The organism is Acinetobacter sedimenti (genome assembly GCF_022601685.1).
Classification (GTDB): Bacteria; Pseudomonadota; Gammaproteobacteria; order Pseudomonadales; family Moraxellaceae; genus Acinetobacter; species Acinetobacter sedimenti.
The window spans coordinates 1-52,155 of record NZ_JAKUML010000018.1 but is presented as its reverse complement, the minus strand read 5'-3'; the positions used below and the strand labels follow the sequence as shown (position 1 = coordinate 52,155).

46 protein-coding genes and 1 pseudogene are annotated in these 52,155 nt (G+C 40.8%); 36 read left to right on the top strand and 11 right to left on the bottom strand.

Going from position 1 to position 52,155, the window contains the following annotated elements; genetic code table 11:
- Positions 1-125: 125 nt before the first annotated feature.
- A complete protein-coding gene (locus tag MKI79_RS10460; RefSeq protein WP_241573175.1) occupies positions 126-1,049 on the bottom strand; it encodes a pseudouridine synthase in 924 nt (307 codons plus the stop codon).
- Between the two features lie 197 nt (positions 1,050-1,246).
- Between MKI79_RS10460 and MKI79_RS10455 the strand changes: the two genes are divergently transcribed.
- From MKI79_RS10455 to MKI79_RS10415, 10 genes and pseudogenes are all read left to right on the top strand, one after another.
- Complete coding sequence (locus MKI79_RS10455; protein WP_241573172.1) at positions 1,247-1,609, top strand: DUF1304 domain-containing protein; 363 nt, start codon at positions 1,247-1,249, stop codon at positions 1,607-1,609.
- Between the two features lie 134 nt (positions 1,610-1,743).
- Complete coding sequence (tsaE, locus tag MKI79_RS10450; protein WP_241573168.1) at positions 1,744-2,256, top strand: tRNA (adenosine(37)-N6)-threonylcarbamoyltransferase complex ATPase subunit type 1 TsaE; 513 nt, start codon at positions 1,744-1,746, stop codon at positions 2,254-2,256.
- Between the two features lie 23 nt (positions 2,257-2,279).
- Complete coding sequence (mutL, locus tag MKI79_RS10445) at positions 2,280-4,259, top strand: DNA mismatch repair endonuclease MutL (RefSeq protein ID WP_241573188.1); 1,980 nt, start codon at positions 2,280-2,282, stop codon at positions 4,257-4,259.
- 1 nt (position 4,260) lies between these two features.
- A complete protein-coding gene (gene miaA / locus MKI79_RS10440; protein ID WP_241573161.1) occupies positions 4,261-5,205 on the top strand; it encodes a tRNA (adenosine(37)-N6)-dimethylallyltransferase MiaA in 945 nt (314 codons plus the stop codon).
- Positions 5,206-5,296: 91 nt separating this feature from the next.
- Positions 5,297-5,827 carry an RNA chaperone Hfq gene (gene hfq, locus MKI79_RS10435; RefSeq protein ID WP_241573158.1) on the top strand — a complete coding sequence of 177 codons (531 nt, stop codon included), beginning with the start codon at positions 5,297-5,299 and terminating at the stop codon, positions 5,825-5,827.
- Positions 5,828-6,001: 174 nt separating this feature from the next.
- The gene (locus tag MKI79_RS10430) at positions 6,002-6,799 is read left to right on the top strand and encodes a TIGR01458 family HAD-type hydrolase (RefSeq protein ID WP_241573150.1); all 798 of its coding nucleotides are present in this window, start codon (positions 6,002-6,004) and stop codon (positions 6,797-6,799) included.
- Between the two features lie 306 nt (positions 6,800-7,105).
- Entirely contained in the window at positions 7,106-7,480 is a 375-nt protein-coding gene (locus tag MKI79_RS10425; RefSeq protein WP_241573149.1) for an FKBP-type peptidyl-prolyl cis-trans isomerase, read from the top strand.
- A gap of 330 nt (positions 7,481-7,810) precedes the next feature.
- Positions 7,811-8,035, top strand: a complete 225-nt coding sequence (locus tag MKI79_RS11795; protein ID WP_456055764.1) for an alcohol dehydrogenase catalytic domain-containing protein — start codon at positions 7,811-7,813, stop codon at positions 8,033-8,035.
- Positions 8,005-8,294, top strand: a pseudogene (locus MKI79_RS11790) (S-(hydroxymethyl)glutathione dehydrogenase); the annotation flags it as partial. The gene MKI79_RS11795 and the pseudogene MKI79_RS11790, both read left to right, overlap by 31 nt.
- A gap of 405 nt (positions 8,295-8,699) precedes the next feature.
- Entirely contained in the window at positions 8,700-9,842 is a 1,143-nt protein-coding gene (locus MKI79_RS10415) for a 3-deoxy-7-phosphoheptulonate synthase (RefSeq protein WP_241573145.1), read from the top strand.
- Between the two features lie 16 nt (positions 9,843-9,858).
- Here MKI79_RS10415 and MKI79_RS10410 read toward each other — a convergent pair whose 3' ends face one another.
- The 4 genes from MKI79_RS10410 to MKI79_RS10395 all read right to left on the bottom strand — a co-directional run bounded on the left by MKI79_RS10410 (position 9,859) and on the right by MKI79_RS10395 (position 14,551).
- The gene (locus MKI79_RS10410; RefSeq protein WP_241573142.1) at positions 9,859-10,356 is read right to left on the bottom strand and encodes a hypothetical protein; all 498 of its coding nucleotides are present in this window, start codon (positions 10,354-10,356) and stop codon (positions 9,859-9,861) included.
- Between the two features lie 130 nt (positions 10,357-10,486).
- A complete protein-coding gene (locus MKI79_RS10405) occupies positions 10,487-11,467 on the bottom strand; it encodes a Tim44 domain-containing protein (RefSeq protein WP_241573140.1) in 981 nt (326 codons plus the stop codon).
- 142 nt (positions 11,468-11,609) lie between these two features.
- A complete protein-coding gene (gene radA, locus MKI79_RS10400; protein WP_241573138.1) occupies positions 11,610-12,998 on the bottom strand; it encodes a DNA repair protein RadA in 1,389 nt (462 codons plus the stop codon).
- A 197-nt stretch (positions 12,999-13,195) separates the two neighbouring features.
- Complete coding sequence (locus tag MKI79_RS10395; RefSeq protein ID WP_241573134.1) at positions 13,196-14,551, bottom strand: alanine/glycine:cation symporter family protein; 1,356 nt, start codon at positions 14,549-14,551, stop codon at positions 13,196-13,198.
- Positions 14,552-14,778: 227 nt separating this feature from the next.
- Here MKI79_RS10395 and MKI79_RS10390 point away from each other — a divergent pair, with 227 nt between their 5' ends.
- The 5 genes from MKI79_RS10390 to MKI79_RS10370 all read left to right on the top strand — a co-directional run bounded on the left by MKI79_RS10390 (position 14,779) and on the right by MKI79_RS10370 (position 18,800).
- Entirely contained in the window at positions 14,779-15,003 is a 225-nt protein-coding gene (locus MKI79_RS10390) for a hypothetical protein (RefSeq protein WP_407651634.1), read from the top strand.
- Positions 15,004-15,070: 67 nt separating this feature from the next.
- Entirely contained in the window at positions 15,071-16,351 is a 1,281-nt protein-coding gene (gene lysA / locus MKI79_RS10385) for a diaminopimelate decarboxylase (protein ID WP_241573132.1), read from the top strand.
- A gap of 21 nt (positions 16,352-16,372) precedes the next feature.
- Positions 16,373-17,215, top strand: a complete 843-nt coding sequence (gene dapF, locus MKI79_RS10380) for a diaminopimelate epimerase (RefSeq protein WP_241573131.1) — start codon at positions 16,373-16,375, stop codon at positions 17,213-17,215.
- Positions 17,216-17,260: 45 nt separating this feature from the next.
- On the top strand, positions 17,261-18,187 hold the full coding sequence (xerA, locus tag MKI79_RS10375) for a site-specific tyrosine recombinase/integron integrase (protein WP_407651633.1): 927 nt from the start codon (positions 17,261-17,263) through the stop codon (positions 18,185-18,187).
- Between the two features lie 49 nt (positions 18,188-18,236).
- Complete coding sequence (locus tag MKI79_RS10370; RefSeq protein WP_241573129.1) at positions 18,237-18,800, top strand: HD domain-containing protein; 564 nt, start codon at positions 18,237-18,239, stop codon at positions 18,798-18,800.
- 314 nt (positions 18,801-19,114) lie between these two features.
- Here the strand turns inward: MKI79_RS10370 and MKI79_RS10365 are convergent, their stop codons facing one another.
- The gene (locus tag MKI79_RS10365) at positions 19,115-19,291 is read right to left on the bottom strand and encodes a hypothetical protein (RefSeq protein WP_241573128.1); all 177 of its coding nucleotides are present in this window, start codon (positions 19,289-19,291) and stop codon (positions 19,115-19,117) included.
- 36 nt (positions 19,292-19,327) lie between these two features.
- On the opposite strand from MKI79_RS10365, the gene MKI79_RS10360 reads away from it, so the two are divergent.
- From MKI79_RS10360 to MKI79_RS10335, 6 genes are all read left to right on the top strand, one after another.
- The gene (locus MKI79_RS10360; protein WP_241573126.1) at positions 19,328-20,077 is read left to right on the top strand and encodes an electron transfer flavoprotein subunit beta/FixA family protein; all 750 of its coding nucleotides are present in this window, start codon (positions 19,328-19,330) and stop codon (positions 20,075-20,077) included.
- A 19-nt stretch (positions 20,078-20,096) separates the two neighbouring features.
- On the top strand, positions 20,097-21,032 hold the full coding sequence (locus tag MKI79_RS10355; protein ID WP_241573125.1) for an FAD-binding protein: 936 nt from the start codon (positions 20,097-20,099) through the stop codon (positions 21,030-21,032).
- A gap of 166 nt (positions 21,033-21,198) precedes the next feature.
- Positions 21,199-21,696: a DinB family protein gene (locus MKI79_RS10350; RefSeq protein WP_241573123.1), complete on the top strand. Its 498-nt coding sequence runs from the start codon at positions 21,199-21,201 to the stop codon at positions 21,694-21,696.
- Between the two features lie 145 nt (positions 21,697-21,841).
- Complete coding sequence (locus tag MKI79_RS10345; RefSeq protein WP_407651632.1) at positions 21,842-22,318, top strand: DUF2147 domain-containing protein; 477 nt, start codon at positions 21,842-21,844, stop codon at positions 22,316-22,318.
- 318 nt (positions 22,319-22,636) lie between these two features.
- Positions 22,637-25,375: a DNA topoisomerase (ATP-hydrolyzing) subunit A gene (gyrA, locus tag MKI79_RS10340; protein WP_241573116.1), complete on the top strand. Its 2,739-nt coding sequence runs from the start codon at positions 22,637-22,639 to the stop codon at positions 25,373-25,375.
- A 155-nt stretch (positions 25,376-25,530) separates the two neighbouring features.
- A complete protein-coding gene (locus MKI79_RS10335) occupies positions 25,531-25,884 on the top strand; it encodes an MGMT family protein (protein ID WP_241573113.1) in 354 nt (117 codons plus the stop codon).
- Between the two features lie 103 nt (positions 25,885-25,987).
- On the opposite strand, the gene MKI79_RS10330 is transcribed toward MKI79_RS10335, so the two are convergent.
- A complete protein-coding gene (locus MKI79_RS10330) occupies positions 25,988-26,221 on the bottom strand; it encodes a hypothetical protein (protein ID WP_241573111.1) in 234 nt (77 codons plus the stop codon).
- A 699-nt stretch (positions 26,222-26,920) separates the two neighbouring features.
- Between MKI79_RS10330 and MKI79_RS10325 the strand changes: the two genes are divergently transcribed.
- Positions 26,921-27,274, top strand: coding sequence for a hypothetical protein (locus MKI79_RS10325; protein WP_241573106.1), 354 nt, complete (start codon positions 26,921-26,923; stop codon positions 27,272-27,274).
- Positions 27,275-27,299: 25 nt separating this feature from the next.
- On the opposite strand, the gene MKI79_RS10320 is transcribed toward MKI79_RS10325, so the two are convergent.
- Positions 27,300-28,946, bottom strand: coding sequence for a M16 family metallopeptidase (locus tag MKI79_RS10320; RefSeq protein WP_241573104.1), 1,647 nt, complete (start codon positions 28,944-28,946; stop codon positions 27,300-27,302).
- Positions 28,947-28,955: 9 nt separating this feature from the next.
- Positions 28,956-30,575, bottom strand: coding sequence for a M16 family metallopeptidase (locus tag MKI79_RS10315; RefSeq protein WP_241573102.1), 1,620 nt, complete (start codon positions 30,573-30,575; stop codon positions 28,956-28,958).
- Positions 30,576-30,819: 244 nt separating this feature from the next.
- Here MKI79_RS10315 and ftsY point away from each other — a divergent pair, with 244 nt between their 5' ends.
- The 3 genes from ftsY (at position 30,820) to MKI79_RS10300 (ending at position 36,388) form a co-directional block, all read left to right on the top strand.
- The gene (ftsY, locus tag MKI79_RS10310; RefSeq protein ID WP_241573101.1) at positions 30,820-32,019 is read left to right on the top strand and encodes a signal recognition particle-docking protein FtsY; all 1,200 of its coding nucleotides are present in this window, start codon (positions 30,820-30,822) and stop codon (positions 32,017-32,019) included.
- A gap of 353 nt (positions 32,020-32,372) precedes the next feature.
- Entirely contained in the window at positions 32,373-33,023 is a 651-nt protein-coding gene (locus MKI79_RS10305) for a DUF2057 family protein (RefSeq protein WP_241573099.1), read from the top strand.
- A gap of 275 nt (positions 33,024-33,298) precedes the next feature.
- Complete coding sequence (locus MKI79_RS10300; protein WP_241573097.1) at positions 33,299-36,388, top strand: multidrug efflux RND transporter permease subunit; 3,090 nt, start codon at positions 33,299-33,301, stop codon at positions 36,386-36,388.
- 1 nt (position 36,389) lies between these two features.
- On the opposite strand, the gene MKI79_RS10295 is transcribed toward MKI79_RS10300, so the two are convergent.
- Positions 36,390-37,583 (bottom strand): hypothetical protein, encoded by a 1,194-nt coding sequence (locus MKI79_RS10295; protein ID WP_241573092.1) that lies wholly within the window; start codon positions 37,581-37,583, stop codon positions 36,390-36,392.
- A gap of 149 nt (positions 37,584-37,732) precedes the next feature.
- On the opposite strand from MKI79_RS10295, the gene MKI79_RS10290 reads away from it, so the two are divergent.
- The 3 genes from MKI79_RS10290 (at position 37,733) to MKI79_RS10280 (ending at position 41,406) form a co-directional block, all read left to right on the top strand.
- Positions 37,733-38,068, top strand: coding sequence for a DMT family transporter (locus MKI79_RS10290; RefSeq protein ID WP_241573177.1), 336 nt, complete (start codon positions 37,733-37,735; stop codon positions 38,066-38,068).
- A 115-nt stretch (positions 38,069-38,183) separates the two neighbouring features.
- Entirely contained in the window at positions 38,184-40,799 is a 2,616-nt protein-coding gene (pepN, locus tag MKI79_RS10285; RefSeq protein WP_241573091.1) for an aminopeptidase N, read from the top strand.
- A 184-nt stretch (positions 40,800-40,983) separates the two neighbouring features.
- Complete coding sequence (locus MKI79_RS10280) at positions 40,984-41,406, top strand: RDD family protein (RefSeq protein ID WP_241573080.1); 423 nt, start codon at positions 40,984-40,986, stop codon at positions 41,404-41,406.
- Positions 41,407-41,480: 74 nt separating this feature from the next.
- Here the strand turns inward: MKI79_RS10280 and queG are convergent, their stop codons facing one another.
- A complete protein-coding gene (gene queG / locus MKI79_RS10275) occupies positions 41,481-42,575 on the bottom strand; it encodes a tRNA epoxyqueuosine(34) reductase QueG (RefSeq protein WP_241573064.1) in 1,095 nt (364 codons plus the stop codon).
- A gap of 270 nt (positions 42,576-42,845) precedes the next feature.
- Between queG and MKI79_RS10270 the strand changes: the two genes are divergently transcribed.
- The 8 genes from MKI79_RS10270 to MKI79_RS10235 all read left to right on the top strand — a co-directional run bounded on the left by MKI79_RS10270 (position 42,846) and on the right by MKI79_RS10235 (position 51,926).
- Entirely contained in the window at positions 42,846-43,769 is a 924-nt protein-coding gene (locus MKI79_RS10270; protein ID WP_241573062.1) for a hypothetical protein, read from the top strand.
- A gap of 23 nt (positions 43,770-43,792) precedes the next feature.
- Complete coding sequence (locus MKI79_RS10265; protein ID WP_241573059.1) at positions 43,793-44,950, top strand: toxic anion resistance protein; 1,158 nt, start codon at positions 43,793-43,795, stop codon at positions 44,948-44,950.
- 33 nt (positions 44,951-44,983) lie between these two features.
- Positions 44,984-45,931 carry a hypothetical protein gene (locus MKI79_RS10260; protein ID WP_241573057.1) on the top strand — a complete coding sequence of 316 codons (948 nt, stop codon included), beginning with the start codon at positions 44,984-44,986 and terminating at the stop codon, positions 45,929-45,931.
- Between the two features lie 73 nt (positions 45,932-46,004).
- Positions 46,005-46,661, top strand: a complete 657-nt coding sequence (locus tag MKI79_RS10255) for an SMI1/KNR4 family protein (protein ID WP_241573055.1) — start codon at positions 46,005-46,007, stop codon at positions 46,659-46,661.
- Between the two features lie 86 nt (positions 46,662-46,747).
- A complete protein-coding gene (locus MKI79_RS10250) occupies positions 46,748-47,572 on the top strand; it encodes a DNA alkylation repair protein (RefSeq protein ID WP_241573053.1) in 825 nt (274 codons plus the stop codon).
- 88 nt (positions 47,573-47,660) lie between these two features.
- Positions 47,661-48,161: a DUF2505 family protein gene (locus MKI79_RS10245; RefSeq protein ID WP_241573052.1), complete on the top strand. Its 501-nt coding sequence runs from the start codon at positions 47,661-47,663 to the stop codon at positions 48,159-48,161.
- A gap of 184 nt (positions 48,162-48,345) precedes the next feature.
- Positions 48,346-49,488, top strand: a complete 1,143-nt coding sequence (gene zapE, locus MKI79_RS10240) for a cell division protein ZapE (protein WP_241573049.1) — start codon at positions 48,346-48,348, stop codon at positions 49,486-49,488.
- 275 nt (positions 49,489-49,763) lie between these two features.
- On the top strand, positions 49,764-51,926 hold the full coding sequence (locus MKI79_RS10235; protein WP_241573042.1) for a malate synthase G: 2,163 nt from the start codon (positions 49,764-49,766) through the stop codon (positions 51,924-51,926).
- The last annotated feature ends 229 nt before the right edge of the window (positions 51,927-52,155 follow it).

Genomic DNA, 52,155 nt, shown 5'->3' with positions numbered 1-52,155 from the left:
ACCATCGACATGAAAACCTCTATGCTAAACTACTCAAAGAATTAAGAGAGAATCCACTCTAAAGTTATCTAGACCCTTTTAAAATTGCTTTAATCAAAATATTCTATACATATCGCTTCAAGGTATTATAGAGTTAAATCTTGAAGTGACTCAAATCGCATTTCCGTATGAGATATTGGATCAATAAATTCAATACTTTTCGCCAAAAGCTGTAAAGGCTGACTAAAAACAGCTTTATCAACATGTTTTACCGTTGGATAAAATTGATCATTTTTTAAAGGTAAGCCCAATGCATTCATATGCACACGCAGTTGATGTTGTTTACCCGTGACCGGTTTTAATTCATATTTTGCCCAGTCATTTTGCACTTCTAAAATATCAATCATGGTGCAACTATTTTCAAGTTTGCCCTCAATGATTTGCATGGTATAAAAGGGCTCACCTTTTGCGAGATGTGCTTTGTATTCAAGTGGAAACTGAAGGTGCTGGTTAAAAGGTGCAATTGCATGGTAGATTTTCTCTACGTGCCGATCAGCAAAAAGTTGTTGATAGAGATGACGTGTTTCAGGATTTTTCGAAAATAAAATCAATCCCGCAGTTTCACGATCGAGTCGATGGATCGGGCTTAATTCAGGATTATTAGTTTCGTATTTTAACCGTGTAAGTAATGTTTGCTTTACATATTGGCCTGTTGGGCTCACGGTCAAAAAGTGTGGCTTATCCACCACCACGATGTGTTCATTTTCAAATAATATTTCATGCGCAAAAGGTACTTCAACCTCTTGTGCAAGCTCACGATAGTAATAAATATGTTGCTCAGACTGATAGGGTGTATCCCTTGTTAAGGCTTGATTCTGTGCATTAAAGACTAACTGATTGTCAAAGCGTTTTGCCCATTCATCAGTAGAAATATGCGGAAAATGCTGACATAAAAAATAAAAGATCGTTTGAGCATGAATATTTGTTTTATCTAAACGTGGCAAAAATACCTGACTTGCGCTGACGCCATCACGCATCGGTGGTTTGATATGATCAGATTTACTTTTCATTGAAGCGAATTACATTGAAGTGAAGCTTTTTGAGAGTATAGAGTTTAAAGCATTATAAATTTTGGATACAGTTTTAAGTTATCTCGATTTTTTTAAGAATTAGTTTTATGGCGTCGTCATTTTTCAGTTGATTTAAATCGTGCGAAGTGACTACTATTTTGATATTATCTGTTCATAAATTTTTAGTGAGCTAAAAAATGCTACAACATCTTGCCAATGCAATGGTGCTTTTGATTGGACTTTTGCATGTTTACATCCTCGTGCTTGAGATGTTTTTATGGGATAAACCAAAGGGTTTAAAAGCGTTTGGGAATAGCTTGGAAAAGGCGCAACTCACCAAAGTCATGGCGCAAAATCAAGGGCTATATAATGGCTTTCTCGCAGCAGGTTTATTTTGGTCATTTTTGGCAACAGCACCATTTTCGACACATTTGGCAAATTTCTTTTTAGCCTGCGTGGCGATTGCCGGTGTTTATGGCGCAGCAACCGCAAGTCGTAAGATATTATTTGTTCAAACTGTACCTGCTGTGATTGCTATAATTCTCGTGAATATCGCATAATTTTTGCAATTATATTTTTTGTACAAGCAAGGATAGATGTGTAAACTCTGAACATGAATTTAGATACATGTATAACCTCAGTTGATGTTATGATTTATCTTCATTTGCACATCTCATAATGTTTTTTGCGATCTATGTCTATTTCCTTATCGACACCATATTCTCAAGCACGATTTCACCTTCACAATGAAAGTGATTCACAGCAGTTAGCGCAAACCCTAGCACAGCATGTCGTGTCGGGTGTGGTGTTTCTGATCGGTGATTTGGGCGCAGGAAAAACCACGCTAACACGCTATTGGATTCAGGCTTTAGGGCATCAAGGTGCGGTGAAAAGTCCAACCTACACCTTAGTCGAGCCATATCATCTCGCTTCGAAAAATATTTATCACTTTGACCTCTATCGTCTGCAAGATCCCTATGAATTAGAACTGATGGGCATTCGTGATTATCTCGAAGAAAAAAATAGTTTGCTGTTGATCGAATGGCCAAGCAAAGGTGAGGGTGTGCTTCGTGCACCCGATATCACTATTGAACTCACTGCCAATGATGATGAAATACGCCTCATCACTATCCACGCTCCGCAGCAGATTATTGGTGCGATTGAGCACGATATCAATACTCACGGCTTTAACGGTGATGCGGAATGACGGTAGAAGCAACTCAGCCTAGTATGCGTGAGCGTTCAACGCGCCGTATTCAGGCTCTCGATGCTGCACTTGCTAACCAAATCGCCGCAGGAGAAGTGATCGAGCGACCTGCGTCGGTGGTCAAAGAGCTCCTCGAAAATGCCATCGACTCGGGAGCGACACGCCTAAGTATTCGTATTGAACAAGGCGGTACCACGCTGATCGAAATCATTGATAATGGTTTTGGCATTCATGCTGATGATTTACCGCTGGCTGTGATGCGTCATGCCACCAGTAAAGTACGATCCGCGGATGAATTGTCTGCGATTCAAAGTCTAGGCTTTCGTGGTGAAGCGTTGGCATCGATCGCAGCGGTTTCCCGTCTAAGCATTGCCAGTAGTCAAAGTGAAGATGGTATTGGTTATCAGATCGAAATTAACGGTGCAGCCTTGCAGCAGGAGCAAGCGGAAGCCATTGCGATGAGTCGTGGTACGCATGTACGTGTGCGAGATTTATTTTTTAATGTGCCTGCACGACGTAAATTTTTAAAGCGGGTTTCTACGGAATATCAGCATATTGAAGAAATTGTACGGCGTATGGCGTTGACGCATTTTGATGTGCATTTTACTCTTGAGCATAATGATCAAATTCGTTTGAATTTGCCAATTGCCGATAGTGGCGAGTTGCGTTATCAGCGGGTGTTACAGCTACTTGGTCGTCAGTTTGCTGAAAATGCCTATTGGATTGATGCGCAAAGTGAAAACCTGCATATGCTGGGTTGGCTAGGTCATCCATCCGATGCACGTGGGCAAGCGGATTTGCAGTACATTTATGTCAATGGTCGCATTGTCAAAGACAAAACCATTAGCCACGCCCTACGCATGGCATACGATGGGATTTTGCACGGTCATCAACATTCGGCATATTTGTTATTTATTGAAATTGATCCGCATGAAATTGATGTCAATGTGCATCCGACCAAGCATGAAATTCGCTTTTTGACGCAACGAGAAGTGCATGAATTTGTACGTCATCATGCCAAGCAAGTGTTGTCGCAGTTCCAAACGGCAAGTGCTGAGCTATCGTCAGCGATGAAACGTGATGATCGTTTTGCGCCCAATCAGCCACGTTATCAAGAAAATTTATCTTTGCATCAGCAAGCGCAAAATGAAAAAAGTAGCAATGCCTCGTTAAATACACATTCACAATCAGATCAACCACATCAGAATCAGCCACATGTTAGCCAACCGCATAGCTATAGCAATCGGGTCAATAAAGATTATGTGGCAAATTCCGTCAGTAGTTATCTTGCACCACTACGTCAACAACAAGACAATGCGAGTAATTCAAATCCCGCTGAAAGCTCAGTAGAAAATCAAAGCCAAATGGATCAGGCGTCGAATCATCCAAGCTCGGATTACCAGACTACTCGTGATGAATATCCACTTGGCATTGCGATTGCACAATTACATGGTATCTATATTTTGGCGCAGAATATCGAAGGTTTGATTATTGTCGATATGCACGCTGCACATGAGCGGATTTTGTTACAACAAATGAAACAGGCGTGGGATCAACCGCAATATTGGCAATCACAACAATTACTGATTCCCAAAGTGGTGAAAATCACTGCAATGCAAGCCACTCGACTGGAGCAACTCCAAGATAAACTTTATCGATTTGGGCTTGATGTTGACCTGTATGGTGATGATCAAGTCTTGGTGCGCGGCGTGCCTGCATTCTTACAAAAAGCAAATTTTGATCGACTGATTCCTGCTTTATTTAACGATCTTGATCCGAATGATAACGTGCAAGTTTTGATGCAAAAACGAGATCATCTACTGGCAACCATGTCTTGTCATGGTGCTGTGCGAGCACATCGTCAGTTGAGCCTAGCAGAGATGAATGCGTTATTACGTCAGATGGAGCAGACTGAATTTGCCAGTCAGTGTAATCACGGACGACCGACTTGGCGAGCCTTTCCGCTTGATCAGTTGGACAAACTTTTTGCACGAGGCGAATAATATGCAGAGTACGCTTCCAGTGATCAATCTTATGGGACCTACAGCCAGTGGCAAAACCGCACTGGCTTGCGAGCTCTATGACACAGGTCAGTTTGAAATCATTTCGGTGGATTCAGCACTGGTCTATCGTGATATGGATATTGGTACAGCCAAACCCAGTACAGCTGAGCAAGCGCAATATCCACACCATTTGATTGATATTATTGATCCAACGCAGGTCTATTCAGCAGCAGAGTTTGTCGAAGATGCTGAACGTTTAATCGACCAAATCCATGCAAAAGGGAAAATTCCACTGTTGGTTGGTGGGACGATGCTGTATTTCAAAAGTTTGCTTGAGGGCTTAGCGGACAATCTACCGAGCGCCGATGCTAATTTACGTGCTGAGATCGAAGCTGAAGCAGCGCAACATGGTTGGGCGCATGTATTTGAAGAATTAAAACATGTTGATCCGATCGCAGGAGAAAAGTTTAAAGTCAGTGATCGTCAGCGTATTATCCGTGCTTTAGAAGTGTATCGTCTGACAGGACAACCAATCACCAAATTGCAAGCTGAGCAAGTGAAAAGCACAACTTATAAATATCAATTTCAAAATTATGCGCTTGTCCTTGATCGGGCAGAATTGCATCAGCGAATTGCGTTAAGATTAGATCAAATGTGGGAAATCGGTTTTTTCAATGAGGTGAAGTCACTTATAGAAAAATATGATGTGAATCAAAGTACACCGTCGATGCGAAGTGTTGGTTATCGTCAAGCTTTAGAATATTTGCAACAAAGTGATACAAATCTCATTTCTTATGAAGAAATGCAGTTAAAAGCGCTGTATGCCACACGACAATTGGCGAAACGTCAATACACTTGGCTAAACTCTTTGCAAAAGCTCCATGATTTTCACAATTTTTATACTATTTCACAAGGACATAAGGACTTGATTAAGCGCTTTAGATAGCGCAAAATTTACAGATCACCTTTATTATAATTTTTTATGAAATACGAAGGTGAATTTTGCGCTGATATTTTAAATTTTTTGGAGTAAAAAAATGTCTAAAGGTCAAACCTTACAAGATCCGTTCCTAAATTCTCTTCGTAAAGAACGTATTCCAGTTTCAATTTTCTTGGTGAATGGTATTAAGCTTCAAGGTCATATCGAATCATTTGACCAATATGTTGTATTGCTGAAAAATACTGTAAGCCAAATGGTGTATAAGCACGCAATTTCTACCGTTGTTCCTGCACGTAATCCACGTCCAGCGGGCGCATCAGGTACTGGCTCGAACCAAGGTGGCTTTGGCGGTGGTCAAGGTGCTGGCTTTGGCGGTGGTCAAGGTGCTGGCTTTGGCGCAAGTCAAGGTGGCTTTGGTGGTCAAGGTGGTGGCTTTGGCGGTCAAGGTGGCTTCGGTGGCGGTCAAGGCGGTGGCTTTGGCGGTCAAGGTGGCTTCGGTGGCGGTCAAGGCGGTGGCTTCGGTGGTCAAGGTGGCTTCGGTGGTCAAGGTGGCTTCGGTGGCGGTCAAGGCGGTTTTGACAACGACCAACAAGATGGTGGTGAAGACGATTCAAACAACAATCGTTAATTCATAACACTGTGAAAAGCTAGGCATTGTCCTAGCTTTTTTTATGAAAATTTTTGATGAATTCGACTTTTAGCCTATTTTCATTTCACAATTTGAATTGATTTAGACCTTGCTAAGCCATTAAAAAAATCATTAAGATAAATGATCTCTTAAGCTCCAAATTCAGGAGTAAAAATGCCCAAGATTTCGCAAGATCACAAACTTTTTATTTTTGATATTGATGGTACGCTTCATACTGATGGTGAGTTGGTAGATGGTGCCGTAGAGCTTTTACAACAATTGCGCCAGTCGCAATTCTTAATCCGCTTTATGACCAATACCACAACGAAGAGCCAACAAATGCTATTGGAGCAATTGCATGATTTTGGTATTGAAGCATCGAGTGAAGAGATACTGAGCGCACCTGAAGCGAGCCGTATTTTGCTGCGTCAAGAACAACAGGCGATAGGGCGAAGTATAAAAATATGGGCTGTGGTCAATAATCATATCAAAGCTGATTTTAATGAGTTTGAGTATAGCGGTGAACGCCCTGATTTTATTGTTATTGGTGACATCGGTGAGGCGTGGTCAATTGATTTATTGAATCAAATCTTTCGTTGCCTAAATCGTGGAGCAAAGCTTATTGCGCTACATAAAAATAAATTTTGGCAAACACGACAAGGTTTAAAGGTTGATATTGGATTATTTATTGCTGGCTTGGAATATGTGTCTGACCATACGGCGTTGATTGTAGGCAAGCCAAACATCACTTTCTTTAAACAAGTACTCGCAAGTGCAAAATGTGATGCGCACCAAGCTGTTTTAATTGGTGATGATATTGATAGCGATATTGGTGGAGCACAGCGTTTGGATATATTCTCGATCTTGGTCAAAACTGGCAAATATCGTGAGGCATATCACGCTGAGTCTACAATTAAGCCTGATTTAGTGATTGATAGTGTGGCTGATCTTTACCAATATTTAGAAAAGTAATTTTTCTACTGATATCATGCGAAGTCATATCAAGTTTGAACTGCACATAAAAAATGCAGTCCAAAAGGGGAATGGACTGCAAAATAAGGTCATCTGCCTGGAGAACAGATCACCTAAAACAAAGACTTAAACTTTTAAAAGTTATGCTAGAGAGAATCGTTGCATAAAAGAGCTTAAGTAATTCGCCTTATTTTATTTATGGGGCTTATTTGGGTAAATTTCAAGCTTAAAATTGCATATTTCATCACAAATTGTTTAAGTTTTGTTTAAGATAAAACATGACATTTGATGAGGTGATGACTGAACATGACGAATGAATTGCAAATTATTGATTTAATTGAAGGGACTGGTAAAGCTGCTGTCAAAGGTGCATTAATTAAAGCGCACTATACTGGATGGCTTGCGGATGGCACTAAATTTGACTCATCACATGATCGAGGACAGCAGTTTCAATGTGTGATTGGCACGGGGCGAGTGATCAAGGGTTGGGATCAAGGCATTCTAGATATCAATACTGGTTCAGGAATAGTTGTTTCTGCGATGAAAGTTGGCGGAAAGCGTAAGTTGATTGTCCCTGCACATTTGGCTTATGGTGAACGTCAAATGGGTAAATTGATTCCGCCAAACTCGGATTTAACTTTTGAAATCGAATTGTTTGAAGTATTAACACGTGATGATTAGGGTCTGTTGACATTTCAACCATGTCTTGCGTTATTGGCTAAAATCACATAAACGAGGCATGAAACGCAGGGAATGGTCACTCCCTTACCAAGTTTCATAACGAAGTTTATGGCAATTTTAGCCATAACCCTTCGGGACAAGGATTTTTTTTGACGCTACGTCGTTATAAATGAATCATTTAGAATGACTAAATTTCTTCATTCATGCCTAGTACCGCCTAAAAAACATCCGTTGTCGCAAACATCTGTGAAATGTCAACAGACCCTAATCCGTTCATACTGAATATCTCTTTGTATAAATATCTCAATGTATAAATAGCTAAAGGAATACATGATGAAATCTCGTGCTGCTGTTGCATTCGCTGCTGGTGAACCATTACAAATTGTTGAAATTGATGTTGCTCCGCCCAAAGCAGGTGAGGTACTGATCAAAATCACGCATACAGGTGTCTGCCATACTGATGCCTTTACTTTATCAGGCGATGATCCTGAAGGTGTGTTTCCTGCAGTACTTGGGCATGAAGGTGCAGGTATCGTGGTTGGGGACAATCGGTGATTATCGGTGTTGCAGGAGCAGGTCAGGAAATTTCAACACGTCCATTCCAATTGGTTACTGGACGAACGTGGAAAGGCACAGCATTTGGTGGAGTCAAAGGGCGTACGCAACTGCCAAAAATGGTTGAAGATGCAATGAAGGTGAAATTGAACTTGCACCTTTTGTCACGCATACCATGCCTCTGGAGCAAATCAATGAGGCATTTGACTTAATGCATGAAGGTAACTCTATTCGCAGTGTGGTGCATTTTTCAGAATAAATACGAAAGTGCTTGTCAAAGCCCTAAACTAGAGGTATGTTGTATCTAAGTTCCATTTTTTTGTTTGTTTGAGCACAGTATGTTAAAGCAACCGATGATTCAAAACGCATATTTTTATTTTTGGCAGTTTAAATAATTGCCCGAATGTGTTTGGGCGTCGGTTGCCCAACAAGTTAATACCTGATCGGCAACCCCGATCAGGTTTTTTTATGCGTGTTGCTCAGATTTAACAAGATTTTTTTAAATGTTTTGGAGATAGAAAATGTATTTAGTCAGTGATTTTTATGCGAATAACTATTTAAAATTTGCAGGGTTTAAATTTGAGCGATTTACAGGTTATTGGCTCTACAACGGCATTGAACATCAAATACATCAACATTCATTACATTTAAAGAGTATAACGTCATGTCAAACCTTAACGCACAACTAAACATTCAACAATTAAACACCGATTCTAAAGTTACATCGCAAAGTACAGCTTTACCTTCTCCTAACGCATTAAAGCAAAAATATGCTTTATCGCAAATTGCACAACAACAGATTTCACAACACCGCCAAGAGATTAAAAATATTTTAAATGGTGATGATCCACGCCTTTTGGTCATTGTTGGACCGTGTTCGATACATGAACCGCAAGCAATCCTTGAATATGCTCAGCGTCTTAAAATTCTTGTTGAGCAGCATCAAAATTCCTTAAAAATCGTTATGCGCACTTACCTTGAAAAACCTCGCAGTACTGTAGGTTGGAAAGGTTATGTCTATGATCCAAGTCTAAAAGGGCAAAGCAATCTGACTGAGGGTTTGCATCTGAGCCGTGAATTATTGGTAAAAATTGCAGAACTTGGTTTGCCGATGGCGACTGAAGTGCTCAATCCGATGTTGAGTCATTATTTTGATGATTTGTACAGTTGGGGTGCGATTGGTGCACGTACTAGTGAATCGCAAATCCATCGTGAGATCGCCAGCGATTTACCGTATGCGTTAGGCTTTAAAAATGGTACAGATGGCAATGTTGATATTGCACTTGATGCGATGCAATCTGCGAGCAATCCACATCAATTTCTCGGTTTAAATGATCAAGGGCAATCGGCACTCATTGAAAGTATTGGTAATGATAGCTTGCAAGTGATTTTACGAGGGAGTCAGCACGGTACAAATTATGACTTAGCATCCGTTCAAGCGGTGCAACAGCGTATGCAAAAACGCAATATGCACGGTGCAATCATCATTGATTGTAGTCATGGCAATAGTCAAAAAAATCCAGATTTGCAACCGCAAGTTTTAAAAACTATTGCTGAACAGCTTGCTGAATCAAAGGTCAAAGGTGTGATGATCGAAAGCCATCTGCAACATGGCAAACAGTCTATTGATGCAGAAGTTCTGCAATATGGCTGTTCGGTGACAGATGGTTGTATTGGTTGGGCTGAAACTGAATCTGCTTTGGCGGATTTGGCACTGCATGTAACGAAATGCCAAAATTCAAAAAATCAGATGAAAGATCAAACATTACAAGAGCTGATTCAAACGCAGAAATTGGAATGTGTTTAAATTGCTTGAGGGCAGTTTATACCGTTAACAGGCGCTCAATGAGCGCTTGATAATGAATCTGAATATCCTGTGCGAGAATGTCAAAAGTATTATCAAACTGCACCATTGGATAGCCTTCCTTCCAAAATGGGAAGGCGTCATTGAGGTCAGGTGTTACCACTGCATCTTCATGTATGATGCTCTGTGAGATCAAAGATAAAACTTGTGCGGTATTTGCACCATCAATGCTGAGGTAATCAATGCCATGTTTTTTGAGCAGACGAATTCGATCTTTTTTAAAGCGGAGTTTGCGAGCTTGTCCTGCATGTAAGTCAAAACGGATGCTAATCGCTCCGGCAAGATATTCTTCAAAACTGGCATTCAACTCCACCAATGCTTTTTTATAACTCTCTTGACGTTGTGCTTTGTTAATGCGTTGCAAAAGTTGAGTCGACGATTTGGTGAGATCCATCTGTTGTAATTTTTCGAGTTTTTCTTGTAATTCAGCAGATAGTGGTACAGATAGATTCGACATGAAAATATACTCAAAAAATTTCAGGCATTATAACTTGCGTGCCGTAGAAATCTATTGCTAATTCTCGCCATAAAAAATGACCGCCCTTAGGCAGTCATTTTACACAATTAAAATAAGGGTTTTAAAAAAGTTACACTTGTTGAATCCCAGCAACTAACCAATCTTCTTGGCTATTTTCAGTTTTAACAAAATGCCAAATCTCAGTAAATGGTTGCGGTAAGCTGTTTAAATCTTCACTCACTGTACCTGTAAAACGTACACTGACCACATATTGACCATTTTCTGTGGCTTGCTCAACGACGTTTGCAGTCAAATTGCTAAATTCTGCAACGTCATGATTATTGACAATTTCTTGGTGCATTTGTTGATACATGTCAGTCGTGAAATATTTGCGAATTTCATCAATATTGCTTCCACTATTCATTGCTTGAATATGGTTAAAGCGTTGACGGGCAAAACGCAAGAATGTCGCAGGCTCTGTGCCATCAGGCAGGGCATTGCCACTGCTCATGGTCGCACCAAACGGCGCACTTGGCGGTGGCGTATTGTTGCTCGCACTGCCACCGTTCAAAGGCTTACCGAAAATATTGGTATTACCTGATAGCGTATTTTGCTTTTGGAATGGACTTTGAGTTGGCGCAGTTTGTGTGCGAGCTTGACCATTGCCATGATTATTTGGTGCGTATGGATTAGCACTATTCCCTGCGAGTTGTTGCTTTTTTGCTGTGAACTTACGGAATAAGAAGAAAGCAATACCTGCGATCAACAGCAACCAAATCCAGCTAAAGCCACTTTTTTCTTCTTCCTGTTGTGTTGGGTTCGATTGGCGATCATCAGCCATCGCATTGGCTGCGACTGCACCAACTGCTGCACCTGCGACACCCGCAGCAACCATACCGCCAACATTCGAACCACGACGTTGGGTTTGCGTATTTGCATTTTGTTGTGCATAGCTGTTTTGGCTAGGATTACTATTATAGCTTTGGCTTGAGCTTTGACGTTTCATACCATAGCTTTTTCCGCCGCCTGCACGCTTTGCTTCAGCAATTGGTACAGCGAGAAAACTGGTGAGGAGAAGAGCGAGTACGGCACTTTGTGCTTTCTTTTGCATAAGATGCAATTTCCATATTAAAAAAATTCTGTTAGATGAATAATGCGGTAATTCTCACAAAATTCAAGTGAAAAGCTGTGACAAGACATTAAAAAATGCGTGTATTTAATGAAGCGTGAATTGTGCAAATTTGCGTTGCAATTTAGCTTCCATCAGCCAGTTGCATCGCTGAATCTAAGGCTTCATGCAATCGAGCAACTGAAATGACATTGAGTCCTTTAATCGCTTGCTGTGGTGCATTGCCACGAGGAACAATCACAGTTTTGAAGCCATGTTTTTGTGCTTCTTTTAAACGCTCTTGACCATTCGGGACAGGGCGAATTTCCCCTGATAAACCCACCTCACCAAATACTGCCAAATGTTGTGGAAGGGCTTTGCCACGTAAACTAGATGCGCAGGCGAGTAACACCGCCAAGTCTGAACCTGTTTCAGTGATCTTTAAACCACCAACAATATTGACATACACATCTTGCCCAACCATCTGCACACCGCCATGACGGTGCATCACGGCAAGAAGCATTGATAAGCGGTTTTGCTCCAAACCAAGTGCCACACGGCGAGGCTGTCCATGCGCATCATCGACCAAAGCTTGTACCTCAACTAGGAGCGGGCGTGTACCTTCACGACTGACCATAACGATCGAACCGGGGATTGCTTCGTCATAACGACTGAGGAAAATTGCCGATGGATTGGCGACTTCTTTTAATCCTTTATCAGTCATGCCAAATACGCCGAGCTCATTCACTGCACCAAAACGGTTTTTTACCGCACGGATCATACGATAGCGTGAGTCTGATTGACCTTCAAAATACAAAACGCAATCGACCATATGCTCAAGTACACGAGGTCCTGCTAGCGAACCTTCTTTCGTCACATGACCGACGATAAATAATGATGTACCTGTATGCTTGGCAAAACGAGTCAGAATCGCCGCCGACTCTCGAATCTGTGATACACCACCTGGTGCGGATTGGATGGTTTCTGTAAATAGCGTTTGAATCGAATCAAGCACAGCCATCTGTGGGCGTTCTTGGACGAGTACTTCACAGATACGTTCTACACAAGTTTCTGCCATGACTTTGAGTGAATTCATGGGTAAATCTAAACGCTTGGCACGCAAGGCAACTTGCGATAAAGATTCTTCACCTGTGATATAGAGTGCAGACTGTTGTCCTGCCATATAGGTCGCAGTTTGCAGGAGAATGGTGGATTTACCAATACCAGGATCACCACCAATAAGTACTACTGAGCCCGTCACTAGACCGCCACCGAGCACACGGTCAAATTCGCCGATACCTGTGGTGGTGCGAGATTCATGGCTGACTTGCACTTGATCGAGTGTGGTAACACTTGAGCTTTGTCCTGCGTAGCCACCTGTTTTAATGCCTGACTTGCCACGATGTGCTGTGGTTGATTCGAGGGTGGTTTCGACCAAACTGTTCCACTCGCCACAATCAGAACATTGTCCTGCCCATTTTGGGTGATCGGTACCACAATGCTCACAGCGATAGACAGTTTTGGCTTTACTCATAAGATAAATCAGGAATTATTGAAATTGAATTTGAATTGATTATAAGGAGAATTGCTTAGCTTGCCAAAGTATAAATGGCTTTGGAAAATTATATGCGACAGATTCAGTCGTGAATAGATTTATAGAATACAAAAACCTGCTGGACGTATCCAACAGGTTTTTAATTTTTCAACTTTTAAAAAGCCTACTTTAAAAACTTAGTACAACTCACCAGACTTACGTTTTGCAATAAAGTCTTTGGTTTGTTTCACTACAATGCCCGATAATAAGAGCAGGGCGATCAAGTTTGGTGCAGCCATTAGACCGTTGAATGTATCCGCCATGAGCCATACGAGATCCAGTGTAGCAACCGTACCAATAAAGATCGACGCAATATAGATCAAACGATATGGTAGAACGAACTTCTCACCGAGTAGGTAGGTGGCACATTTCTCACCGTAATAACACCAACCAAGAATGGTTGAATAAGCGAAGAAGATAATGCCGAAAGTCACAATCCAACCACCAATATCTGGTAACAGCTGACTAAAGGAATCCGTAGTCAATACCGCACCCGTTTTTTCCATAAAGCTACTATCATTGATCATAAATGCCATCGTGAGCACCAAACCAGTGATGGTACATACGATGATCGTGTCAATAAAAGTACCAGTCATGGATACAAGACCTTGACGAACAGGGTGGTCGGTTTTTGCAGCAGCAGCAGCGATCGGTGCAGAACCCATGCCTGCTTCGTTCGAGAACACACCACGTGCCACACCATAACGAATCACCGCACCAATCGCACCACCTACAACCGCCTGACCCGTAAACGCATCTGTGAAGATCAATTTAAATGCAGGGATGATCAAATCAGCATGCATCACGATAATGGTTAAACCACCGATGACATAAATAATCGCCATAAACGGAACAATAAATGTCGAGGCTTTAGCAATCGACTTGATCCCGCCCAAGATCACTAATGCAGAAAGAATCGTAATCACTATACCAACAATCCACGTTTGTGTACCAAAGCTATTTTCTACAGCCAGGGCAACCGTATTGGACTGCACAGAGCTACCGATACCGAACGATGCAAGTGTTCCGAATAAAGCGAACAAAATAGCAAGCCATTTCCATTTCAGACCTTTTTCGATGTAGTACATCGGACCGCCTGACATTTCGCCTTTTTCATTTTCTACACGGAATTTCACCGCCAATACACCTTCGGCATATTTGGTTGCCATACCGAATAGCGCAGTGAGCCACATCCAAAATACTGCACCTGGACCACCGAGTGCACAGGCTGTTGCAACACCTGCAATATTACCTGTACCAATGGTTGCAGCCAGTGCAGTCATCAATGCGCCAAATTGAGAAATATCACCTTTAGCTGATTTTGCACGTTCATGCTTACCGAATACTTGCTTGAATGCGAGTGGTAATAATCGAATTTGTAGAAAGACCAATCTTAAGGTGAGGTAGATACCTGTACCGACCAACAGCATCAGCATTGGTGGGCCCCAAACGAAGTCGCTTAAGACTTTGAACAAGCTTTGTAATTCTTCCATATGATGCTTCTTTTTTCTCTGAAAACCGATTTAGCATATTGAGTTATTTGTTGACAAGCAAGTGACATGCCATAACTTTTGTTTGAAGTGCTCAAATTTTCGAAAAAATGACATGGGTTTTCTATTTTTTAATCAGTTTGTTGTTCGGCAAGCAGATGCTAAATCACGCTATATTTATCAGGTATTTTCAAGCTATACTTTGGGCAATAATTTTTTAAGCGATTTAAATGATGCAATTGATCAAAATCAGTTTAATTTCATTGGTTTCAGCATTGATGTTCAGTCAATTGACTGCATGCGGTCAATCTGGACAGCTCATGTTGCCATCTGATCCAAATATGGATAAGCGTTCGAACTATATTTTGTATAAACAAAATAAATTAGATGCAGAAAAGTCCCTAGCGCAGCCTGCTAACGCTGAACAAGATGCAATAGATCAGACGAAAAAGTAATTTACTTTGAGTCATGATAATCATTGAAGTTAATTTTTTGAAAGAATTGTATTTTAAGGATTTTTAAATGAGTTTTACCCGTCATGCTGGTGTGCTTCACGCCGAGCAATGTTCACTTGAAGATTTGGCAAACCAATATGCCACGCCGCTCTATGTCTATTCAAAATCGGCTTTGACTAAACATTATCAAGATTTAGATCAAGCCTTTGGCTTTATTGATCATCAGATTTGCTTTGCGGTGAAATCCAATTCTAATATTGCAGTGCTTAATGTTTTGGCAAAACTTGGTTCAGGCTTTGATATCGTCACAGGTGGAGAGTTAGCTCGTGTCTTGGCGGCTGGCGGTGATCCTGCAAAAATCGTGTTTTCGGGATTGGGTAAATCAGAAGCTGATATTGAAAAAGCCTTAGAGGTGGGCATTGCGTGTTTTAATGTTGAGTCTTATGCAGAACTCGATCGCATCCAAAAAGTCGCTTCAAGTGCGGATAAAAAAGCGCCAGTTTCCCTACGTGTCAATCCTGATGTCGATGCCAATACCCACCCGTATATTTCAACAGGGCTCAAAGAAAATAAATTCGGTATCCCAAGTGATAGCGTCTATGCAACCTATCAATATGCGGCGAGTTTATCGCATCTGAATATTGTCGGTATTGACTGTCATATCGGTTCACAGCTTACCGAAACTCAGCCATTTGTTGATGCGCTAGATCGTGTCATTGAAATGATTAAACAGCTTAAATCGCTCGGTATCAACATCGAACATATTGATATAGGTGGCGGTTTAGGTGTGGTCTATAAAGATGAAACGCCACCAAGTTTTGCAGAGTATGCCAATGCGATGCGTCCAAAACTGGAGCAGCTTGGGCTAAAAGTTTATATGGAACCAGGGCGTAGTATCAGTGCCAATGCAGGCGTATTGCTTACCAAAGTTGATTTGCTCAAACCAACCAATCACCGCAACTTTGCCATTGTCGATGCAGCGATGAATGATTTAATTCGTCCATCTTTGTACGAGGCATGGATGAACATTGAATCCGTGACTCCAAGTGATAGCGTAGAAAGTAAATCATGGGATATCGTCGGTGCAATCTGTGAAACAGGTGATTTCCTTGGGAAAGATCGTGCGCTTGCATTACAAGAAAATGATATCTTGGCAGTTCAAGGTGCAGGGGCGTATGGTTTTGTGATGAGTTCGAATTACAATAGTCGTGGGCGAGCTGCGGAAGTGATGGTTGATGGCGAGCAGTCGTATCTGATTCGTGAGCGTGAAAGCATCGAATCATTATGGGCGAATGAGCGTCTTTTACCTGAGCAGTCGTCTGAACAAACCACAGAATCTGATATTTAAGCAAAGTCAAAGGAGTAATGCATGATTTTACAATACAGCAAAATGCATGGTCTAGGTAATGACTTTGTTGTGATTGATTTGGTGCGTCAACGTGCATACTTGGATACCTTGACGATTCAACGCATGGCAGATCGTCACTTTGGTATTGGTTTTGATCAATTATTGATTGTTGAGCCACCAGAAGATCCAACAGCAGATTTCAAATATCGAATTTTTAATAGTGATGGCTCGGAAGTTGAGCAGTGTGGTAATGGTGTACGTTGTTTCGCTCGCTTTGTCTATGAACAGCAACTGACTTATAAAACCAAAATCCGTGTGCAAACCAAATCAGGTATTGTCGAGCCTGAACTCGGTGCGAATGGTTGGGTGCGCGTCAATATGGGACAGCCAAAGTTCTTACCTGAACAAATCCCATTTCAAGCGGAACAAGCGCAAGATCTCTATTCACTCCAACTAAAAGATGCAGAAATCAGCATTGATGTGGTGAATATGGGTAATCCGCATGCAGTGACTTTGGTGGATGATGTCTTGACCGCAGATGTCGCAACGATCGGTCCACAGATTGAGTCACATGAGCGTTTTCCTGAGCGTGTCAACGCAGGCTTCTTACAAGTGATTTCACGTAATAAAGCACGTCTTCGTGTCTATGAACGTGGCGTTGGTGAAACGCTCGCCTGTGGTACAGGTGCATGTGCCGCAGTAGTTAGCGGTATTCGTCGTGGATTGCTAGACAGTAATGTCGATATTGAACTGGCAGGTGGCATGCTCAATATTGCATGGACGGATGGTGAACCTGTATGGATGACAGGACCGACGGCGACTGTCTATGAAGGGCGTTTTGATCTGCGTTATTTTCAAAGTTAAATTTTCAGGTTAAGTATTTATCCAAAGGACGAAGGATAAAAGCAGATGACAAATCAAACATCTAATCAACATTCGCATAAAGACTATCTTTATGCATGGTTAGATATGTTATCCGTTCAACAGCATTCGCAAAATACCATCGAAGCGTATCATCGTGATGTGCAAAGTTTTCTGCAATATTGCCTTGAGCAGCAGATTCAGATTCAAGATGTTGAACTATCTGATCTACGGCAATATTTGAGCTTTTGTGTAGAACAGAAGAATTGGTCGAATCAAAGCATGCAACGTGCTTTGTCGGCGATTCGTCAGTTTATGCAATGGCTACAAAATCAAGGCGTGCATGACAATGCACAGATACAAGATTTTAAAATCAAACGTCAGCCTCGACCACTGCCTGGTATGCTATCTCCTGAGAATATTCAACAACTGCTTGATCAGCCTGCACCACTTGCTGAAAATCAACAATGGCTGTGGGCTCGTGATAAGGCGATGCTCGAACTACTTTATTCAAGTGGCTTGCGTCTAAATGAGTTGGTCGAGTTAAAGCTGAATGACATTGCTTGGTCAGAGCAATTGATTCGGGTAACAGGTAAAGGCAACAAAACCCGAGTGATTCCTTTTGGGCAAAAAGCCGAACAGGCTTTAAAACAATGGTTGACTGTACGATTGCAAAAGCCAGTTGATCATCATTTCGTTTTTATCTCACAAAATGGTCAGCAAATTTCTGATCGTCAGGTACAAAATCGAGTCAAACAGCAAGCGCAACGTGCAGGATTGAGTGCTGATTTACATCCGCATTTGCTACGGCATTGTTTTGCTAGTCATATGCTCTCGGCAAGTGGTGATCTACGTGCAGTGCAGGAGATGCTCGGACATAGTAACTTGAGTACCACGCAAGTCTATACACATCTAGATTTTGAGCATTTGGCGAAGATTTATGATCAATCGCATCCGAGAGCAAAAAAGACTTAACTTTCATTGCCTTTAAGCATTCACAGCTAATTTCAGCAGGAAAATCGCCATGAATATGCAACAATTTGAACAATGTCGTGACTCTATTGAAAACATTTTAGAAGAATATCGAAGCATTATCGGCAAAGACTTTATTGGCTATCAAAATCATTGTATTCGTATGGCAGGCTGTTGTTTGGCATTTCTTTCACAGCGAACGCAAAATATAGATATAGATACAGTTGAAAAGATCGCTATTGCAGCCGCTTTTCATGATATTGGGATCTGGACGGCAAATACGATTGACTATCTCGAGCCGAGTATTCCGCCAATGCTTGAGTATTTGGCAGAGCAACAGAAGGAACATTGGTCAGATGAAATTCGTGTGATGATTCTTGAACATCATAAAATCACCACAACGCAGTACCAGCAATATCCATTGGTTGAGATTTTCCGTAAAGCAGATTTAGCAGATTTTTCACTTGGTTTGGTGCGTTCTGGTGTGCCAAAAGCAACAATACAGTTTTTAAAGCGTAAATATCCAAATGCAGGATTTCATAAAAGGCTGATCGAGTTAACCGTAAGCAATTTGCCAAAATCACCGCTGAATCCCTTGCCAATGATGAAATGGTGAATGTTCGTGTGAAATCATCTGTCTAAATAATCATCATTCGCAATTTGGAGTTGTGACGCTTTGGTCATGCTATGTTTATGAATTTTAGTCAAAAACTTTATTTATAAAAGTGATAGATATAAGTTCTTTATTTATGTTTAATGCTTTAATTTTTTTCGTTTTAAATTTAAATTTGCTTGCATAGCTGATTGTATTTAAAGGTAATTACATTTAAGCAATGACATTTTTCACCATTCAAAATGGACAATCAAAAATACAAGCAGATCGGACAATTGGTATTTGCGACCCAAATTATTCACATTAGGCAATAATATTTAGCCAAGCTGATCCATTATCATGCCGTCAAAATGGTCAATTGGGTGATGTTTTTTACGACTTTTTACATCAACGCCTTGATTGTGACTTGACCGTGACACCCAATGCAATGCAAGATAAGGCACGATAATTTTAAGCAAAGTTGTTTGCAGTGCAAAAGCACTATTGTTAGACACTTTATAAACTCTCATCTGAAAGAGCCGAGGAATTACATGAAGGCACTTGTTGCTGTAAAACGTGTGGTAGATGCCAACGTGAAAGTACGCGTAAAAGCGGACAATAGCGGTGTTGATTTGACCAATGTAAAAATGTCAATCAACCCATTCTGTGAAATCGCTGTTGAAGAAGCAGTACGCTTGAAAGAAAAAGGTACAGTTTCTGAAATCGTTGTGGTTTCAATCGGTCCTAAAGAAGCGCAAGAGCAAATCCGTTCGGCAATGGCACTTGGTGCAGACCGTGGTATCTTGGTAGAAACTGCTGATGACATCGGTGCTTTAGAAGTTGCAAAAACATTGAAAGCAATCGTTGAAGCTGAAAAGCCTGAATTGATTCTTTTGGGTAAACAAGCGATTGATGACGACTCAAACCAAGTTGGTCAGATGCTTGGCGCATTGCTTGGCGCTGGTCAAGGTACTTTCGCTTCAGAAGTAAAAGTTGACGGCGGAAAAGTTCAAGTCACTCGTGAAATCGACGGTGGTCTACAAACTGTTGAATTGCAACTTCCTGCAATCATTACTACAGACTTACGTTTGAACGAACCACGTTATGCTGCATTGCCTAACATCATGAAAGCACGTAAAAAACCGCTTGAAACAAAATCTCTTGCAGATTACGGCGTAACTGCGGGTACAAACCTTAAAACAGTTAAGGTTGAACCACCTGCAGAGCGTAAAGCTGGCGTACAAGTGAAGTCTGTTGACGAGCTTGTAGAAAAATTGAAAAACGAAGCAAAAGTAATCTAATACAGAGGGATAAAAAATCATGAGTATTTTAGTTCTTGCTGATCACAATAACGAAACACTTAACGGTGCGACTTTAAACGTTGTTGCTGCAGCTCAAAAAATCGGTGGTGATATCACTGTATTGGTCGCAGGTTCTGGTGCGCAAGCGGTTGCTGATGCAGCTGCGAAAGTTGCTGGCGTAAGCAAAGTATTGCTTGCTGATAACGCTGCATATGCAAACCAATTGGCTGAAAATGTAGCGGCTTTGGTTGCTGACGTTGCAAAAGGTGGCTACAAGCACGTTCTTGCAGCATCAACCACAACTGGTAAAAATATCTTGCCACGTGTCGCTGCACTTCTAGACGTAAGCATGATCACTGACATTATCGCTGTTGATTCTGCGACGACTTTCAAACGTCCAATCTATGCAGGTAATGCGATCGCAACTGTCGAATCTTCTGAATCAATCGTAGTGGGTACAGTACGAGGTACAGCGTTTGATGCTGTAGCAGCAGAAGGTGGTTCAGCGGCTGTTGAAGCGGTCAGCGATGCAAAAGATGCGGGTATTTCTAAGTTTGTATCTGAAGAAATCGTGAAGCTTGACCGTCCAGAATTGACTGCTGCACGTATCGTTGTATCAGGTGGTCGTGGTGTAGGTTCTGGTGAAAACTACCACAAAGTCCTTGATCCATTGGCTGATAAGCTTGGTGCAGCTCAAGGTGCATCTCGTGCGGCAGTAGATGCTGGCTTTGTACCAAACGACTTCCAAGTCGGTCAAACTGGTAAAATCGTTGCTCCTGATCTATACATGGCGATTGGTATCTCTGGTGCGATTCAGCACTTGGCAGGTATGAAAGATTCTAAAGTGATCGTTGCGATAAACAAAGATGAAGAAGCGCCAATCAATGGTGTTGCAGACTACTGGTTAGTTGCGGACTTGAATACAGCAGTACCTGAGTTGGTATCTAAACTTTAATGTTTAACTAACTCAACATCTGTTGTAAGAAAAACGCTCTAAGGAAACTTAGGGCGTTTTTTATATTTGATGCGCTTAATTTACATTGCAATTTAAATCATGATGTAACAATGTGGTGTAAGCTAAAATCTAAAAAACCGACACAGATAAAATTAGGGTTTCTTTAATGATATCATTCCAAGCATATTTCCTAAAGTTGGCAAGATATAATCAATGGGCAAATCAACAATTGTATGACGTGCTGAATACATTGGATGATTCACAGCTTAATCAACTCCAACCAAATTTCTTTGACAGCATCATCAAGACGGCAAATCATATTTGGGTTGGTGATACGCTTTGGCTTGGACGTATAGATGGCAATCAACCTGCAAAATATCAACTCGATAGTGTGGTTTTTTATAATATTCGAAACCTAACTAAAGCGAGAGTACAACTCGATCAAGAAATTATTCAATACATTGAAAAATTAACGGAACAAGACATTCTTGGAAAAGTCACATATTCACGCTGGGGGGAGATGATGCAAGAAAATTTGTATGATGTATTGGCACATCTGTTTAATCATCAAACACACCACCGTGGTCAGTTGCATAGCATGGTATTTGCAATCACAGGGCAGTCCGTTGCTTTAGATCTGATCATTTTTCAACGCATCAAATAATAAAAACGACTTAATTTTTTGACCCAATTCTCAAAGCCATTCTAAATTGATAATTCGATAAAATTACATTGTTTTGACTTCGTATATAGTGTTTAAAGGGCTTTACAGAGTCCATAAGGATATATACATACACAAGGGTGATTTCGTGATGAAGAAGATATTTCAAACATTAATTGTATCGTCAACGCTCATGATGAGTGCAATGGCTACGTTTGCAGCTAGTCCTATTGTAGGCTATTGGAAAAGTATTGATGACCGTACAGGCGAGCCATTATCTTTAATAGAAATCAAGCAAGAGAAAGATGGAACGTATTCTGGAACGATTATCCATCGTTATCCGAATCAAGGTGGGCATACCTTAACGACTTGTGCAAAGTGCCCAGAACCATTTAAAGATAAGCCATTAGTAGGTTTGAAGATTTTGACTGGCTTCACTGAGCTTGCGAAAAAGCCAGGTTATTATGTCAATGGCAAAGTGGTCGATGCAAAAAGCGGTGGCGTGTATAAAGGTAAAGCCAACGTCAGTAAAAATGGTCGTCGTCTAAATATGCGTGGCTATATTGGCGTATCTTTACTTGGTCGCTCAAATGTTTGGGTGCGTAGTGAGAGTGCAACGCCATAATATGCGAGATTGCTAATACGCATTTTTTACAGGAAGTGAATGAGCCAAACAATTAAAATATTGTTTGGCTTTTTTATTATGCGATTTGATATTTTATAAATGTTCCACGCAGATTTTATAATAGATTTTCTTTGAATTTATCTGTGCAAAAATGAACAATAAAAGTCGGCTTTTTTTCGGTAAATTTGGCATTTTATGCTATACTTTCAATGTTGATTTTTAGCTCACATAATTTATTTTTAAGTGCTTATATTTAAGTCATTTTTTGCTTCAAATCTGATTTTAAAAATAGCTCAAAACTGATAGCAAGGAGATTGCATGAGCGTATCGGAAATTCGCCCGATTGCGATTGAGGATGAACTCAAAAATTCCTATCTCGATTATGCAATGAGTGTCATTGTTTCACGTGCTTTACCTGATGTGCGTGATGGCTTAAAACCTGTACATCGTCGTGTGCTTTATGCTATGCATGAGCTAGGGAATGACTATAACAAAGCCTACAAAAAATCTGCCCGTGTGGTCGGTGATGTGATCGGTAAATATCACCCACATGGTGATACTGCTGTATACGACACGATTGTACGTATGGCGCAACCATTTAGCTTGCGTTATCTGTTGGTTGATGGTCAGGGGAACTTTGGTTCGGTCGATGGCGATAGTGCTGCGGCAATGCGTTATACCGAAGTGCGTATGACCAAGCTCACCCATGAGCTACTTGCTGATCTTGAAAAAGACACAGTCGATTGGGTAGATAACTACGACGGTTCTGAGCGTATTCCAGATGTTTTGCCGACACGTATTCCCAATCTATTGGTGAATGGTACCACAGGTATTGCAGTGGGTATGGCGACCAATATGGCGCCACACAATCTGACCGAAGTCATCCACGCCTGTCTTGCATACGTAGATGATGCGAATATTCCGATTGAAGGCTTGATGCAGCATATCTCAGGCCCAGACTTTCCAACAGGTGGTACGATCTATGGTCGCGCAGGGATCATTGATGCCTACCGTACGGGTAAAGGGCGTGTGCATATTCGTGGTAAATATCACGTTGAAACCAATGATAAAAATGATCGTCAAACCATCGTCTTTACCGAAATTCCATATCAAGTCAATAAAGCCAAAGTCATTGAGCGTATTGCTGAGTTAGTCAAAGAGAAAAAACTCGAGGGTATTTCAGAGCTTCGTGATGAATCTGATAAAGACGGTATGCGGATTGCGATTGATCTCAAGCGTGGCGAAAACGCTGAAATCGTGGTTAATAATCTATTCTTGCATACACAATTACAAAGCTCTTTTAGCATCAACATGGTCTGTCTAGATAATGGACAACCAAAATTGATGAATTTAAAAGATATCGTTGCAGCCTTTATTCGTCATCGTCAAGAAGTCGTAACTCGTCGTACTATGTTCGAATTGCGTAAAGCACGTGAACGTGGTCATATCTTAGAAGGTTTGACGGTTGCTCTTGCAAATATTGATGAGATCATCGAAACCATCAAGACCTCTGCAAATCCTGCGGAAGCTCGTGAACGCTTACTTGCCAATGAGTGGCAAGCAGGTGGTGTGATCGCTCTGCTTGAAAAAGCAGGCTCGGTATCAGTACGTCCAGAAGTGATTGAAGGTGAGGATCCATCTCGTCCATTTGGTTTGGATAATCTCAACTATCGACTTTCTCCTGCACAGGTTGGCGCAATTTTAGAATTGCGTTTACATCGCTTGACAGGTCTTGAGCAAGACAAGTTGCATGCAGAATATAGTGAAATTTTGAGTCAAATTGCTGAGCTTACAGCGATTCTCAATGATTTTAATTTGCTCATGAATGTGATTCGTGAAGAGTTAAGCGCAGTATTGCAACAATATGGTGATGAGCGTCGTACCGATATTATCGAATCAGGTGTGGACTTCTGCCGTGAAGATTTGATTCCTGAAGAGCAAGTCGTGCTCACCGTTTCACAAACGGGTTATGCCAAGACTCAACCACTTTCTGACTATGAAGCACAGCGTCGTGGTGGTCGTGGTAAGTCTTCTGCGAGCATGAAAGAGGATGATTATATTCATCATCTGATCGTGACTTCCAACCACGCAACCGTGTTGTTCTTTACTACACGTGGTAAGGTTTATCGTCTGAAAGCATTTGAAGTACCAATTGCTTCTCGTGGTGCAAAAGGTCGTCCAATGGTGAATTTGTTGCCGTTAGAGGGTAATGAAAATATTACGGCGATTCTGCCAATCCGAGAGTTTGCGGAAAATCAATATATCTTTATGGCGACCGCTTCGGGTACGGTAAAACGTGTCACGTTAGAGCAGTTTAGTAATATCCGTGCCAACGGTCTTCGTGCGATTGAACTCAGCGATGATGATACTTTGATTGGCGTGGCGATCACTGACGGCGAACAACAAATCATGTTGTTTAGCAATGAAGGTAAGGCGATTCGCTTTGCTGAAGGTGATGTGCGTGCGATGGGACGTACCGCAAAAGGTGTACGTGGTATGCGAGTGAATTTCGCAGGTAGTACGCTGGATGAAGATGACGCTGATGTAGCTAGTGACGATGCTGATGATGCAGACGATGATAGCACTGCAAATAGCCGTATCGTATCCTTAGTCGTTGTGCCTGAAACAGGTGAAGTGCTGTGTGCTTGCGCCAATGGCTATGGTAAGCGTACCTCAGTTGGTGAGTTCCCAACCAAGAAGCGTGGTGGTAAAGGTTTGATCGCGATCAAAACCAGTGAGCGTAATGGTGAATTGGTCGGTGCGGTTGCGATTGATGAACACAAAGAGCTACTACTCATCTCTGATGGTGGAACATTGGTGCGTACACGTGCGCATGAGATTGCGACTACTGGTCGTAATGCACAAGGTGTTCGATTGATCCGTCTAGGTCAGGACGAAACGCTGGTTGGCTTGGAAGCATTGGAAGATTTATCTGAAGATGATGAAGAGCTAGATGGTGTAGAGGATGCAGACAATGCTGAAACGACTGCTGACGTTCAAGGTGATTCAACTGAACAAAATGCTTCTGATGATCTAGCGACGGATAACGATAAGTAATAATTTCCCCAATATCCGTTGTTTAAGAGATTTACAGAACAGCATTTTGAACAGACCATATGAAAAAGACATCTACGGATGTCTTTTTTATTTGGGGCATAATCATTTAAGATCATAGTCATATTTTGAATCTTTGAAATTTTAAGTAGATGAAAATGACATCCAAACCCTTAGCAAAATCATCAACAAAACCATCAATAAACTCTAGCAAAGAACTTGCCGAACAAATCTTGGCGGTAGTGGCATTAATACCATATGGCAAAGTAGCGAGTTATGGTCAAGTGGCAAGGCTTGCAGGACTACCAAAGCATGCTCGATTGGTTGGTAAAGTGCTAGGCAATATGGATGATCGAAGCACATTGCCGTGGTATCGAGTGGTCAATTCACAAGGGAAAATCCGCACAACGATATTCACAGAACATGGTCAAAATTTGCAAGCGCAATTGCTACTGGCAGAAGGTGTGATGGTGAAAAATGACAAAATTGATCTCAAAACCTATGCTTGGTAAACAAGCCCTGGTTCAGAAATCAATAATGGTTGTATTGTGCGTTTTGAGAGGATTTGATGCAGGACGTGAATTAAAGAAAGATAGCTGAGTGGTTTCTTGAAAATTAAGCGATTTGATAGCCATAATTTTCCCAATATTGCGCTTTCAATGAATCACGTTCTACACGAAAACCTTGTTGATACAGTTGAGATAAGAACATTGCCGCTTTGGCATGTCCTGCTTTGGCAGCAGCTTCAAGTTGGCTGATACCGTTACGATAGTCCATTTGCGTTTGTACAGTGATGACACCTGTTGAGTACAAATGCTCGGCTTCGTCTGTCGCCTTTGTAAAGTTCATGGTTTGCTCCTTTATACTTGTAATGGCTTGGATTTCATAATGTGTAACATATACAGTAGTGCATTGATTTATCGTAGAGATGCAATACTGTGAGGATAGGTTGTCATGAAGGTATGACAAGATGATGACAATTGCTGAGATGTTTGTTTTTTAATCAACAATATTTACAAAACAACAGTATTTAAAAAAAAACTTAACTATATTTCGATAAATCAACGCAAATTTTACTGTGAACAAATTACTTGAAATAAATCATTTAAAATAAAATGTTTTTCAGATCGTTATAAATCTTTTGGTTAGTCAGGGATGTTTTTGTAAATAATTACAGCAAAAATCTCATAAAATAAGAAAATCTTATTTGTAGATCAGTTATAGGCTTCATAATGCTTCAAGTCAAGCTTCCTTTACATAAAGCTTTCAAAACAATGTCCATAAAAGTGCTTATATAGTCAGAGAACTTAAATTCTGCTACAGCGTTAACCTCGTTCGCAGTACTATTTGTACACCTTCGCTCGGTTGCCTTGTATCAGAAATTAATTTCTTCGACTATAGCGAATCATTGAAAAAGTGTAATCAGCTATTCAGAAAAATGCTTTAAGCTTTGATTTTGTTTAGATGCTAAGCAAATCGTATGTTTTGCACGATATATCTATGTCTTTTTACTTGAGCAAAGTCAGATGTATGGCTAGAATCAAAGCTATGAAAAAAAATGTAACATTATTTGCGCAGGCTGAGTTTCCGCAGTTTTCAAAGCACATTGTCACGCTCATGGATTATGCACAGCATATTGCCACAGCTGTTTTGATTGTGATTTTGCTGAGTTGGGGGATTTCGAGTTTTCAACAGCCGATCAACGATGCACAGCATCAACATTTACAACGATTTGCATCGCAAGCTTTATATTCTAATAGCCGTGAATCCGCAAATTATCTATTGAATCAAGCGCAAATATCACAGACTGAAGTCAATCAATTTCAATATTTCAAATGGCTTCGTGTCCATCATCGTGAGCAACAGCGGATTCATTTTCAAAAATCAGTAGAAGTAGAATAAAACCACCTCATAAGTTTTTTAGCGATTAAGGTGTGGTCGTTAATGGAGCTTGATCGCTATTATTTTTAACTTCTAAAGCATTCTTTTCCACATCATCTGTCTTTTGAGCTGGTGCAAGCTGTTGATAAGGCGCAAGTAGTTTTTCATAGAGTTCTGCCACTTCATTTGTGGAAATATCTTTGCCTGCCAAAACGGTTAAAAATTTTTCAGGGTGAATATGCTTTTGCCAAGCCTGTTGTACATCTTCGGCGCTGACTGCTGAAATGTATTGTTGATATTGGCTAAGATAGTTGCTCGGTAAACCATAAAAGCCAATTGCACCAAGTTGGCTGTTGATATTTGCATTACTGCGTAGAAGGAGTGGAAAGGCCCGAATGAGCCCACGTTTGCTTTCTTCGATTTGCGCAGTTTTCAACGGCTCATGTAGAAATTTTAATAAAGTGTCATAGGTGATATTGAGGCTTTCGAGGAGTTGCTCACGTTGCGTCGAATATTGAATATAAAATAAACCTTGCGACTGCATACTGCTGAGATTGCTCGATGCGCTGTAGGTCAGTCCACGTTTTTCACGAAGCTCTTGCATCAGTAGGCTTTGAAATCCACCACTACCGAAGATTTCATTACCAACCTCAAGTGCAAATCGGTCAGGGTCATCACGGCGAATACCGATTTGACCAATCATCACATGCGCTTGTGAGGAGTTAAATGGAATACGGATAATTTGCGCTTTTTCCAGTGCTTCTGCTTCAGGCAAAGCGGGTGCAGATTCACCTGTACTGATTTGTTCGGTAAGTAGGTCAATCATTTGCTGTGCTTTCTGTTGATTGACATTGCCTGTAATGGCGATATTTAAATTATTCGCCACCAAGTATTGATTTTTAAAGGCTTGAATATCTTCACTTTTGATACGCTTTAAGCTTTGAATCGTGCCTGTACTTGGCTGTGCATAAGGGTGATCGCCATAGATCGCACGATAGAAGCGCACGCTCATACTACGTTTTGGATTTTCTTTGACTTGTTTCTGACCGACTTGTGCATTATTCAAAATCCGATCAATACTGCCTTGAGGAAATTGTGCATCTTTGAGTAAGAAAATCAGTTGGTTGAGTGCGGGTTCTAGGCGTTTTTCATCGGATAACACACGTAGACGTACCACAAACATATCTCGAAAAGCCTGTGCAGAATATTGTGCGCCGAGCCTCTCAAAGCTTTGTGCAATGTCGTTGGCAGTTTGGGTCGATGTACCTTCGTTTAATAATCTTGCGGTCAGATTTGCTAAACCATTTAAGCCTTTGGAAATGCTTTCATCACGTGCTGAGCCTGCATTAAAGGTCAATTGAATATCCACAATCGGGAGTTGTTTTGACTCAACCAATAATGTTCTTACGCCATTTTTACTAAACAGTTCTTGCACCTGTGGCGCTTGATATGAGTGTTGTTGTAGGTCGTGTAAACTTTGCAAATAGGGAAGTGATGCAATATTTGCGGTCGGCTTATTTTCAGCAGATTGGATCACTTCTCCAGTATAATTGTCTGACTGTATTTCACTGGACGTTGTCGCATATTCAGTTTGTTGCGCATACATGGAAGACGTTGAAAAAGCCGTAAATACGCATAAAGATAATTTAATGACATGAATTAAGGCGGTGTATTTTGCTTTGAGCTTGATCATAGAATTGCCTTAATTTTTTAAACTTTGTGTTGTTGTGCTTTGCGTTTTAGCGGTGTTTACAACATCATTATTTTGTTGGTTTTGCTGTATTGGTTTTTCTTGATTTTGGCTAAGGCTATTAACCTCATTTTGAGTTTGATTCTGGGTCTGACTTAGGGTCTGATTCTGAGTAAAGACAGGTTGCTGATCCATGGGCAATAAATATAAACTCGCCAAATTATCCTCATTAAAATATTGGGTAATCACTTGCTGTAAGTCTTCGGCTTTGATGTTGTCATATTTTTGAAAGAGATTTTTAGCCTCGTTTGCATCGACATTATTGGCTTGCATTTTACCAATCAGCTCCGCCTGACCTTGCAAAGTATCTTGTGCGTAAACCATTTTTGACAATGTGGAGGATTGCACACGGAGCAGTTCATCAGGTTGAATCCATGATGTTTTTAGTTCATCAATCAGCTTGATAATGGCTTGTTCAGCCTGCTTTAAAGTCACGCCCTCGGCAGGTATGGCGGTAATGCTAAAGATGGTATCGCCACGATTGAGCATTTCATAGTTGGCACTGGCTGTTGTGAGGATTTTTTGCTCACGGACTAATTCTTTCTCGATTCGTGCAGACAAACCACCATCTAATACCTCACGTAATATATCTAGCACATACGCCTGATTTTTCGGTGATGCCGTCGCTAGGCTAGGCACATTCCATGCCATATAGAGATTCGGCACCTGTACCGAAGCATATTTTACCTCATGACGATAGCCTGATTGATTCGATTCTTTTAAGCGATTCCGTCCTGGAAGTTTTTTCGATTTTAAATCACCAAAATAGCGTTGTACTTGGGTCAATGTCTGCTGTGGATTGACATCACCAACGATCACCACCGTTGAATTATTCGGTGCATACCATGTCTGATACCATTTGCGTACATCAGCCAATTTAATGTGATTTAGATTTTGCATATAGCCAATCACAGGCAGTCGATAGCGACTGCTCGGGTAGGCGATTTGCCGAAAATCTTCAAATGCCTGCGCTTGTGGGTTGTCTTCAATACGTTGCCGACGTTCTTCTTTCACCACTTCGATTTCGGTGGCAAAATCATACTGTCGTAGATGCAGATTGCTCATACGATCAGCCTCTAGTTCGAGAGCTAATGCCACGTAATCTTTCGGAAAAAGTTGATAATAATAGGTGTAATTGTGATTGGTCAGGGCATTTAAACTGCCACCAAAGTTAGCATTAATCCGTTTAAATTGATCATCAGGCACTTTGACCGTACCTTTAAACATCATATGTTCCAGTACATGTGAAATTCCCAATAAATCATCAGGTTCATCTGCACCACCGACTTGATACCAGACTTGTACCATCGCCAAAGGCGCACGATGATCAGGCTGAATGATGACCTTTAGCCCATTATTTAAGGTGTGGTAAATGGTTTTGTTGTCAGTTTTGACACTTTTACTTTTGATGCTGTGATTTTTTGTCGTTTCATTTTTCGCATAAGCGAGCTGAGGCATGGTCACCACGAATAGCGTAGCAGTGAGCGCAACACAGATCGGCGACTGCCATAGCGATGAAGTTTTTTTATCTTTGCTGATTTGAAGCGTAGTTATTTGGGAAGTTTTATGCACAAAAAGTTTAGCCTGAAATGTGATGCGTTATGATGAATCAGATTTTTACGAGATCAACTATTGATATAAGAAATCTAGCGCAGATGCAAGTGCTTCGGGTTTAGTTCAGTAACATCGAGTGAAAATTTAAATAGTGTCTATGCTACAATGTTGCCAATTCATTTGGCTGTATTTATTCAGCTAAGCGTCATTATTTAGTCATTCACCATTACATTTCGTTATTTGCTCGCATCAAGGATTTTTCATGCAAGACAATTCTAATTCACAACAAAAGTTTTTAATTGATGCCGAGATCGGTGATGATGATGTGACCTTACCGAGTTTGCCAAGTGTCGATGTGCCAATCATCGAAACGCCACGTGTAGAGCAAGCTGTTCAAGCCAAGCAAGCGCAACAAGCTTCAATTCAAGAAACTGTTACGTTAGACAGCGCACAACAAACAGCCGAAAATAATACGGAAATCAGCACTGAATCAGCGACTGAAGCTAAAACAACAGAAGAAACAGCAACAGAAGAAAGTGGCGGCTTTTTTAGTCGTATGAAACAAGGCTTATCCAAGTCACGTAAAAACCTTGCTGATGGTATGGTCAATATCTTGATCGGTGGCAAAGAAATCGACGATGAGCTTTTAGAAGAAGTTGAAGATCAACTCTTAGTTGCTGATATTGGTGTCGATGCCACCAAAACCATTATCCAAAATCTCACCGAACGTACAGCACGTGGTGATTTGATTTATTCACATTCTTTGTACAAAGCTTTGCAAGAAGAATTGGTCAATATCCTTGCACCGCGTGTTAAGCCATTACATATTGATTCGAACAAGAGCCCTTATGTGATCCTCGTCGTTGGTGTCAATGGTGTCGGGAAAACCACAACCATTGGTAAACTTGCAAAGCGCTTACAAGGTGAAGGTAAAAAAGTCATGCTTGCCGCAGGTGATACTTTCCGTGCAGCAGCAACCGAGCAATTACAAATCTGGGGTGAGCGCAATCAGATTCCAGTCGTGGCTCAAGGGCATGGTTCGGACAGTGCATCAGTGATCTATGATGCGATTGCCAGTGCTAAAGCGAAAAATATTGATGTATTAATCGCCGATACCGCAGGACGTTTGCACAACAAATCCAATCTGATGGAAGAACTCAGCAAAGTAAAACGTGTCATGCAAAAGATCGACGGCACGGCACCACATGAGATCATGCTCGTGGTCGATGCAGGTACAGGTCAGAATGCGATTAATCAAGTGCAACTCTTTGATGAAGCAGTTGGTTTAACTGGGATTACCATTACCAAGCTTGATGGTACAGCAAAAGGCGGTGTGCTGTTTAATATTGCCAGTAAGTCGCATGTACCGATTCGCTATATCGGAGTCGGTGAGAAGATTGATGATTTACGTCCGTTTTCTGCAAAATCCTTTGTGGCGGCGTTATTCCAAACTGACGAATAATACAATTCGTTGTATTAACTATTTGCAGTAAGCATAAATCGAAAAGCCAAATCTAATGATTTGGCTTTTTATTATTCCTTGATTCTATATTTTGAATTCTACTTAACAGCTGAACCAAACTATTTAGTGAAAATCTGAGATAAGCTTATCGTTGAAAATTGTATTGATCGGCGTGATTGTCATAAAAATGTCATCTAAAATACGCATAGTGCAAAGGCAATAATTTATGACAAATTGATGAATTGGGCAAACTCATGAAACTCACCAAACAATCTCCATTAAAATATACATCGAAGCATATATCGCAAGGCAGATCAGCATTGATTTCAACGCTAATTGGCCTGTCTGTTTTTATGACAGGAACGATCGTTCATGCCGATGTGATGATCACCGCACCTGAAGAAATCGACGTGGTGGCGATTAATGATCAAGAAATTAGTGGCGGGTTGTTTAGTGCGAGTGAAAATCGCTACAAACTCGATGCAGGTGTTCACAATATTTCAGTGCGTTACAAACAATTATTCGAACACCGCACTGGTGAGCATGATGTACTGAAATCAGATATCGTGACTTTAAATCAAGTCCAACTGCAAGATGGTCAAAACTATAAACTGACTTTAGTCGGCGCACCGAGCAATTTTGAAGAAGGGAAAACCTTTGCAGAGCAACCAACAGTTGGTGTGGAAAATGCGCAAGGGCAATTGATCGCCAAACAAATTGGTGCGAATAGCAAGGCAAAACCGTGGTTAAGCAAAGGTCTGTTCGGCTCTGTGATGGATCTGCGCTCAAAAGATGATGAGCCAAAAAATGTATCAACCCAATCGTCTATGATCTCAGCACAAACTGCCAAAACTGTTCCGCCAGCGGTGCAAACTCAGCCTGTAACGCAAAATGCTACGGCATCAGGCAAGGCACAGCAGTTAATTCAACTTTGGCAATCTGCAACCCCACAAGAACGCCAAAAGTTTACCGCTTGGTTAGCAGAGCAAGCTACTAATCAATAGAGATTCATTATTTGCATATACAGTTTTTGAAAAGCCTGTAGTTTTCTGCAACTATGGGCTTTTTTGATTATTTCTTATGACCAAGCCATCTCCTTAATTTATTCATTATCTGTCTATTTTTGTAAATTCAGCATGGATTCCATGTGAATTCATAGGAATTTTATGCAGTTGTGCTAAATTTCCAATCATCACGTTTAGAATAATTGACGTGGCAATTTTTCTATTTCTTATTGAATTGATTTTTCTATTTTTGGTTTTGTACGGTACAGATGTAAATGATTTCAAAATTTTTTATTCATCGTCCAATTTTTGCATTTGTACTGGCAATTTTAACAGTTGCGATCGGTAGCTTTTCCGTATTCCAACTTCCTGTAGAGCGTTATCCTGATATTGCGCCACCTCGCATTACCGTCAATGCAACGTACAATGGTGCCGATGCACAAGCTGTCGAAGACAGTGTGACCCAAGTTTTAGAACAACAAATTAAAGGCATTGATAATTTACTGTATTTTCAGGCAAGTAGTGATTCGAATGGTCGTAGTCGAATTAGCCTATATTTTGAGCAGGGCACTGATGCAGATCAAGCACAAGTCCAAGTGCAAAATGCGATTAATGGTGCACTCAATCGCCTCCCTGAAGATGTACAACGACAAGGGGTCAATGTACGCAAGTCGTTAAGTGATTCCTTTATGGTCATAGGCTTAGGTGATCGAAGTGGGCGCTCGACCAATATTGATATTTCTGATTATCTCACCAATCATTTTGAATTGAATTTAAGTCGTATCGAAGGTGTTGGTGAGATCAATGTTTTTGGTTCGCAATATGCAATGCGGATTTGGCTCAATCCTTTGCAATTACAACGTTATGGCTTAATGGTTAGCGATGTGCGAAGTGCTTTAGAGTCACAAAATGCACAAGTCGCTGCAGGTGCGGTCGGTGATTTGCCTGCATCCAGCGAACAATATCTGAATGCGAAGGTTAAATCAGGTGCATTGCTTCGTACACCAGAACAATTTGAACAAATTATTATCAAAGCCAATAACGATGGCAGTTTTGTTTACCTCAAAGATATTGCTCGTGTGGAAATTGGGGCAGAGAACTATCAAGTATTTAACCGTTTAAATGGTCATCCTGCATCTGGTCTGTCGATTTCTTTGTCAGTCGGAGCAAATATGATGCAAACCGCAGATGCGATCTATGCCGAAGTTGAACATCTGAAAGAAAATTTACCTGAAGGTTATTTTATCGTCTATCCACGTGATGATACGCCATTTGTCAAAGCATCCATGTCACAGGTCACAGCGACATTGTTTGAGGCGATTGTCCTTGTCGTTTTGGTGATGTTTTTATTCTTACAAAGTTGGCGAGCGACGATCATTCCTGCGGTGACGGTACCTGTGGTGATTTTGGGAACCTGTGCAGTGCTATTGGTACTTGGTATGAGTATCAATACTTTGACCTTATTTGCCATGGTTTTGGCAATTGGTCTTTTGGTTGATGATGCGATCGTGGTGGTGGAAAATGTCGAACGTATCATGCACGAACAGCATCTTGATGCCAAGCAAGCCAGTATTCAGTCGATGCAAGAGATTAGTGGGGCGTTAATTGGTATTACTTTAGTGTTGACTGCGGTATTTATTCCCATGTCATTTTTTAGTGGTGCAACAGGGATTATTTATCGACAGTTTTCCATTACACTTGTTGTTGCAATGGCATTGTCATTACTTGTTGCGCTGATTTTGACACCTGCATTGTGTGCTTTGTTGTTACGTCCTGAGAAAAAATCAAAATGGGCGGAGAAATTTAATGCTTGGATTGATCGGTTAAAAAATTATTATTTAAATATAGCCAATAAAATGATCAATGTTCGCAATATCTCTTTGTTTATATTTGCTGTATTGATTGCAGGATTTGTTTGGATTTATCAAAATTTACCAACCAGTTTTTTACCACAAGAAGATCAAGGTTTGCTCAGTGTACAATTTAGCTTGCCAGAGGGTACGCCACTTCGAGAAACTGAAAAAATTGGTTTAGAGATTTATCAATATTTTAATGAACAAGAAAAAAATACGCTAAATGGCATCATGGTGATTCATGGTCGAAACTTTTCAGGCAATGGACAGAATCTCGGTCAAGCTTTTGTTTCCTTCAAAGATTGGAGTGAGCGCAAAGGGGAAAATAATACAACCGATGCGATACGTCAACGTGCCAATAAATACTTTAGCGCAAATACCGATGCAAATGTCCGCGTCATTGCGCCGTCTGTGATTCGTGGGCTAGGGAATTCGGATAAAGTGGAATTTTGGCTACAGGATAATCGCGGACTTGGGCAAGAAGGATTACTTGAGAAGTTTGCCGAATTACAACAACTTGCGGGTGCAAGTGGTGTAATTGCCAATATTGAAAAAGAAAGTAATGACAATCAATCGGTGCTCAGTGTTGATATTGATCATAAAGCAGCAATGGTTAACGGTGTCGATGTCAATGCGATTAATGGTACCTTATCAACTGCATGGAGTGGCAGTTATATCAATGACTTTATTGATCGTGGACGGATTAAACGTGTTTATCTACAAGGTGATGCACCGTATCGCTCGAAGCCTGAAGATTTAAGTTATTGGTATATCGAAAATAATCTTGGTCAGATGATTCCATTTAATCAGTTTAGTTCGATTTCATGGCAAGGTGCACCACCGACGCTTGAGCGTTTTGCAGGTTATGCAGGCATGGAAATGGAGGCTGAACCAGCGGCAGGAGTGAGTAGTGGTCAAGTAATGCAGAAAATATCCGAATTAGTTCAGCAAATTGATGGTGTTGATCTGGCTTGGAGTGGCTTGTCTTATCAAGAGCAACAATCTAGCAATCAGGCGATTTGGCTATATCTAGTATCAGTTGCCTTTATCTTCTTATGTCTTGCTGCGCTGTATGAAAGTTGGTCGATTCCAACAGCAGTCATGGCGGCGATTCCTTTGGGGATTGGTGGTACGATTGTGTTTAGTTTTGTATTTGGTTTTGCCAACGATATTTATTTCCAAATCGCTTTACTCACGACGATTGGGTTGTCCTGTAAAAATGCCATTCTCATGGTGGAATATGCTGCAAGCCTGCAACAACAAGGACAAACGGCAATTCAATCTGCGCTACACGCCGCAGGATTACGTCTACGTCCTATTCTCATGACGTCGATTGCTTTTGGTGCAGGGGTGATTCCATTAATGTTTTCAACTGGCGCAGGTGCGCTGAGTCGTCAGGCGATTGGTTATAGCGTGTTTGGCGGAGTGTTGTTTGGCACAGTCTTAGTCTTGATTTTTATTCCACTGATGTATGTGTTGATACGAAAATCGAAACTGAAGTTTACTCAGTGATCTAAATAAAATAATGATCCTGTTGCTTACAATGCAAACAGCTAAACGATACATATTCTTCAGTCGAATACTCAATGGTTAAATCACGGCTACCACATTGGATACAATGACACTCTGCGAAGAAACGTAGCTTTGGCAAGATCAGTTGCCATGATTTCCACAGTGGTTGTTGATAGACCTTGTCATCAAGTTTTAAAAACCGATGTAGGAAAATTTCTGTCATCTGTGAGCGTGGCATATCTTGCGGACGTGGTAGATTTTGCGTTTCCCAATGCTGTTCAATGCCTCGTTGCCGATATTCAGCTAAGGTTTTGCGTAGTCGGTTGGTATTCACATAGTTTTGATTAGACGGTTGTAACAACTTTTTTTCTGCTAAATAATTCAACGCACGATCAATCAGAAAGTAAATTTGTGTCACAGCAAGTTCATTCAGTAAATTTTGAAATTGATCAATCAAGGCTTGATTGCCATAAAATTGCACATGTAAAGCCTGACAACGATATTGACAAAAATGCAAAAGTTCATGTGCCAAGATCAATTGCAAAGTCTGTTTCACTTCACTACTACTTCGAAATGGCACGCCTTGACAAAAGTCACGATAAAACCATGCTCGAAGCTGTTCAGTGATACTGAGCAGGCTCGGCTCTCGATAACCTTGCAATTTCAAATTGGTATAATATTGTTCTACATTTTCCGAGTGTTGTTTTTCTAAAAGCGTTTTTTCTAGCAAATAGTCATTATTAATTAACTGCTGTTTTAGCATTTTAAATAGTTGATAACTCGGTGCGATATGCGTTGAACGATAACGTGAAAAGTCAAGAAACTGATCATGCACACGATGATCATCCACCGTACCATCAAGTAAACTGAGTAAAAATAATTTCTCTAATAAACTCAAATCATCAAGTAAATATTCCAGATTGTCTTCGGCACGTTGCTTTTTGCGTTGTTGTTCTTTGCGTTCGGTATATAAACTGCTTTGGATGGATTTTTTGCGTTGTTTTAGACAGTATTCGCAGTGACAGTTTTGTCCTGCATTTTGTACGAACTGACAATGATCACAGTGTGAACATTGGTGGTAGCTCATCGCTTGGTGGTAATACTCTGCCTCAACCCAATACATCGCCGCCTGACAGACAGGGCAATACTGACTGGCATCCAATTGTTTTTGGAAAATTTGACTGACTTCGGGCATGATTTGAGCTTGAGAATAAGATTAAATGGCAGACTGATATTGTAAAGCATTAACATAAATTTATCGTGTTAATTTCAAGCCATTCAATCCTCAGCATGGGAATTTATATATAATTTAATCACTTAATTTAATGAGCTAATAAGTGAATGATGTTAAAAAGCTATTTGATTCTTGCTTTTGCGATTGCTTGTGAAGTGATCGCAACTACGGCTTTAGTACGTTCAGAAGGTTTTACTAAGCTGGTGCCAACCTTAATTATGGCGCTTGGCTATGGCATCGCTTTTTACTGCCTAAGTATCGTCAGTAAGAGTATTCCGATTGGCATTACTTATGCCTTGTGGAGTGGTTTGGGCATTGTGCTCATTTCGATTGTGGGTTGGATTTACTTAAATCAACGCCTCGATATGCCTGCGCAGATTGGTATCGCTTTGATTATTCTTGGTGTGATCGTAATTAATCTGTTTTCAAAATCTGTTTCACATTAAACACAAAAATCAATCATGCTATGGATAATGTCCCTTTAAAATCAATCATTCGCCATTACTTATATCAAATAACCTAAATTGAATGAAACTGCACTCAAATTAAAGGAAAAAATACATGAATATTGCTGTCGATACGCCTAGTGTCCCTGAAACCATTTATTTAAAAGATTACATGCCCCCTGCCTTTGCGGTGAACAGCATCGACTTGGATATTCGTGTATTTGATACATACAGTGAAGTCACTGCCAAACTGGACATGCGACGCCAGCATGCAGGGGATTTGGTACTACTTGGGCGAGATTTAGAATTAAAATCAATCAAAATCAATGGTCAAGTGCTTAGTCCTGAACAATATCAACTTGATAGTGAACAACTCACTATTGCCAACGCACCTGATCAAGCGGTGGTTGAAACGCTTGTGATCATTCATCCTGAATCTAATACACAGCTTGAAGGTCTGTACAAAGCAGGTGACGATCTTTTTGTTACGCAAAACGAGCCTGAAGGCTTCCGTAAAATTACCTTTTTTCCTGATCGCCCTGATGTGTTGTCAGTATTTACTACGCGTGTCGAGGCGGAAAAAAAATTTCCAGTCTTGCTTGCTAACGGGAACTTGATTGAAAAAGGGGAGTTGGACGGCGGTCGTCATTATACGGTTTGGCAAGATCCAACCAAAAAGCCAAGCTATTTATTTGCCTGTGTAATTGGTGATTTACAGGTGCTCAAAGACAGCTACACCACCATGGAAGGGCGTGATGTAGCGTTGGAAATCTACGCCGAAGCCAAAGACATTCCGAAATGTCATATCGCCATGCAAGCCCTGAAAGATTCGATGAAATGGGATGAAGTGCATTACGGTCGTCCGTATGATTTGGACAACTATATGATCGTGGCGACCAGTGCGTTCAACATGGGTGCAATGGAAAATAAAGGCTTAAATATCTTCAATACCTCGTGTGTGCTCGCTGATCCTGAATACACCACAGATGCAGCGATCATGCGAGTGCAGTCGGTGATTGCCCATGAATATTTTCATAACTGGACGGGTAACCGCATTACTTGTCGTGATTGGTTCCAACTGTGTCTAAAAGAAGGCTTAACGGTTTTTCGTGATCAATCATTCTCGGAAGATTTGCAGTCGGCGGCGGTTCAGCGTATCGATGATGTGTCGGTATTGAAATCGCACCAGTTCCCAGAAGATGCAGGACCGTTATCACATCCTGCACGCCCTGATCATTTTGTTGAAATTAATAACTTCTACACCGCAACGGTCTATGAAAAAGGTGCGGAAATTTCTCGGATGATGGCGACTTTACTCGGTAAAGAAAAATTCCGCCTCGGTACAGATGAATATTTCAAACGTCATGATGGGCAAGCCGTAACAGTCGAAGATTGGGTGGCAGCACTCAGCGCGGGTTCTGGTGTGGATTTATCTGCATTTCTGACCTGGTATAACCAACCGGGTACGCCGACACTCGAAGTTAATGAAGAATATGACGCCACCACGCATGTCTATACTTTACGTTCAAAACAAAGTATCAAGCCACATGCGAAATATCCAAATCTCAAAGCAGTGCCGATTCCTGTTGCGATTGCGCTATTCGATGCGGAAACGGGTGAGCAATTTGAACTGGAGAGTGAGTCATTGATCGAAAACCATGTCAAAGACGGCATGATTTTATTTGATCAAGATGAAGCGACGATTCATTTTAATAATGTCACCAATCGTCCAGTGGTGTCATTACTGCGTAATTTCTCTGCGCCTGTGAATCTTGAATTTGCCTATAACGATGCCGAGCTTGCGTTTTTGCTTCAGCACGAAACCAGTGGCTTTAACCAATGGCAAGCAGCACAGACATTGCTTGAGAACATTTTGCTGAAAAATCATGATTCAAGCGTGTATTTAGATGCAATCACCAATGCAAAACTGTTGCCTGAGTTGATTAAAACTGATCCAAATCTTGCTTCTCGATTACTTGACTTGCCGTCAGAAAGCTATTTGGCAAGTCGCATAGATAGTGACTATCGTCCTGAAATCGTCGAAATCAAACGTGAAGCCTTGCTGAATGATTTAGCGAAACAATTTGGTGAATTTTGGAAAACCATTTACACAACACTTGATCCAAAGTCGCAAACCGAATTTAGCCAAGCGATGGGCATTCGTGCATTAAGAAATATTGCCTTAACTATGATGGCTCGACAAGGTTCTACGGAAGTGTTTGATCTCGCATATCAGCAGTATCAAACAACCGACAATATGACTGAGCGTCTTGGTGCGCTTCGTGTCCTTGTGTGGTTTGATGCACCGCAAGCGTCGGATGCTTTGCAAGATTTTTATAATCGTTTTAAAGATGAAGATTTAGCAATTGATCAATGGTTTATGATCCAAGCAGCGCATCCTCGTGCCGATCAAGCACGCATTGAGCAATTGGTGGCGCATCCTGATTATGATCTCGGTACACCGAATCGTATTCGTGCCATTACAGGTGGACTCGGCTCGCGTCCTGTCAATCTATGGGGGGAAGTCGGTACAGCGCACTTTATCAACTTGGCAAAAATCATGGATCAGAAAAATCCAATTGTTGGTTCTCGAATGATCCAAGCCTTGTCACGTTGGTATACCTTGAGTGAGCCTAAGCGCAGTGAATTGAAAGAAAAACTGCAAACGCTACAAGGTCAAGCCAAATCGAAAAATGTGGTGGAAACCATTGATAGTATGTTGAGTGTATAAATCGACTCATAAAAGATATTACAAAGAGAAATTTTTTCTTGAGGAAGTGCGGTAACTTACACAGTAACTTAGCACTTTTAATAAGAATATTTTTCAAATAGAATAAAACCAGTTAAGTTTTACGGTAGTGTAGAATTTCAACTGGTTTTATCATGATTAAATTAAATATAAAGTGAGTATAAACATGTCTGGACAATACCAATACGCAGGATTCTGGATTCGACTAGCGGCGGTGATCATCGACACCATTATTTTAATGATTATCTTTACTCCAATTGGCTTCTTATTCGCATCAGAAGCGGATATGCAAAATCCATTTGCATGGACGAAAGCAGATTGGATTATGCAAGCAATTGGCATTATCTTTATCGTGTTCTGTTGGGTGAAGTTTGCAGGAACACCTGGTAAGCGATTGCTTAAATTAAAAGTTTTAGACGAAGCTACAGGCAACAACCTCAGTATTGGGCAAGCAATCCTTCGTTATATCGGTTATATCCCTTCTACCTTGGTATTTTTTCTCGGTTACTTTTGGATGATTTGGGACGGCAAAAAGCAAGGTTGGCATGACAAGATTGCTAAGTCTGTCGTGGTCAAAGAAGTGTCATAAGACGCTTTACACCGAATAATGAGTGACGCCTAGTGCGTCATTTTTTATGCAAGTTTGTTTGATAAAAAAATGTTTTAAATGTTCTTAGTGAGCTGTTGTTGCAACGCCCAGTGTTGATGCTCAAGCACGATCTCTTGATGTTGATTATTATCTTGTGCAGAAAGTTGTTTGATAATTTCATCAGAATACGACGCATTACCCAAAGCAATCGCTACATTACGTTTAAAACTTTGAAAACCAGTTCGGCGGATTGGACTGCCTTCGGTTTTGTGTAAAAAAGTTGCTTCATCCCATTGCCAAAACTCTAGTAGTGAAGTTCGGTCTAAGCCATGTCGAGGCAAGAAATCATCAATGGTGGTGACATGCGCATAACGATTCCACGGACAGACCAGCTGACAATCATCACAGCCGAAAATCCGATTACCGATTTGTGGACGGAGTTCGAGCGGAATACTGCCTTTATATTCAATGGTCAGATAGGCGATACATTTACGTGCATCAAGCTGATAAGGTGCAACGATGGCTTGAGTCGGACAAATATCAATACAGGCGGAGCAACTGCCACAATGCGCCGTGGTTGACTCATCAAAAGGCAAGGGCAAGCCACAAAACAATTCACCCAACACAAAAAATGAACCTGAATCTCGATTGATGAGTAAAGTATGTTTACCTGTCCAGCCCATGCCTGCATTTTCCGCAAGGGCTTTTTCAAATATCGGTGCGGAGTCGCTAAATGGACGATTGGAAAATTGCCCGACTTTGGCTTCGATACGCTGTGCAAGTTGTTTTAATCGTCCACGCATGATCTTGTGATAATCCCGCCCACGCGCATAACGTGCAATGATGCCGACATCAGGCTGTTCAGGCACATAACGACCTTGTGGTTTTTCTTGTAGATAGTTCAGTCTGACGCAAAGAATACATTCTGTGCCCTCAACTAAAAGTTTGGGATTGGCACGTTTATCGAGATTTTCCGCCAAATAGTGCATATCGGCGTGATAGCCCTTGTCCAAATAGGCTTGTAGATGCTGCAATTGATCTTGTACATCAGGACGAGCCACCACACAGTCGGCAAAACCTAGGTCTTGCGCCTCTGCTTTGATCCATGCTTTGAGTGCAATCGGATCGTTACGCAGCTGTAGGTCGATACTGGGAATGGCTTTGGACATAAACGTGAGATGAATAAAAATAATTCAAAAAAAATGGAAAAGAAGTATAACAGAACCAAGGGTCTTTCATTGTATTGAGACATTCAGATGACTTTTAAATTCATCTGCTTGATGAGTGAAAATCTACGTAGCGAATTTGTAATTTTTAAAAGATAAATGTTGAAATGGAGAGGGAAAATACCATTTATTATTAACAGGTAATTCAATTGTTTGTTGTTAACGTATAGTTAGCAATCTAGAGATTCTAAGGCATTTGGGGGTTAAGTACATTTGGGTATTTCGTTTAAGCGATCGAGTCGAATAGACAAAAAGTCTGATGAAAAAAATGCACATGATTTAAACCCAGTAAATCATGAGAATGGCTTTGATCAGTCAAAATCTGACCAAGCTAAGTACGAACAATCAGCAATTATCGCCATTCAACGAGATATTCTCACGCCCATACTCAATGATCCGTCTAAGCTCAGTCATTATGCAGATCCGATTATTCAAGAGCAACAACGCCTTTTGGCACAAGCAAATATTGCGCATTCTGCCGAACTTGGGCGACTGATTCAAAACATCATTAAACAGCTGAATCAATCGAAAAAAATATTTAGCGCCAAGAAATATCATTTCTTACATCGTTGGTTTGGTGTCGATTTGGAGCATCAGGCAGGTTCGATTAACTTCTTAAAAAGTCTTGAAAAAAGTATTGAGCAAGCGACAGTGTTAAGCCAATGTGTCTACGGCGAGATCATGCAATCGCAACAAAATTTCCAAGCCTTAGAAAATAAACAGGTGGAAATGTCCCAATATATTGAGGCAGGCGAACAGTTTTTACAGCAAGCTCAGCAGTTTGCATCGAGTGCTCAATATGAGTCATTTTCAATACGATTGGATAAAAAAATCAACATGCTGATGACTTCACAACATGCCACAGATCTGGCAATGGCACAGATTCAGCTCAATCAAAATGTGGCGCTGACAATTTTAGACCGTTTTAATGAGGCGAAAAATGTATTGATTCCACTGTGGTATCAACAGATTCGGGCGAGTTATGCAGGGCAAAGTCCTGCGGAACTGGAAAAACTCAATCGACTACGTGAGCAATTGATTCGGACTTTAGATATTGAGCGCTCGCAATCCCAGTCAACACAAGCACAGCAAAGCCCAAAGCCAACAAACGTCCAACAGCAAATAAATTTCGAGTAAAAACGATCTTGAGGAAAACAACCATGAGTAATTCAAATCCATCTTCTTCTGATCCGCAAAATCAAGTCATTCAGACGGAAAATAAACTCAGCCAATCCGAATTTGAGCAACTGGATTTACAGTCTTTGGGCTTATCAGAACAAGATTTTGCCCAAGTACAAGAAGTCAGTCATGAACTGGATGAATTAGGGCAAAACAGCGTGGCGGAATATGGCAAAAATATCGCATTAGCGACCTCTAGCTATACCGATGAATTGCTACAAATGGTGCAAAGCAAAGATTTGGATGAAACAGGGCAAAAGCTCAATCAAGTGGTGCAAGTTGCACAGCAACTGAATAGTGACAATGTGCTTGCTGAGAATAAAAAGAAAGGCTTGATCGGTTCGATTTTATCGAAATTCAACGGCGCAAAGCAAAGTTTTCAACTGCGCTTTAATGATAGTAAGGCGCAAATCGACACCTTGGTCAAAGAGATTGAAACCACACAAGGTGGTCTAAAACAACGCGTGGATATGCTGGATAAAATGCACGGTGCGATTCAAGATGAGTATCGTCAGCTTGGCATCTATGTTGCCTCTGGACAGCTCAAGCAGAAACAAATCGCCAATCAAATCAGTGAATTAAGCAGTCAAAATAATGATCAAGGCAATCATCAGATCGTCAGTCAGATTTATGATCTGAATCATCATGCCAATAATTTGGAAAAGCGTGTGCATGATCTGCGCACACTACAACAGTCTGCACTGCAAACGTTACCGATGATTCGGATTATCCAATCCAATAATCTGATGCTGGTCGATAAGTTTTATGCGATTAAAAACATCACCTTACCTGCATGGAAGAATCAGATCAGCTTGGCACTGTCCTTAAATGAGCAGAAAAATAGCGTAGAGCTTGCCAATACGATTGATGATGCCACCAATGAGTTGCTGCGTCGTAATGCCGAACTTTTACATGATAATTCGGTAAAAACCGCAAAGGCGAATCAACGTGCAGTGATTGATGTAGAAACGCTAGAGCATGTGCAAAATACTTTGATTAAAACCGTCAATGATGTGATTCAGATTCAAAAAGAGGGTATGCAACAACGTGTGCAAGCCACTGAAAAGTTGAAATCTTTACAATCGAATCTGAATCAATTGGTAATCGAAGGTAGTCAGTCTGAAGTGAAAAAGTCTTAATCTCAACTTATTCGATTTTGAGCATAAATACATATGAGCAAATTAAAAGATAGGTCTTCGGTACATTTATCTGTGCAACAACAGGTTGAGTTTGAGCAAGGCTTAGTCCAACTCAAAGCACGGTGCAACAAAATGCGTGCTTCAATGATGTTGTCTTTATTGCTTGGCATCATGGCAGTGGTGGCGTTGTATTTTAATCAACAATTGATCTATGCCTTTTTTGAGATTTCACCGACTTTGCAACAACTCCATGTACCATTTAGTGCGCAAGCGGTGCAAGATCGTATTGGCGGGCAAAATGATTATTTTAGTCATTTGATTCAGTGGATTTTATGGCTTGGGCTAAAGCTCAGTGTGTCTTTTGTCGGAGCGATTTTACTGATTTTCTACGCTAAGAAACTCTCTTTTTTTAAGAAAAAGTTGAAAGGCTTTGTACAAACCACTTTGGCATTTGTGATTAGTTTTATCTTGTTATGGGTAGGATTGAGTTTTGCTCAGTACGAATGGGTTGGTAACGATCGTCAACAAGAACAGTATCTTGAAGCTGTTGAGTATCAAACCAATATTCAGCAAAGTAACGTTTATCGTTATATTCAGCAAAGTAAAATTGAAGAGCCTGTTGCAGATTACCTTTTAGCACAAACTGCTATTTTACATCGTCCAATAGATCGTGAAGTGGCATTGGCTTATTTATCCAAACTTGCCAAAGTTGAGCAAAATGATACAACTCAAATGGTGGCGTATGGTTTTAAGCCTGAACAACTGTGGATGATGCAGCATCAAATCTACGGCAAAGCAGTCACACCTTTTGCCGAAACCGTGCAAAATCAAGTCAATGAAGCGAATCGTATTGTGCAGATCATGCAATTGATTTTAATTGCTTTGATTATTAGCTTTGCTGTGTTGGTGGTGATTTTTTATCTGCTGAATTGGCGATTGAGCAAACGGCTTGGGCGGATTGAACAGCAGTTATTAAATTGAATGCTTGATGGGCGACTACTAATCAATAAAAAGTTATTCATTGCAATAAATTACCCATATAAAAAGGAATAACATGAGTAAATTAAATGAAGCATTACTCGAAATTGAAAAATTTTGGCCTGAACCTGATCCCAAACTGGTCGGGCATGAATGGTATGAAGGTGTTTATCAAGAATTTACCATGCAAGGCAAGCACGATAACAGCGAAGCACTGAAACGCATTCAAGCGGAATTTCACGATCCATTTCCAAGCGAGTTGCAAGACTATATCGTCCAAGTCTGCGATCAAAAAGGTGTCGCCTTAGATACTGTCGGTAATCCGCTGAGTTTATTGCCGTTACATGAGTTGAAATTTATTCAGGATGGATATAACTATAATTCAGTGCTCAAAGAAGACATTGACGGCTGGCCAGCGCACTATTTTATGATTGCGAATGAAGGAGGCGATCCCTATTTTATTGATTTAAAAAGTGGTACGACTCAAGTGGAAATGCGCATTCATGGTTCGGGTGGTTGGGATTATGGCGACACGGTAGCGGATAATATCCCACAGTTTTTATTGTGCGCCTGCTATCAACATGCCATGCTTAATCATCCTGACTTTGAAATCATTGATGATGAACGTGGTTTTAACTTGGTGGACAGTGTCGCCAAATGGTATTTTCCACAGATGAAAAAATATGCAGGACAGTACTATTCATTTTGGTTTGATTCTTTTCAAAATGCTTAGTGGCTTAGTGGCTTAGTGGCTTAGTGGCTTAGTGGCTTAGTTAGTATGATTATTCTTATACAACTCAAAACTCACAAAGAGAACTGATGAACACAGCGCGTAAAGGTGCAAGAAGCACCAAAGATATTCCACAAAGCATTTTAGAACAGCTTAATCGTGGTGAAATCGAATCTGCAAATTTGGTGGAATGGCTGGCTGTCGATCAAGTCGAATTATTGAAAAATTTCTTGGCTGAACTGGATTTATCTGCGCATTTTACCAATATGCAGAAACAGATTGAAAACCTGAAAAAGCCTACGGTGAATAGTCGAAATGCGTGTATTGGTAGCTTGCTGTATCAGCTTGCTTTGTCGGAACATTCAATAAAATTATTATCGAAAATCATTACACATCAATCAGATATGGTGCGCTGTTGGGCGTGTTATGCAGTTGTACTTAATCCAGAAATGAGCTTATCAGAGCGATTTAGGGTAATTCAGCCATTTGCCCAGGATACCCATTTTGGCGTGCGTGAAGTGGCTTGGATGGCGATGCGTCCCTATATTATTTTACAGCTTGAGCAAAGCATTGAGATTTTGCAAGGTTGGGTGGTGCATGAAGATGCGTTTATACGGCGTTTTGCCACTGAAGCCACTCGTCCACGTGGCGTATGGTGCAATCATATTGAAGATTTAAAAGATAATCCTGAACTGGCGTTGTCATTACTAGAGCCACTTTATCAAGATCCTGAAAAATATGTACAGGATAGCGTAGCAAATTGGCTCAATGACGCCAGTAAAACAAAACCTGAGTTTGTGCAGACTCTATGTGATCAGTGGTTGAAACAAAGTCACGCCAATCCAAAGCATATGAAAGCAACGCAATACATTGTCAAAAGAGCACTCAGAACACTTATGAAAAATGGTGTTTAAGTTTTGGCTAAAAATGCGTTTTACAAATGTGCAGAATTCCAGTTAAATAAGCACTCCAATAAAAAACCAAACTATGGAAATGAAGTTTATGGCACATCAGTTTACTGTCGAAGCAACGATTACTGGGGTTTCACTTGAGCAGTTTAAAACTTTGGTTAAAGATACCGAATTACACGAAGCAGTGTGTCGCCGTATTCCAGGGGAAAAGCTCGAAATTATCGAATCAAATTTGAATGGTGATATTTACACTTTGCGTCGTGAATACAATCTTGATGTGAATATTCCAGAGATCGCTAAAAAATTGCTGAAAGATGCTTTTCGTTTAAAGCGTAGTGATGTGACCAATGTTGAACAACTCACTTCGACGGTTGAGCTTGGTGCAAATCTTCCACTACAAGCGACCAGTCAACGTACCGTGACAGGCGACGAAAACCAAGTGAATTTTAAGCTGAATTGGACGGTTAAGGTGAAAGTTCCACTTATCGGCGGTATGCTTGAAAAACATGCAGAAGGTGAAATTCGCCGTTTTAGCGACTTAGAAATTTCAATCGTTGAAGACGAAATCAAAAAGAAATTGGCAAGTGCGTAATCTTTAGATATTTTTTAAATATAAAATTTCTAATGTTCAATTTCTAATGTATTTTTGACATACAACTTGGTGATTGTGCAGTATATTTCAGTTTTGAGCTGACTGTGCTTTCACTAAAGTTGCATGTTTCTTCCACTCGGTCTGTTATACTATTTTACACAGTTGTATAAATACTTTATCTCCTATGAATACTTTCCATACCGTCGAAGTGCTTTCTCCTGCTACCCGTTATCAAAATGCTTTAGATTCAGGTCAGTTTAGTCCTGATATTGAACAAGCCAAAGCAGTAGAAAACCTAGAACGAGTTTGGCAAGAGCTGATTCAACGCTACAAATCTTCAAAAAAAGCATTTCGTCGTTTCCGTCGTCAGGATTCGCCTGATGGTGTCTATATGTGGGGCGGTGTAGGGCGCGGTAAAACGTGGTTGATGGATCAGTTTTATGATGCTGTACCATTTCGCCGTAAGATGCGCATGCACTTTCACCACTTTATGCAACACGTACATCTAGAGCTCAATAAACTTTCAGGTCAGCGTAATCCGCTCGATATCGTTGCCGATCAGATTTATCGTGATGCGGTGGTGATTTGTTTCGATGAATTTTTTGTATCGAATGTTACCGATGCGATGATTTTGGGTGATCTATTCCAAAAGCTATTTAGTCGTGGTGTGACTTTGGTTGCGACGTCAAATATTGCACCTGATGGGTTGTATAAGAATGGCATTCATCGTGATCGCTTCTTACCAACGATTGAATTGGTGAAAAAGAATTGTACCGTGCTTAATGTTGATTCAGGTGTGGATTACCGTCTACGTGTACTGAAACAATCACAACTGTTTAAATATCCGCTGAATCGTGAGCATGAAGCGTGGATCGAAGAACGCTTTCATAGTTTGACAACCAATCAAGTCAAATCACCAGAACCGATTTTGGTCAACAATCGTGTGGTCGTAACACGCATGCACACAGAGGATGTATTATGGTGTGACTTTTCTGAGCTATGTTTGAAACCTCGTAGTCCTGCGGATTTTATTGAGATTGCGAATACTTACAATACAGTGCTTGTGAGCCATATTCCACATCTCAATGATCATTTGGCAGATGGCACACGTCGATTTATTTATTTAGTAGATGAGTTTTATGATCGCCGTGTGAAGTTGATTTTGACATCAGAAGACTCCATTATCCAGTTATATAAAGGTGAACGCCTTGCATTTGAGATTGAGCGAACTCGTTCACGTTTGCTAGAGATGCAGTCGGAAGATTACCTCAATACTGAACATCGTTTGAATGAATCGACTAATGCGACACAGCGTGAGTTGATCTGAAGAAAGTTAGTTGATCAATTGAATTGATGCAGAATGGTTTGATTGATCAGCTTTTTTGTGTAAAAGCATTACAGGCTTGAGAAAAGACTATTATTTTCTCAAAACATGTTTATTATTTTACGTGGTAATAGAGGTATGCAGATGATTTTTCATCAGTATACTAGTCGTTTAATTGAATTTTGCGTCTATTGAGTTTGCATCTACATCTATTTATGTATGTAAGCTGAACTGAACCTTAATCAAAAATTCAAAGTATCCAAAAGTTAGGAAGTACAATGACTCAACGTATTCAACAGGGCAAACTTGCGATTGCCAAAGAACTTTATGATTTTATTGAAAATGAAGCACTCCCAGGCAGTGGCATCGACAGTGCAACATACTGGAAAAACTTTGAACAAGTCGTTGTCGATCTTAGCCCAAAGAATAAAGCCTTATTAGAAAAACGTGATGCTTTGCAAAAGCAAATTGATGAATGGCATCGTAATAACAAGTTTGAACTTGAAGCGTACAAAGCATTCTTAACAGAGATCGGTTATTTAGAGCCTGAAGTTGCAGACTTCCAAATCACTACTGAAAATGTTGATGAAGAGATTGCACTTCTTGCAGGTGCGCAATTGGTTGTACCTGTACGTAATGCACGTTATTGCTTGAATGCGGCGAATGCACGTTGGGGTTCATTGTACGATGCCTTGTATGGCTTCGACGTGATCTCTGATGAAGATGGCGCAGAAAAAGGCGTAGGCTACAATCCTGCACGTGGTGCAAAAGTTATCGCATTTGCGAAGAACTTCTTAAATGAAACATTCCCATTGGCACAAGGTACACACGATGATGTGACCAAATATGCTGTGGCATCAAATGCTTTAGTTGTTACGCTTAAAGACGGCTCAACAACGACTTTGAAAAATGAAGCGCAATTCGTTGGCTTCAACGGCGAAACGTCTGCACCGAAAGAAATTGTTCTACTAAACAACGGTCTGCATGTGATTATTGAAGTAGATGCGTCTAGCCCAATCGGTCAAGCGGATTCTGCTGGCGTGAAAGATCTCATCATGGAAGCGGCAATCACGACCATTCAAGATTTGGAAGATTCGGTTGCTGCGGTTGATGCAGAAGAGAAAGTTGAAGGCTATCGCAACTGGTTAGGTTTGATGCGTGGTACGCTTCAAGAATCAATTGCCAAAGGTGATAAAGTCATCACTCGTACTTTGAATGCGGATCGTACTTGCAAAAACTTGATCGGTGGCGAAACGACGCTTCACGGTCGTTCATTGATGTTACTTCGTAATGTTGGTCACTTGATGACAAACCCTGCGATCTTGGTTGATGGTCAAGAAATCTTTGAAGGCATCATGGACGCATTGGTTACACCTTTGCTTACGATTGCAGACATCAAAGGTCAAAACGAACTTAAGAACTCTCGTAAAGGTTCGATGTACATCGTTAAACCAAAAATGCACGGTCCAGAAGAAGTTGCATTTACGGTTGAATTATTTGGTCGTGTAGAGAAAGCTTTAGGTCTTCCTGATAAGACGTTGAAAGTCGGTATCATGGACGAAGAACGTCGTACTTCTGTGAACTTGAAGAACTGTATCGCTGAAGCGAAAGATCGTACCATCTTCATCAACACAGGCTTTATGGATCGTACAGGTGATGAAATCCATACATCTATGGAAGCTGCGCCAGTGGTTCGTAAAGAAGCTGTGAAAACACAAAAATGGATTGCCGCTTACGAAAACCGTAACGTCGCTATCGGTCTTGCATGTGGTTTACAAGGTAAAGCACAAATCGGTAAAGGCATGTGGCCAAAACCTGACAGCATGAAAGACATGCTTGCGACGAAGACTGCACATCCAAATGCAGGTGCAAGCTGTGCATGGGTACCGTCACCGACTGGTGCAGCACTTCACGCAATGCACTATCATCAAATCAACGTCAAAGCACGTCAAGATCAATTGAAAACTGAACAAATGTTGTCTTTAGACGATCTATTGACACCACCATTTGCACCAGAAACCAATTGGTCAGCGGATGAGATCAACAACGAACTTGAAAATAACTGTCAAGGTATCTTGGGTTATGTAGTACGTTGGGTTGACTTGGGTGTAGGTTGTTCAAAAGTACCAGACATCAACAATGTCGGTTTGATGGAAGACCGTGCAACATTGCGTATTTCATCTCAACACGTTGCCAACTGGTTGCGTCACGGTATCGTGACTCAAGCGCAAGTGGAAGAAGTATTGAAGCGCATGGCGAAAATCGTCGATGAGCAAAATGCCAATGATCCGCTATACACGCCTATGGCGCCAAACTTTGACGGTATTGCGTTCCAAGCCGCATCTGACTTGATCTTCAAAGGCGCAGAGCAACCATCGGGCTATACAGAGCCACTATTGCACGCTGCACGTTTGAAGCTGAAAGGTTATCAAGGCGACTAATCATTTCGATGATACCGCTTTAAAAAGAAAGACTCAGTTTTTACTGAGTCTTTTTTTGATGTTTAACACGATAAGATTACGAACTTATTTGCTAAATCGACTGATGCAAGTTCAAAACTAACCCTGAATAGCCACCAAAATTCTAGACACATATAACCATCTTTTGATGGGCCTTTTCATAATCTAATGGAGAACGTTGACCATTGGAACCATGTCTACGTTTTGAATT

Bases quoted from the DNA above. Each gene is read 5' to 3' on its own strand.
- MKI79_RS10460 (WP_241573175.1), bottom strand. From the start codon at position 1,049: ATGAAAAGTAAATCTGATCATATCAAACCACCGATGCGTGATGGCGTC.
- MKI79_RS10455 (WP_241573172.1), top strand. From the start codon at position 1,247: ATGCTACAACATCTTGCCAATGCAATGGTGCTTTTGATTGGACTTTTG.
- tsaE (WP_241573168.1), top strand. From the start codon at position 1,744: ATGTCTATTTCCTTATCGACACCATATTCTCAAGCACGATTTCACCTT.
- mutL (WP_241573188.1), top strand. From the start codon at position 2,280: ATGCGTGAGCGTTCAACGCGCCGTATTCAGGCTCTCGATGCTGCACTT.
- miaA (WP_241573161.1), top strand. From the start codon at position 4,261: ATGCAGAGTACGCTTCCAGTGATCAATCTTATGGGACCTACAGCCAGT.
- hfq (WP_241573158.1), top strand. From the start codon at position 5,297: ATGTCTAAAGGTCAAACCTTACAAGATCCGTTCCTAAATTCTCTTCGT.
- MKI79_RS10430 (WP_241573150.1), top strand. From the start codon at position 6,002: ATGCCCAAGATTTCGCAAGATCACAAACTTTTTATTTTTGATATTGAT.
- MKI79_RS10425 (WP_241573149.1), top strand. From the start codon at position 7,106: ATGACGAATGAATTGCAAATTATTGATTTAATTGAAGGGACTGGTAAA.
- MKI79_RS11795 (WP_456055764.1), top strand. From the start codon at position 7,811: ATGATGAAATCTCGTGCTGCTGTTGCATTCGCTGCTGGTGAACCATTA.
- MKI79_RS10415 (WP_241573145.1), top strand. From the start codon at position 8,700: ATGTCAAACCTTAACGCACAACTAAACATTCAACAATTAAACACCGAT.
- MKI79_RS10410 (WP_241573142.1), bottom strand. From the start codon at position 10,356: ATGTCGAATCTATCTGTACCACTATCTGCTGAATTACAAGAAAAACTC.
- MKI79_RS10405 (WP_241573140.1), bottom strand. From the start codon at position 11,467: ATGCAAAAGAAAGCACAAAGTGCCGTACTCGCTCTTCTCCTCACCAGT.
- radA (WP_241573138.1), bottom strand. From the start codon at position 12,998: ATGAGTAAAGCCAAAACTGTCTATCGCTGTGAGCATTGTGGTACCGAT.
- MKI79_RS10395 (WP_241573134.1), bottom strand. From the start codon at position 14,551: ATGGAAGAATTACAAAGCTTGTTCAAAGTCTTAAGCGACTTCGTTTGG.
- MKI79_RS10390 (WP_407651634.1), top strand. From the start codon at position 14,779: ATGATGCAATTGATCAAAATCAGTTTAATTTCATTGGTTTCAGCATTG.
- lysA (WP_241573132.1), top strand. From the start codon at position 15,071: ATGAGTTTTACCCGTCATGCTGGTGTGCTTCACGCCGAGCAATGTTCA.
- dapF (WP_241573131.1), top strand. From the start codon at position 16,373: ATGATTTTACAATACAGCAAAATGCATGGTCTAGGTAATGACTTTGTT.
- xerA (WP_407651633.1), top strand. From the start codon at position 17,261: ATGACAAATCAAACATCTAATCAACATTCGCATAAAGACTATCTTTAT.
- MKI79_RS10370 (WP_241573129.1), top strand. From the start codon at position 18,237: ATGAATATGCAACAATTTGAACAATGTCGTGACTCTATTGAAAACATT.
- MKI79_RS10360 (WP_241573126.1), top strand. From the start codon at position 19,328: ATGAAGGCACTTGTTGCTGTAAAACGTGTGGTAGATGCCAACGTGAAA.
- MKI79_RS10355 (WP_241573125.1), top strand. From the start codon at position 20,097: ATGAGTATTTTAGTTCTTGCTGATCACAATAACGAAACACTTAACGGT.
- MKI79_RS10350 (WP_241573123.1), top strand. From the start codon at position 21,199: ATGATATCATTCCAAGCATATTTCCTAAAGTTGGCAAGATATAATCAA.
- gyrA (WP_241573116.1), top strand. From the start codon at position 22,637: ATGAGCGTATCGGAAATTCGCCCGATTGCGATTGAGGATGAACTCAAA.
- MKI79_RS10335 (WP_241573113.1), top strand. From the start codon at position 25,531: ATGACATCCAAACCCTTAGCAAAATCATCAACAAAACCATCAATAAAC.
- MKI79_RS10330 (WP_241573111.1), bottom strand. From the start codon at position 26,221: ATGAACTTTACAAAGGCGACAGACGAAGCCGAGCATTTGTACTCAACA.
- MKI79_RS10325 (WP_241573106.1), top strand. From the start codon at position 26,921: ATGAAAAAAAATGTAACATTATTTGCGCAGGCTGAGTTTCCGCAGTTT.
- MKI79_RS10320 (WP_241573104.1), bottom strand. From the start codon at position 28,946: ATGATCAAGCTCAAAGCAAAATACACCGCCTTAATTCATGTCATTAAA.
- ftsY (WP_241573101.1), top strand. From the start codon at position 30,820: ATGCAAGACAATTCTAATTCACAACAAAAGTTTTTAATTGATGCCGAG.
- MKI79_RS10305 (WP_241573099.1), top strand. From the start codon at position 32,373: ATGACAGGAACGATCGTTCATGCCGATGTGATGATCACCGCACCTGAA.
- MKI79_RS10300 (WP_241573097.1), top strand. From the start codon at position 33,299: ATGATTTCAAAATTTTTTATTCATCGTCCAATTTTTGCATTTGTACTG.
- MKI79_RS10295 (WP_241573092.1), bottom strand. From the start codon at position 37,583: ATGCCCGAAGTCAGTCAAATTTTCCAAAAACAATTGGATGCCAGTCAG.
- MKI79_RS10290 (WP_241573177.1), top strand. From the start codon at position 37,733: ATGTTAAAAAGCTATTTGATTCTTGCTTTTGCGATTGCTTGTGAAGTG.
- pepN (WP_241573091.1), top strand. From the start codon at position 38,184: ATGAATATTGCTGTCGATACGCCTAGTGTCCCTGAAACCATTTATTTA.
- MKI79_RS10280 (WP_241573080.1), top strand. From the start codon at position 40,984: ATGTCTGGACAATACCAATACGCAGGATTCTGGATTCGACTAGCGGCG.
- queG (WP_241573064.1), bottom strand. From the start codon at position 42,575: ATGTCCAAAGCCATTCCCAGTATCGACCTACAGCTGCGTAACGATCCG.
- MKI79_RS10265 (WP_241573059.1), top strand. From the start codon at position 43,793: ATGAGTAATTCAAATCCATCTTCTTCTGATCCGCAAAATCAAGTCATT.
- MKI79_RS10260 (WP_241573057.1), top strand. From the start codon at position 44,984: ATGAGCAAATTAAAAGATAGGTCTTCGGTACATTTATCTGTGCAACAA.
- MKI79_RS10255 (WP_241573055.1), top strand. From the start codon at position 46,005: ATGAGTAAATTAAATGAAGCATTACTCGAAATTGAAAAATTTTGGCCT.
- MKI79_RS10250 (WP_241573053.1), top strand. From the start codon at position 46,748: ATGAACACAGCGCGTAAAGGTGCAAGAAGCACCAAAGATATTCCACAA.
- MKI79_RS10245 (WP_241573052.1), top strand. From the start codon at position 47,661: ATGGCACATCAGTTTACTGTCGAAGCAACGATTACTGGGGTTTCACTT.
- zapE (WP_241573049.1), top strand. From the start codon at position 48,346: ATGAATACTTTCCATACCGTCGAAGTGCTTTCTCCTGCTACCCGTTAT.
- MKI79_RS10235 (WP_241573042.1), top strand. From the start codon at position 49,764: ATGACTCAACGTATTCAACAGGGCAAACTTGCGATTGCCAAAGAACTT.